The sequence below is a fragment of the Aureimonas sp. AU4 genome, from assembly GCF_001463765.1.
Lineage (GTDB): Bacteria > Pseudomonadota > Alphaproteobacteria > Rhizobiales > Rhizobiaceae > Aureimonas.
Genome location: NZ_BBWK01000003.1, coordinates 1 through 53,480 on the forward strand (window position 1 = coordinate 1; position 53,480 = coordinate 53,480).

General features: G+C 66.4%; 59 protein-coding genes, 1 tRNA gene and 1 pseudogene. 27 read left to right on the forward strand and 34 right to left on the reverse strand.

Annotation, left to right across the window (positions count from 1 at the left end):
- On the forward strand, positions 1-615 hold a 615-nt coding region (locus AUL35_RS01895; RefSeq protein ID WP_280137314.1), incomplete at its 5' end, for a phosphate acyltransferase.
- Between the two features lie 103 nt (positions 616-718).
- Here AUL35_RS01895 and gltX read toward each other — a convergent pair.
- The 3 genes from gltX to AUL35_RS01910 are packed head-to-tail and all read right to left on the reverse strand — an operon-like array spanning position 719 to position 3,758.
- Positions 719-2,092 (reverse strand): glutamate--tRNA ligase, encoded by a 1,374-nt coding sequence (gene gltX, locus AUL35_RS01900; protein ID WP_062011468.1) that lies wholly within the window; start codon positions 2,090-2,092, stop codon positions 719-721.
- Between the two features lie 35 nt (positions 2,093-2,127).
- Positions 2,128-3,423 (reverse strand): MFS transporter, encoded by a 1,296-nt coding sequence (locus tag AUL35_RS01905; RefSeq protein WP_062011471.1) that lies wholly within the window; start codon positions 3,421-3,423, stop codon positions 2,128-2,130.
- Positions 3,420-3,758, reverse strand: a complete 339-nt coding sequence (locus tag AUL35_RS01910) for a hypothetical protein (RefSeq protein WP_062011472.1) — start codon at positions 3,756-3,758, stop codon at positions 3,420-3,422. Before AUL35_RS01910 ends, AUL35_RS01905 begins: the two co-directional genes overlap by 4 nt.
- A gap of 172 nt (positions 3,759-3,930) precedes the next feature.
- On the opposite strand from AUL35_RS01910, the gene AUL35_RS01915 reads away from it, so the two are divergent.
- A complete protein-coding gene (locus tag AUL35_RS01915) occupies positions 3,931-4,497 on the forward strand; it encodes a DUF1003 domain-containing protein (protein ID WP_062011474.1) in 567 nt (188 codons plus the stop codon).
- 147 nt (positions 4,498-4,644) lie between these two features.
- A complete protein-coding gene (locus AUL35_RS01920) occupies positions 4,645-5,289 on the forward strand; it encodes a DedA family protein (protein ID WP_062011476.1) in 645 nt (214 codons plus the stop codon).
- Between the two features lie 76 nt (positions 5,290-5,365).
- On the opposite strand, the gene AUL35_RS01925 is transcribed toward AUL35_RS01920, so the two are convergent.
- The 4 genes from AUL35_RS01925 to rpiA form a co-directional block, all read right to left on the reverse strand.
- Complete coding sequence (locus tag AUL35_RS01925) at positions 5,366-6,745, reverse strand: class II 3-deoxy-7-phosphoheptulonate synthase (RefSeq protein WP_062011478.1); 1,380 nt, start codon at positions 6,743-6,745, stop codon at positions 5,366-5,368.
- Positions 6,746-6,882: 137 nt separating this feature from the next.
- The gene (gene gor / locus AUL35_RS01930; protein ID WP_244493639.1) at positions 6,883-8,283 is read right to left on the reverse strand and encodes a glutathione-disulfide reductase; all 1,401 of its coding nucleotides are present in this window, start codon (positions 8,281-8,283) and stop codon (positions 6,883-6,885) included.
- 73 nt (positions 8,284-8,356) lie between these two features.
- Positions 8,357-8,881, reverse strand: a complete 525-nt coding sequence (locus AUL35_RS01935) for a DUF2059 domain-containing protein (RefSeq protein ID WP_062011562.1) — start codon at positions 8,879-8,881, stop codon at positions 8,357-8,359.
- 81 nt (positions 8,882-8,962) lie between these two features.
- Positions 8,963-9,661: a ribose-5-phosphate isomerase RpiA gene (gene rpiA, locus AUL35_RS01940; protein WP_062011482.1), complete on the reverse strand. Its 699-nt coding sequence runs from the start codon at positions 9,659-9,661 to the stop codon at positions 8,963-8,965.
- Between the two features lie 200 nt (positions 9,662-9,861).
- Here rpiA and AUL35_RS01945 point away from each other — a divergent pair, with 200 nt between their 5' ends.
- Positions 9,862-10,602 (forward strand): HAD-IIIA family hydrolase, encoded by a 741-nt coding sequence (locus tag AUL35_RS01945; RefSeq protein ID WP_062011484.1) that lies wholly within the window; start codon positions 9,862-9,864, stop codon positions 10,600-10,602.
- Positions 10,603-10,665: 63 nt separating this feature from the next.
- Positions 10,666-10,740 (forward strand) — tRNA-Val (locus AUL35_RS01950).
- Positions 10,741-10,942: 202 nt separating this feature from the next.
- Here the strand turns inward: AUL35_RS01950 and AUL35_RS01955 are convergent.
- From AUL35_RS01955 to AUL35_RS21930, 6 genes are all read right to left on the reverse strand, one after another.
- Positions 10,943-11,704, reverse strand: coding sequence for an ABC transporter ATP-binding protein (locus tag AUL35_RS01955; protein WP_062011486.1), 762 nt, complete (start codon positions 11,702-11,704; stop codon positions 10,943-10,945).
- Between the two features lie 5 nt (positions 11,705-11,709).
- Entirely contained in the window at positions 11,710-12,507 is a 798-nt protein-coding gene (locus AUL35_RS01960; RefSeq protein WP_062011488.1) for an ABC transporter permease, read from the reverse strand.
- A gap of 3 nt (positions 12,508-12,510) precedes the next feature.
- A complete protein-coding gene (gene rfbA / locus AUL35_RS01965; protein ID WP_062011563.1) occupies positions 12,511-13,377 on the reverse strand; it encodes a glucose-1-phosphate thymidylyltransferase RfbA in 867 nt (288 codons plus the stop codon).
- A 73-nt stretch (positions 13,378-13,450) separates the two neighbouring features.
- On the reverse strand, positions 13,451-14,917 hold the full coding sequence (gene cysC, locus AUL35_RS01970) for an adenylyl-sulfate kinase (protein ID WP_062011490.1): 1,467 nt from the start codon (positions 14,915-14,917) through the stop codon (positions 13,451-13,453).
- On the reverse strand, positions 14,914-15,651 hold the full coding sequence (locus tag AUL35_RS01975; protein ID WP_062011492.1) for a pyridoxine 5'-phosphate synthase: 738 nt from the start codon (positions 15,649-15,651) through the stop codon (positions 14,914-14,916). Before AUL35_RS01975 ends, cysC begins: the two co-directional genes overlap by 4 nt.
- 99 nt (positions 15,652-15,750) lie before the next feature.
- Positions 15,751-15,927, reverse strand: a complete 177-nt coding sequence (locus AUL35_RS21930) for a hypothetical protein (RefSeq protein WP_156417794.1) — start codon at positions 15,925-15,927, stop codon at positions 15,751-15,753.
- Positions 15,928-16,182: 255 nt separating this feature from the next.
- On the opposite strand from AUL35_RS21930, the gene AUL35_RS01980 reads away from it, so the two are divergent.
- On the forward strand, positions 16,183-17,064 hold the full coding sequence (locus AUL35_RS01980; protein WP_244493640.1) for an ABC transporter substrate-binding protein: 882 nt from the start codon (positions 16,183-16,185) through the stop codon (positions 17,062-17,064).
- Between the two features lie 76 nt (positions 17,065-17,140).
- Here the strand turns inward: AUL35_RS01980 and AUL35_RS22465 are convergent, their stop codons facing one another.
- The 7 genes from AUL35_RS22465 to AUL35_RS02010 form a co-directional block, all read right to left on the reverse strand.
- On the reverse strand, positions 17,141-17,305 hold the full coding sequence (locus AUL35_RS22465; RefSeq protein WP_192847021.1) for a hypothetical protein: 165 nt from the start codon (positions 17,303-17,305) through the stop codon (positions 17,141-17,143).
- A gap of 83 nt (positions 17,306-17,388) precedes the next feature.
- Positions 17,389-17,667 (reverse strand): cell division topological specificity factor MinE, encoded by a 279-nt coding sequence (gene minE, locus AUL35_RS01985; RefSeq protein WP_062011494.1) that lies wholly within the window; start codon positions 17,665-17,667, stop codon positions 17,389-17,391.
- Positions 17,664-18,482, reverse strand: coding sequence for a septum site-determining protein MinD (gene minD / locus AUL35_RS01990; protein WP_062011496.1), 819 nt, complete (start codon positions 18,480-18,482; stop codon positions 17,664-17,666). Before minD ends, minE begins: the two co-directional genes overlap by 4 nt.
- Positions 18,483-18,560: 78 nt before the next feature.
- Positions 18,561-19,301, reverse strand: coding sequence for a septum site-determining protein MinC (minC, locus tag AUL35_RS01995; RefSeq protein ID WP_062011567.1), 741 nt, complete (start codon positions 19,299-19,301; stop codon positions 18,561-18,563).
- A 100-nt stretch (positions 19,302-19,401) separates the two neighbouring features.
- Positions 19,402-20,268 carry a formyltetrahydrofolate deformylase gene (gene purU, locus AUL35_RS02000; RefSeq protein ID WP_062011498.1) on the reverse strand — a complete coding sequence of 289 codons (867 nt, stop codon included), beginning with the start codon at positions 20,266-20,268 and terminating at the stop codon, positions 19,402-19,404.
- A 109-nt stretch (positions 20,269-20,377) separates the two neighbouring features.
- Positions 20,378-21,142 (reverse strand): SDR family NAD(P)-dependent oxidoreductase, encoded by a 765-nt coding sequence (locus AUL35_RS02005; RefSeq protein WP_062011500.1) that lies wholly within the window; start codon positions 21,140-21,142, stop codon positions 20,378-20,380.
- 73 nt (positions 21,143-21,215) lie between these two features.
- Positions 21,216-21,674 (reverse strand): TspO/MBR family protein, encoded by a 459-nt coding sequence (locus AUL35_RS02010; RefSeq protein WP_062011501.1) that lies wholly within the window; start codon positions 21,672-21,674, stop codon positions 21,216-21,218.
- Between the two features lie 76 nt (positions 21,675-21,750).
- Between AUL35_RS02010 and AUL35_RS02015 the strand changes: the two genes are divergently transcribed.
- The 3 genes from AUL35_RS02015 to AUL35_RS02025 all read left to right on the forward strand — a co-directional run bounded on the left by AUL35_RS02015 (position 21,751) and on the right by AUL35_RS02025 (position 24,753).
- Positions 21,751-22,254 (forward strand): lysozyme inhibitor LprI family protein, encoded by a 504-nt coding sequence (locus AUL35_RS02015; RefSeq protein WP_062011503.1) that lies wholly within the window; start codon positions 21,751-21,753, stop codon positions 22,252-22,254.
- 96 nt (positions 22,255-22,350) lie between these two features.
- Positions 22,351-23,517 carry a glycosyltransferase gene (locus AUL35_RS02020; RefSeq protein WP_062011569.1) on the forward strand — a complete coding sequence of 389 codons (1,167 nt, stop codon included), beginning with the start codon at positions 22,351-22,353 and terminating at the stop codon, positions 23,515-23,517.
- Positions 23,518-23,601: 84 nt separating this feature from the next.
- Complete coding sequence (locus tag AUL35_RS02025; protein ID WP_062011505.1) at positions 23,602-24,753, forward strand: DegT/DnrJ/EryC1/StrS aminotransferase family protein; 1,152 nt, start codon at positions 23,602-23,604, stop codon at positions 24,751-24,753.
- On the opposite strand, the gene AUL35_RS02030 is transcribed toward AUL35_RS02025, so the two are convergent.
- The 9 genes from AUL35_RS02030 to AUL35_RS02070 all read right to left on the reverse strand — a co-directional run bounded on the left by AUL35_RS02030 (position 24,750) and on the right by AUL35_RS02070 (position 33,761).
- Positions 24,750-25,679 carry a rhamnan synthesis F family protein gene (locus AUL35_RS02030; RefSeq protein WP_192847022.1) on the reverse strand — a complete coding sequence of 310 codons (930 nt, stop codon included), beginning with the start codon at positions 25,677-25,679 and terminating at the stop codon, positions 24,750-24,752. The two genes, AUL35_RS02025 and AUL35_RS02030, sit on opposite strands and share 4 nt — an antisense overlap.
- Positions 25,680-25,690: 11 nt before the next feature.
- A complete protein-coding gene (gene rfbD / locus AUL35_RS02035; protein ID WP_062011509.1) occupies positions 25,691-26,575 on the reverse strand; it encodes a dTDP-4-dehydrorhamnose reductase in 885 nt (294 codons plus the stop codon).
- A 4-nt stretch (positions 26,576-26,579) separates the two neighbouring features.
- Positions 26,580-27,650 carry a dTDP-glucose 4,6-dehydratase gene (rfbB, locus tag AUL35_RS02040; RefSeq protein WP_062011511.1) on the reverse strand — a complete coding sequence of 357 codons (1,071 nt, stop codon included), beginning with the start codon at positions 27,648-27,650 and terminating at the stop codon, positions 26,580-26,582.
- On the reverse strand, positions 27,647-28,222 hold the full coding sequence (gene rfbC, locus AUL35_RS02045; protein ID WP_062011514.1) for a dTDP-4-dehydrorhamnose 3,5-epimerase: 576 nt from the start codon (positions 28,220-28,222) through the stop codon (positions 27,647-27,649). The genes rfbB and rfbC overlap by 4 nt, the downstream gene beginning before the upstream one ends.
- 180 nt (positions 28,223-28,402) lie before the next feature.
- Complete coding sequence (locus AUL35_RS02050) at positions 28,403-29,404, reverse strand: ABC transporter ATP-binding protein (RefSeq protein ID WP_062011516.1); 1,002 nt, start codon at positions 29,402-29,404, stop codon at positions 28,403-28,405.
- Between the two features lie 25 nt (positions 29,405-29,429).
- A complete protein-coding gene (locus AUL35_RS02055) occupies positions 29,430-30,260 on the reverse strand; it encodes a carbohydrate ABC transporter permease (protein WP_062011518.1) in 831 nt (276 codons plus the stop codon).
- Between the two features lie 5 nt (positions 30,261-30,265).
- Positions 30,266-31,129 (reverse strand): carbohydrate ABC transporter permease, encoded by an 864-nt coding sequence (locus tag AUL35_RS02060; protein ID WP_062011520.1) that lies wholly within the window; start codon positions 31,127-31,129, stop codon positions 30,266-30,268.
- Between the two features lie 188 nt (positions 31,130-31,317).
- Entirely contained in the window at positions 31,318-32,637 is a 1,320-nt protein-coding gene (locus AUL35_RS02065) for a sugar ABC transporter substrate-binding protein (protein WP_062011521.1), read from the reverse strand.
- 125 nt (positions 32,638-32,762) lie between these two features.
- A complete protein-coding gene (locus tag AUL35_RS02070; RefSeq protein WP_062011523.1) occupies positions 32,763-33,761 on the reverse strand; it encodes a sugar-binding transcriptional regulator in 999 nt (332 codons plus the stop codon).
- Between the two features lie 195 nt (positions 33,762-33,956).
- Between AUL35_RS02070 and AUL35_RS02075 the strand changes: the two genes are divergently transcribed.
- From AUL35_RS02075 to AUL35_RS02085, 3 genes are all read left to right on the forward strand, one after another.
- Positions 33,957-35,351 (forward strand): circularly permuted type 2 ATP-grasp protein, encoded by a 1,395-nt coding sequence (locus AUL35_RS02075; RefSeq protein ID WP_202814248.1) that lies wholly within the window; start codon positions 33,957-33,959, stop codon positions 35,349-35,351.
- A gap of 60 nt (positions 35,352-35,411) precedes the next feature.
- The gene (locus AUL35_RS02080; protein ID WP_062011525.1) at positions 35,412-36,353 is read left to right on the forward strand and encodes an alpha-E domain-containing protein; all 942 of its coding nucleotides are present in this window, start codon (positions 35,412-35,414) and stop codon (positions 36,351-36,353) included.
- Positions 36,354-36,483: 130 nt separating this feature from the next.
- Positions 36,484-37,242: a peptidase gene (locus tag AUL35_RS02085; RefSeq protein ID WP_062011526.1), complete on the forward strand. Its 759-nt coding sequence runs from the start codon at positions 36,484-36,486 to the stop codon at positions 37,240-37,242.
- A gap of 7 nt (positions 37,243-37,249) precedes the next feature.
- Here AUL35_RS02085 and AUL35_RS02090 read toward each other — a convergent pair whose 3' ends face one another.
- Complete coding sequence (locus AUL35_RS02090; protein ID WP_062011529.1) at positions 37,250-37,624, reverse strand: gamma-butyrobetaine hydroxylase-like domain-containing protein; 375 nt, start codon at positions 37,622-37,624, stop codon at positions 37,250-37,252.
- Positions 37,625-37,726: 102 nt separating this feature from the next.
- Between AUL35_RS02090 and moaA the strand changes: the two genes are divergently transcribed.
- The 7 genes from moaA (at position 37,727) to AUL35_RS22815 (ending at position 43,335) form a co-directional block, all read left to right on the forward strand.
- The gene (gene moaA, locus AUL35_RS02095; protein ID WP_062011531.1) at positions 37,727-38,764 is read left to right on the forward strand and encodes a GTP 3',8-cyclase MoaA; all 1,038 of its coding nucleotides are present in this window, start codon (positions 37,727-37,729) and stop codon (positions 38,762-38,764) included.
- 84 nt (positions 38,765-38,848) lie between these two features.
- Positions 38,849-39,076: a YMGG-like glycine zipper-containing protein gene (locus tag AUL35_RS02100; protein ID WP_062011532.1), complete on the forward strand. Its 228-nt coding sequence runs from the start codon at positions 38,849-38,851 to the stop codon at positions 39,074-39,076.
- A 162-nt stretch (positions 39,077-39,238) separates the two neighbouring features.
- Positions 39,239-40,096, forward strand: a complete 858-nt coding sequence (locus AUL35_RS02105; protein WP_062011533.1) for a DMT family transporter — start codon at positions 39,239-39,241, stop codon at positions 40,094-40,096.
- Between the two features lie 8 nt (positions 40,097-40,104).
- Positions 40,105-40,719 carry a molybdenum cofactor guanylyltransferase gene (locus AUL35_RS22470; RefSeq protein ID WP_062011534.1) on the forward strand — a complete coding sequence of 205 codons (615 nt, stop codon included), beginning with the start codon at positions 40,105-40,107 and terminating at the stop codon, positions 40,717-40,719.
- A 132-nt stretch (positions 40,720-40,851) separates the two neighbouring features.
- Entirely contained in the window at positions 40,852-41,649 is a 798-nt protein-coding gene (locus AUL35_RS02115) for an ABC transporter substrate-binding protein (RefSeq protein ID WP_062011536.1), read from the forward strand.
- Positions 41,650-41,833: 184 nt separating this feature from the next.
- Positions 41,834-42,541 (forward strand): ABC transporter permease, encoded by a 708-nt coding sequence (locus AUL35_RS02120; RefSeq protein WP_062011538.1) that lies wholly within the window; start codon positions 41,834-41,836, stop codon positions 42,539-42,541.
- Positions 42,538-43,335, forward strand: coding sequence for an ABC transporter permease (locus tag AUL35_RS22815; protein ID WP_062011540.1), 798 nt, complete (start codon positions 42,538-42,540; stop codon positions 43,333-43,335). The genes AUL35_RS02120 and AUL35_RS22815 overlap by 4 nt, the downstream gene beginning before the upstream one ends.
- A gap of 34 nt (positions 43,336-43,369) precedes the next feature.
- On the opposite strand, the pseudogene AUL35_RS22820 reads toward AUL35_RS22815, so the two are convergent.
- Positions 43,370-44,233 (reverse strand): annotated as a pseudogene (locus tag AUL35_RS22820) (TetR/AcrR family transcriptional regulator); the annotation flags it as partial.
- On the opposite strand from AUL35_RS22820, the gene AUL35_RS02130 reads away from it, so the two are divergent.
- On the forward strand, positions 44,118-45,068 hold the full coding sequence (locus AUL35_RS02130; protein WP_082666037.1) for an NAD(P)-dependent oxidoreductase: 951 nt from the start codon (positions 44,118-44,120) through the stop codon (positions 45,066-45,068). The pseudogene AUL35_RS22820 and the gene AUL35_RS02130 overlap by 116 nt on opposite strands.
- 18 nt (positions 45,069-45,086) lie before the next feature.
- Here the strand turns inward: AUL35_RS02130 and AUL35_RS02135 are convergent, their stop codons facing one another.
- Both AUL35_RS02135 and AUL35_RS02140 read right to left on the reverse strand, forming a co-directional pair.
- On the reverse strand, positions 45,087-45,572 hold the full coding sequence (locus AUL35_RS02135; RefSeq protein ID WP_062011542.1) for an Lrp/AsnC family transcriptional regulator: 486 nt from the start codon (positions 45,570-45,572) through the stop codon (positions 45,087-45,089).
- Positions 45,573-45,622: 50 nt separating this feature from the next.
- The gene (locus tag AUL35_RS02140) at positions 45,623-46,294 is read right to left on the reverse strand and encodes a uracil-DNA glycosylase family protein (RefSeq protein ID WP_082666038.1); all 672 of its coding nucleotides are present in this window, start codon (positions 46,292-46,294) and stop codon (positions 45,623-45,625) included.
- Positions 46,295-46,426: 132 nt separating this feature from the next.
- On the opposite strand from AUL35_RS02140, the gene AUL35_RS23050 reads away from it, so the two are divergent.
- The 3 genes from AUL35_RS23050 to AUL35_RS02150 all read left to right on the forward strand — a co-directional run bounded on the left by AUL35_RS23050 (position 46,427) and on the right by AUL35_RS02150 (position 48,850).
- Positions 46,427-47,899, forward strand: coding sequence for a HAMP domain-containing sensor histidine kinase (locus AUL35_RS23050; protein ID WP_062011544.1), 1,473 nt, complete (start codon positions 46,427-46,429; stop codon positions 47,897-47,899).
- A gap of 77 nt (positions 47,900-47,976) precedes the next feature.
- Entirely contained in the window at positions 47,977-48,141 is a 165-nt protein-coding gene (locus AUL35_RS21445; RefSeq protein WP_082666040.1) for a DUF1289 domain-containing protein, read from the forward strand.
- A 10-nt stretch (positions 48,142-48,151) separates the two neighbouring features.
- A complete protein-coding gene (locus AUL35_RS02150; RefSeq protein WP_192847024.1) occupies positions 48,152-48,850 on the forward strand; it encodes a TIGR02281 family clan AA aspartic protease in 699 nt (232 codons plus the stop codon).
- 5 nt (positions 48,851-48,855) lie between these two features.
- Here AUL35_RS02150 and dusA read toward each other — a convergent pair whose 3' ends face one another.
- Entirely contained in the window at positions 48,856-49,878 is a 1,023-nt protein-coding gene (gene dusA, locus AUL35_RS02155) for a tRNA dihydrouridine(20/20a) synthase DusA (protein WP_062011554.1), read from the reverse strand.
- Positions 49,879-50,051: 173 nt separating this feature from the next.
- On the opposite strand from dusA, the gene AUL35_RS02160 reads away from it, so the two are divergent.
- From AUL35_RS02160 to AUL35_RS02175, 4 genes are all read left to right on the forward strand, one after another.
- Entirely contained in the window at positions 50,052-50,333 is a 282-nt protein-coding gene (locus AUL35_RS02160) for an acyl carrier protein (protein ID WP_062011556.1), read from the forward strand.
- A 73-nt stretch (positions 50,334-50,406) separates the two neighbouring features.
- Positions 50,407-51,603 carry a beta-ketoacyl-ACP synthase gene (locus AUL35_RS02165; RefSeq protein WP_062011558.1) on the forward strand — a complete coding sequence of 399 codons (1,197 nt, stop codon included), beginning with the start codon at positions 50,407-50,409 and terminating at the stop codon, positions 51,601-51,603.
- A 17-nt stretch (positions 51,604-51,620) separates the two neighbouring features.
- Positions 51,621-52,907, forward strand: coding sequence for a beta-ketoacyl-ACP synthase (locus AUL35_RS02170; RefSeq protein ID WP_062011560.1), 1,287 nt, complete (start codon positions 51,621-51,623; stop codon positions 52,905-52,907).
- Positions 52,908-52,942: 35 nt separating this feature from the next.
- The coding region (locus AUL35_RS02175) for an alcohol dehydrogenase catalytic domain-containing protein (protein ID WP_156417798.1) at positions 52,943-53,480 on the forward strand (538 nt) is incomplete at its 3' end.

Sequence of the window (53,480 nt, forward strand, 5' to 3'; positions counted from 1 at the left end):
CCCCGCCATATCCGCGACATCCGGCAGGTGATCGGCAAGGCGCCGGGGGTCCGCAACCTTTCCGCGCTCAGCCTTCTGATCTCGTCGGAGCGGACGCTCTTCTTCGCCGACACCTACGTCCAGGAGAGCCCGTCCGCCGAGTGCCTCGCCGAGATCGCCAAGCTGGCCTCGATCGAGATCCATCGCTTCGGCATCAAGCCGAGGGCCGCGCTCCTGTCCTCGTCCAACTTCGGCACGAGCGACATGGAGGACGCGCAGAAGCTGCGCCGCGCTCTGGCGCTGGTGCAGGAGAGCGGCATCGACATGGAGATCGACGGCGAGATGCACGGCGATGCCGCGCTGTCGGAGGAGTTGCGCCGTCGCGTCATGCCGGAAACGTCGCTGAAGGGCGACGCCAACCTTCTGCTCTTCCCGACGCTGGATGCCGCCAACATCACGATGAACGTCGTCAAGGTGACGACCGACGCGCTGCATGTCGGACCGATCCTTCTCGGCACCGCCCGGCCGGCTCACATCCTCACGCCATCCGTCACCTCGCGCGGCGTCGTCAACATGGCCGCCATCGCCGTGGCGGAGGCCGTGCAGAAGGACGAGAACCGGGCGTCGAACGCCTGAAACCGTCCGCCGCCGGAGCAAACTCGCTTCGGCAGCGGACGGTGCGAGCCGGATAAGGTGGCCCAGACTATCCCGGGACGGATCAAGGATCGTCGGCGTCGGGCTAGGGGCGGCGTTCCAGCGCCTTCTCGCGCCCGATCAGCGGCAGAAGCGCGGACATATCCGGTCCGTGCTCGCGTCCCGTCAGCGCGATGCGCAACGGCAGGAAGAGCGCGCGACCCTTGCGTCCCGTGCGCGCCTTGAGATCGTCAGTCCAGAGCTTCCAGGTCGTTGCAGCGAAAGGTTCCGGCGGCAGCGCATCGATCGCGTCCGCAACGAAGGCGCGGTCCGCGTCCGCAACAGCCGCCTCCTGCGACGGCCCCTTCCAGATGATATCGGCCCAGGCTGCGGCATCGCGCACCCGTTCGCAATTGCCTCGTACGGTGAGCCAGAAGGCATCCGCCCGGTCGGCCGGCACGCCCATACCTTCAAGCTCTTCCGCGACCTCGCCGGTTTGCTTGGCGTGGACGAGCTCGGCGTTGAGGCGCAGGAGGTTTGCCGGATCGAACTTTGCGCTCGAGTGCGACACGGCGCCGAAGTCGAGGCGGCGGGCGAGCGTGCCGAGATCGGGCACAGCCTCGATCGAACCGGAGAGGCCGGTCAGCACGGCCAGCGAGGCGACGGCCATGGGCTCGAAGCCCTCCTCGCGCAGTGTGCGAAGCGACAGGGCGCCGCTGCGCTTGGACAGGCCCTCGCCGTCGATCGTGGTGAGAAGGTTGAAATGCCCGAAGCGCGGCACGGGCGCGCCGAGCGCTTCGAAGATCGCGATCTGAACGCCCGTGTTCGTCACGTGGTCGTCGCCGCGCAGGATGTGGGTAATGCCCATCTCGGCGTCGTCGACGACCGAGGTGAAGGTATAGAGGTAGGTTCCGTCCTCCCGTCGCACTACGGGATCGGAGAGCGAGGCGAGATCGACCAGTTCCTCGCCGCGTACGAGGTCGTTCCAGCGGATTTCGGTGCGAACGGGATCGAGCGATCCGTCCGGCGCGTTCGGCAGCCGAAAGCGCCAGTAGGGCTTGCGGCCTTCCGCCTCGAGCCGCGCGCGCTCCTCGGCGTTCAGGCGAAGCGCATCACGCGTATAGACGGGTGGAAGCCCGCGCGCGAGACGACGGCGGCGCGCACGCTCCAGCTCGTCCGCCGTTTCGAAGCAGGGGTAGATCGCGCCGCTATCCCGCAGCCGCTCGGAGGCGGCATCATAGCGGTCGAGCCGCTGGGACTGGCGCGCGATCTCGTCCGGGCGCAGGCCGATCCACTCGATGTCCTCCAGGACCGCGTCGGCATATTCGCGCTTCGACCGTTCGAGGTCCGTGTCGTCGTAGCGCAGGATGAACCGGCCGCCCTCGCGCTGGGCGAAGAGCCAGTTGAAGAGCGCCGGGCGCAGGTTTCCGATGTGGAGATAGCCGGTGGGCGACGGAGCGAAGCGGACGATGGGAGCCATGCGCCGCGATTAGACCGCGCGCGGCGCGGGCGCAATCACGCGTCCGACCGGCCGACGGCGGGTTCGGAATCGACCCGATCGACGATCGGCTCCGGCAGGGGCGCCTCGACCGGGCGCAGGTGGGCGGCGCCTCTCAGCCGCAGCGAAACCAGCGTCATGAGGATCGTCGCGACCAGGCAGTAGAACGCCATGACGTTGATCTGTGAGGAGAGCGGCACGCCTCGATCGATCAGCACGCCGGTCAGACCGGGGCCGAGCGCAGAGCCGAAGACGATCGCCGCCAGAACCAGGGAACGGAGTTGGCCGAGATGCTTCGTGCCATACACCTCTGGCCAGAGCGCGCCGAATAGCGTCGCCGAGAACCCGTTCGAGATGCCGAGCAGCGCCATGAAGAGAAAGACGTAGCCGATCTCGCTCGCGTTCGCGATCACGAGGCAAGCCAGCGTCATCGGCACGAGAAAGAAGGGCAGGATGCGAAGCGCGGTGAAACGGTCGATCATCCATCCGCAGACCAGCGCGAAGGCCGCAGTCACCCCGGACATGACGATGAACGAGGACGCGAAGACTTCCAGCGGCCAGCCGCGCTCCTCGGTCAGGTAGACCTGGTGAAAGAAGATGCTCGTCGCGATGAAGGGCGGCGCGAGAACGCCGAGGCACAGGACGTAGAACTCCCAGGAGCGGAGCACTTCGCCGATCGTCCAGTCCCGCGCCGCCGGTCGCAGCGACGCACGGTGTCCGGATGCGGGATCGCGCTCGCGGCGCACGAGCGTCGTGATGGCGGGCAGCGCGACGAGGACGAGGACGGCGGCGGACAACATCCAGTTGCCGCGCCAACCGAGCCACCCGGCCAGCACCACGAAGGAAAGCGGAAAGATCGCCTCGCCGGCCTGGTTGCCGATGGTCGCGATCGAGACCGCCCGTCCGCGATTGGCGACGAACCAGCGGCCAACCGCGGTGAAGGCGATCTGCGACATCATCCCCTGCCCGAAGAAGCGCAGGAGGTAGATGGCGACCACCAGCATCGCGACGTTGCGGACGGCGGCCATCAGGAGGCAGGCAACCGCAAGCCCGAGTATCACGACGGCGGCGATCCGTCGGGTCGAAAATCGGTCGAGCAGCCGTCCGGCAAAGGGTAGCGTGGCGGCGCTGCCCAGCGTCGCCATCATGTAGATGAAGCCGAAGGCGCCGTTGGAGAGCGAGAGTTCGCGCCGGATCTCGCCGCCCGACAGGGAGATGAAGAAGGTCTGACCGAAGGACGAGCCGAAGCATAGGAGGAACGTGCCGCCCAGCCAGCGGGCATTGCGACGCGCGAAGTCGAGAAAGCCGCTCACGTCACGATGCGCCGCCCGAGGGCGACCAGCCCACCCTCGGCAAGAATGGGCCTGAGGACGGACACGGACACCAGCCAACCATAGAGAGCCACCGCTATGCTGAGGAACACGAGACCGATGCCGAGCTGGCGCGCCGCGTGCCGCCGCTCCGGCTCGTGTTCGGTGCCGAAGGAACCGGCGAAGCGAACGCCCCAAGCATGACGCATCCCGCCGCCCCGAAGGCCGCTGTCAGCGCGCAGGCGGCGCAGCGCCAAGGCGAAGCGCGCGAGAAAAAGGACGCCGACCGCAAGGCTTGCAGCCGCCACGTCCGAAAGCGCGGGGAGTTCGTTCCACATCGGCGAAGCTTCGCGCCGGACCGGCGATCGAGCGCGGCGCCAGCTTTCCTATTCTTAATGGGATGACGACCGGGACGGCATTCCCAGGCGCGTTATATGGAGCCATAGCACGTCCCGCGCCGGCCGGCGCACACCATCGACCGCTGCTTTCATCATTTGCTGGAGACGGACCATGGATCCGATTCGGAACGGCCGCAGCCTGGCCCTGCGCATCTTCGGGCGGCCGCTCGAGCGTTTGAAGCCCGTCGAACGGCGGGTGCTGGAGAGTTCACGCCAGCACCAGCCGATCTCCAGCGACGTCAACGACAAGATCCAGGGCGAAACGACGTTCGGCGACCGGCTCGCGGACGCGATCGCGCGCGTTGGCGGCTCTTGGTCTTTCATCATCGGGTTCCTCGCCTTCCTGGCCGCGTGGGTCGTGATGAACTCGGTTCTCCTCGTCCGCGAGGCGTTCGATCCCTATCCCTACATCTTCCTGAACCTCGTCCTCTCGATGATCGCCGCCATCCAGGCGCCGATCATCATGATGTCGCAGAACAGAGCGGCCAAGCGCGACCGGCTCGACGCGAGCCTCGACTACGAGGTGAACCTCAAGGCCGAGATCGAGATCATGGCGCTGCACGAGAAGCTCGACGACATGCGGCGGGAGGCGTCCGAGGCGTCCTTGCGTGAAGCCCTCCTGGCGATGGAAACGCGACTGGCCCGCATCGAACTGGGTTTGCAGCGACGCGACGCCTGAAACGAACGGCCGCAGCGGTACGCGACCGCCACAGGCATTAGGGGCAATCAGGCTTCCATGCCTTTTGGGTTTGCAAAATCGTCCGCAAGCCCGACATAGCGTCCGCCGGGTGCGCCACGTCCGGGTCAGCGCCGTTCGGAGTCGCGTGTGTATGAGATTCTCGACCTGATCGACCGCTTCGGTCCGATCATCGTCTTCATCGGGACGTTCTTCGAGGGCGAGGTCTTCGCGATCATCGGCGGATTCCTGGCCTATCGGGGTACCTATCCGCTCGAGCTGATGGCCGCCCTCGCGCTGGTCGGGTCCTTCTGCGGCGACCTCGCGGTCTTCCTCTTCGCTCGCTACTTCTCCGACAGCCGCTGGGTAAGGCGATGGACGAAGAAGCCGAAGTTCGCCAAGGCACTGCGCCTCGTCGACCGCTTCCAGGCGTACTTCGTGATCGTGAACCGTTACGTCTACGGCCTTCGGGTCCCGGGCCTCATCGCGCTCGGCCTGTCGTCGATCAGCGTCCCGCGCTTCCTTGTTCTCAACGCGATCGGCGCCTTCATCTGGGCCGGCCTCTTCACCACCATCGGCTACGTCTTCGGCTACTCCATCACCGGCGTCTTCGCACGGCTCGAGCAGATGGAGCATTGGGCGATGGTGGTGGTGGGCGTTCTGCTCGTGGCGCTGGTCGCCTTCATCATGTGGCAGCAGGGCGGCTCGCTCCTGCGCGACCGCTTGCTTCGGCGCGACCGCTGCGACGACGATCTGAGCCCCTCGCGCACGACCGCCAAGCGCCGCAACGACTGATCGCCAACGGCGAGAACGAAAAAGGGCGGTGCCTTTCGGACCGCCCTTTCGCATGAGACGACGTGGCGTCGACCCGTCAGAAGTTGACGACCTGCCGAGGCGGATGAGCCTCCTGCTCCTTCTTGATGCGTTCGGCCACCAGGAACGAGAGCTCCAGCGCCTGATTGGCGTTGAGACGCGGATCGCAGTGCGTGTGGTAGCGGTCGGACAGGTCCTCGGCGAGAACCGGACGCGCGCCGCCCGTGCATTCGGTCACGTCCTTGCCGGTCATCTCGACATGGATGCCGCCGGCATGCGTTCCTTCGGCGCGATGCACGTCGAAGAAGGTCTCGACCTCGGCGAGGATGCGCTCGAAGGGGCGCGTCTTGTAGTCGTTCACCGTGATCGTGTTGCCGTGCATGGGATCGCACGACCACACGACCTTACGCCCTTCCCGCTCCACGGCGCGCACGAGGCGCGGCAGGTGCTCGGCCGCCTTCTCGTGGCCGAAGCGCGTGATGAGCGTCAGGCGTCCCGCCTCGTTTGCAGGGTTGAGGACGTCGATCAGGCGGATGAGGTCGTCGGCGGCAAGCGAGGGCCCGCACTTCAGGCCGATCGGATTGCGGATGCCGCGGCAGTATTCGACATGGGCATGGTCGATCTGGCGCGTGCGATCGCCGATCCAGATCATGTGGCCCGAGGTCGCGTACCACTCGCCGCTCGTCGAATCGACGCGCGTCAGCGCCTCCTCGTAGCCCAGAAGCAGCGCCTCGTGGCTCGTGAAGAAATCCGTCTCGCGCAGCGAGGGATGCGACTCGGAGTTGATGCCGATCGCGCGCATGAAGTTCATCGTCTCGGAGATGCGGTCGGCCAACTGGCCGTAGCGCTCCGCCTGCGGGCTGCCGGACACGAAGCCGAGCATCCACTGATGAACGTTATCCAGATTGGCGTAGCCACCCTGCGCGAAGGCGCGCAGAAGGTTCAGCGTCGCAGCCGACTGGCGGTAGGCCATCTCCTGGCGCTCGGGCGCCGGGATGCGCGAGGCCTCATCGAAGTCGATGCCGTTGATGATGTCGCCGCGGTAGGACGGCAGCGTGACGCCGTTCTTCGTCTCGTCGCCCGACGAACGAGGCTTGGCGAACTGGCCCGCGATGCGACCGACCTTCACCACCGGCGAGGACGCCGCGAAGGTGAGGACGACGGCCATTTGCAGAAAGGCGCGGAAGAAGTCGCGAATGTTGTCGGCGCCATGCTCGGCGAAGCTCTCGGCGCAGTCACCGCCCTGGAGCAGGAAGGCACGGCCCTCCGCGACCTCGCCGAGCGCACGCTTCAGCTTGCGCGCCTCACCTGCAAAAACGAGCGGCGGAAAGGACGCGAGGCGCTTCTCGGTTTCGGCCAGGGCATCGAGATCGGGATAGGCGGGAACCTGCTGGATCGGCTTCGCGCGCCAGCTCTTGGGATTCCAATCCTTGACCATATGACCTCCTTCGCCGCCCTATGCGGCCTCCGGCAGAAGTGCCGGCGAAGCGAGGTGCCGGCCGCCCGTCGGAGCGAACGATGGGCGGCTTATACGCAGGATTTCAGCCGCTTGTCACCCGAACGCGCGCGGCAACCTCAGCTCTCGATCCGCTGACCGCCTCGGATGCGGTAGCTTGGGTCATACAGCGTGACGAGCTCCTCGGCTGCTGTGGGGTGAACCGCCATGGTACGGTCGAAGGCATCCTTGGTCAGCTCCGCCTTGACGCAGATGCCGAGGATCTGCGCGAGCTCGCCCGCATCGCCACCCAGAACATGCGCGCCGAGAACGCGCCCGCCATCGGCTGCGACCACGAGCTTCATGAGCGTGCGCTCCTCGCGGCCCGTCACGGTGTGCTTGAGCGGCTTGAAGCGGGCCCGGAAGATATCGATGTCGCCGAAGCGCCTGACGGCCTCAGCCTCGGTCAGGCCGACCGTGCCGAGCTCAGGTTGCGAGAAGACAGCGGTCGGCACGAAGTCGAGATCGGGCTTGGTGGGACGGTCGAGGAACAACGTGTCGACGAGGCACATGGCCTCGTGGATCGCGACCGGGGTCAGCTGCAGGCGGTCAGTGCAGTCGCCGATGGCATAGATGCCGGGCGAGGTGGTGCGAGAGTAGTCGTCGACGCGAACGGAGCCCTTCTCGTCCAGCTCCACGCCCGCCCGCTCGCAGCCGAGGTCGATCGTGTTGGGCTTGCGCCCGACCGCGAGCATCGCCTGGTCGACCACGAGCCGGTCGCCACCCTTCAGCGTCACGGCCATACGACCGTCCCGGGCCATGGCAACGTCCGCAAAGGACTCGCCGGTCCGAATCTCGATACCCTTGGCGATCATCTGAGCCTGAAGCTCGTCGCGAAGATCCTCCTCGAACCCCTTGAGAAGCCTATCGCCGCGCAGGACCAGCGTTACCTTAGAGCCGAGGCCGTGGAAGATGTTGGCGAACTCGACCGCGATGTATCCGCCCCCCAGGATCGCGATCTCGCGCGGCAGCGCTTTGAGGTGGAAAGCCTCGTTGGAGGTGATGCAGTACTCGGCACCGGGTAGCGCGGCGACGCTGTCCGCGCTGCCGCCGACCGCAAGCAGGATACGCTCGGCGGTGACGACGCGATCATCGGCGAGAAGCCGAACCTGGTTCGGACCCTCCAGGACGGCACGACCCTCGAGGATTTGGGTTCCGGCCCTTGCGAGGTTCGCGCGGTAAAGTCCCTCGAGGCGCGCGATCTCCTTGTCCTTCGCCTCGATCAGCCTGGACCAGTCGAAGCTCGTATCGCCTACGCTCCAGCCGAAGGCATGTGCATCCTCGAACTCTTCGGAGAAGCGCGAGGCATAGACCATGATCTTCTTCGGCACGCAGCCGCGGATCACGCAGGTGCCGCCGTAGCGATACTCCTCGGTGATGCCGACGCGCAGCCCGAGCGCCGCCGCCCGGCGAGCTGCGCGAACGCCGCCCGACCCGCCGCCGATCACGAAGAAGTCGTAGTCGTATCCGCTCGACGCCACTGGTACTGTCCCCATCACGAAAAAGGCGGCCGTTGCGGCCGCCTTTGCATCTATAGCGCGTGAGCGCGTGCCGTCACTGCGCGGTGCTGGCCTCGGCAGGGGGCGCCAAACGCCGCATGCCCTGCTGGGCGCTGTTGCGAAGGTCGCGCACGATGCCGTTCGACCAGACGTCGGCCGCCTGCATCATGTCGCGCGAGGCGGCGGGCCCCTGCGAGATGAGCTTGCGACCCGCCTCGGACTTGTAGAACTGCGCGATCTCGCGAAGCTCCTGCTCGGTGAAGAGCTTGGCGTAGATGCGCGCGACCTCGTTCTCCAGATCGCCGCGACGGGGAGCGAGCGCCAAAGCGTTCTCGTCCACCATGTTGGAAATCTCGTTCTGGAGATTCGGATTATTGACGATCAGCTCGGCCTTGATCTGCGTCGCCGCGTTCAGGAGGATCTGATCGAACTGCTCGGTGGCGTCGATCGCATCCACTGCCTCGCGCGCCGCTGCCAGATGGGCGGGGCTGACGTCCTGCGCCATCGCGGGCGTCGCGAACCAAAAGGCGGCGGCAGCGAAGGGGAGCAGCCCACGACGCAAGCTAGTGCTGACCATCAAGATCTTTTCCTCGTTCAAACCGACCGACGGTCGTTCGGGCTGCAGGTGCCAAACTCCGCGCGTCGTCGCAAGCCCCGGACGCTAGAGCGCGCCTCGAACCTCGATCTCCCCGCCGCGAGCGATCACGGCTGCCGTGGCCAATCCGATGAAGAGGCCGTGCTCGACGACGCCTGGAACGGCATGGAGGGACGCGGAAAGCGCTTCTGGATCGGGAATACGGCCAAATGATGCGTCGAGGATATGGTGCCCGCCATCGGTGACGAACGGAACGGCGTCGCGCATGCGGAGCGTGAGCGCACCGTCCAGCCCTAGGCGCGACGCGGCTTTCTCGATCTGGATCCGCGTCGCCACAGCCCCGAACGGATTGATCTCGACCGGCAGCGGGAAGGTGCCGAGCGTATCGACCGTCTTGCTGCTGTCGGCGATCACGATCATCCGGGCCGAGCTGGCGGCGACGATCTTCTCGCGAAGAAGCGCCCCGCCTCCCCCCTTGATGAGCCGAAGCGACGTGTCGATCTCGTCGGCGCCGTCGATCGTGAGATCGAGCTCGGGCATGTCGTCGAGCGTCGTCAGCGGAACGCCGAGGTCGCGGCAGAGCGCCGCCGTCCTCTCCGAGGTCGGCACCCCGACAATCCGCAAGCCCTCGTCGCGGATGCGCACCGACAGAAGATGAACGAAGGCTTCGGCGGTCGATCCCGTGCCGATGCCGAGCCGCATTCCCTGGCGAACCTCCGTTAAGGCCGCCGCAGCCGCGCGCCGCTTCCCGTCCGCCGCATCCATCGCTCGTCTCCCCGTCTCGCGCTTCGCCCTTACGACGGTTCACCGGGCAAGGAAACGTTGCAGACCGAAACGCCTTGGAAACCATTGGGGATACACGATCCCCTTTCGTGTTGCCCTGTTGCGTCGCTCGAACCGGAATGGGGGGGAGCGAGTCCCCAGCGGCTTGATTCGTTGTCCGCCCCGGCCAAAGTCGCCCCCACATGAACGCTCAGCCGCCCAGGCGCACCATCGCCCCCTTCGAACCCGCTCTCGACAACGAGGCGCCTTTGGCCGTCTTCGATCTGGACGGCACGCTGGTGGACACGGCCCCGGACCTGACGGGCGCGCTGAATCATTGCCTTCAACTTGCAGGCCTTCCCGCTTTGCACGTCGATGACGTGCGCCCCCATGCCGGGCGCGGGGCGCGAGCCATCCTGCGGCTTGGTTACGAAATGGCCGGCCGCGAGGCTGACGAAGCGAGCCTGACAGAGCAACTGCCGCGCTTTCTCGAGCGATACGGCGCGCACATAGCCGACGATTCGCGGCCCTTCCCGGGTGCGGTGGAGGCACTGGACCGGCTGCGCCGAGCTGGCTTCCGGCTCGCCATCTGCACCAACAAGACGGAAAGCCTCGCACAGCGGCTTCTCGCGGAACTCGGCCTCGCCGGCGACTTCGTCGCGATCTGCGGCAGCGACACGTTCGCTGGCCGCAAGCCCGATCCGGTCCATCTCCTGGGAACCGTCTCGCTCGCACGCGGCACGGCCGCGCGCAGCGTGATGATCGGCGACACCGACACGGACATGGAGGCGGCGCGGCGCGCGGGGCTGCGGTCCGTCCTCGTGGATTTCGGCTACGATCCCTGCCCCGCCGCCCGGGCGAAAGCCGACCTCGTCGTGACGCACTTTCGCGAGATCGACGCCTCCGCGCTTTTCCGGCTCATGGAAACCGTCGCGGCCGATTGACGGCGCGCGGCCTTTTGCCTAAACACCTCCTACCCGACGGGCGCCAAGGCGCACCGATCGCAAGGGCGCGTAGCTCAGCGGGAGAGCACCTCGTTCACACCGAGGGGGTCACAGGTTCGATCCCTGTCGCGCCCACCATGTTCCCGAATCATCCCGCCGATCGTTTTCGTCGTTGAGTGCAACGGGCGCGTCGTTTGTGCCGACCGCACGCGAGAAGGGTCGATCCGCCCGTTCAGATCACGTCGGTTCGGTTGCGGGCTGCAAGCAGGAGCGAGCAAACCCCGCCTGAGGTGGTCGAGGTCGCACGGGTTCGGCGACCGAAGCGCCTAACCCTGCCCGCTCACGCTACGGCGCTGACGTGCTTCTCGTAGGCGGCGATCACCTCTGCGATCTCGCCCTGCATGCGAATACGGCCGTGTTCCAGCCACAATCCGGTCCGGCACCACTCGCGCAGGAGCGAGTTGGAATGCGAGGCCATGACGAGCAGGCCAGCTTCGCCGATAAAGGTCCGCAACCGTTGCTGCGCCTGCTCGATGAAGGCGGCGTCGCCCGCCCCGATGCCCTCGTCGATCAACAGTATTTCGGGACGGATCGAGGTCGAGACGGCAAAGGCGAGGCGCGTCGCCATACCGGCGCTGTAGGTGCGCAGCGGCATGTCGAGGAACTCGCCCAGTCCCGTATCGGCGCCGATCTGCGGCGCCCGGCGCTCGATCTCGCGCTTGGAGTAGCCGAGCAGCATGCCGCGCAGCGTGATGTTCTCCCAGCCCGTCGCCTCCGGGTCCATGCCGAAGCCGATATCGAACATGGCGGCGACCTCGCCCTCGACGCGGACGCGCCCGCCGGTCGGCTCGTAGATGCCGGAGATCACGCGCAGGATCGTCGACTTGCCCGCGCCGTTGTGTCCGATCAGCCCGACGCGGTCACCATGGTCGAACCGCAGGGTCATGCTGTCGACCGCGCGAATGGCCACCTTGCCACGCCCCTCGCGCGGGCGAATCTGCCCCCCGGTGGCTGCGGCTAGGACGTTGTTCTTCAGCGAACGACTGCTCGCGTCGTAGATCGGGATGTCGACCACGACATCCTCGAAGGTTACGGATGCCATGCGGTTCAAGCCCAGTAGGCGACGCGCGAGCGAAAGCGCGCGTAGAAGAGGAAGGATGCCGTTCCGAGGATCGCCGTCAGGACGATCGCGACGACCCAGTGCAGGAGGCTGATCGGCTCCCCGAGCAGCGGTTCGCGTGCGATCTCGATGAAGTGGTAGAACGGGTTGAGGTTCACGAAGTGGGCGCGCTGCGGGATCTGCTCCGCGCTCCAGAGAACCGGGGTCATGAAGAAGGCGACCTGGATCAGGCTCGCGATGATCAGCGGTATGTCGCGGAACCGCGCGCAGAGCGGCCCTAGGATCATCGCGCAGAAGACGGCATTGAGCGTGAACAGCCCGATCGCGGGTATGACGAGAAGCGTCGACCAGGACGGCTTGATCGAAAAGATCAGCGCGACCGCGATGTAGATCACGAAGTTATGGGCGAAGGTAATGAGCTGCGACCAAGCGAACTGGAACACATAGATGCTGAGCGGCATGTGAATCTGTCGCACCGAGCTCGCCGCGGAGGTGAACACGGTGCAGGCATTCGTGATCGACGTGCCGATCAGACCCCACAGGATGAAGCCGAGCGCGAGGAACGGCAGGTAGGTCGAGATCTCCATGTTGAAGATCTGCGAGTACAGGACGCCAAGACCCGCCACCATGATGCCCATGGACAGGGTCAGCCAGAAGGGCCCGAGCACAGAGCGACGATAATGCTTCTGGACGTCGCGCCAGCCAAGAAAGAGCCAGAGCTCGCGCCGCCGGATTCCGGCACGCAGGTCCGCCAAGCCGGCCTCGAGCCGGGCACGCCGATCCATATCTCAGTTCTCCGCGATCCGCTGCAGGTAGCGGCCGTAGGTGCTCTTCCCCAGTCGCTTGCCCAGCGCCAGAAGCTGCTGCGCGTCGATGAAGCCCCTCTGGAAGGCGACCTCCTCCGGGCAGGCTATCTTGAAGCCCTGGCGATGCTCGAGCGTGCGCACGAACTCGGCCGCCTCGAGGAGCGAGTCCGGCGTGCCGGTATCGAGCCAGGCGAAGCCACGCCCCATCGTCTCGACGCTGAGGCTTCCCTCCTCGAGGTAGATCCGGTTGAGGTCCGTGATCTCGAGCTCGCCGCGCGGCGACGGCTTCAGGCTGCGTGCAAGACCGGAGGCACGGCCGTCGTAGAAGTAGAGGCCCGTGACGGCCCAGTTCGACGCCGGCTTCTCCGGCTTCTCCTCGATCGACAGGGCGCGACCACCCTTGTCGAAGGCGACGATGCCGTAACGCTCGGGATCGGCCACATGGTAGGCGAAGACGCTGGCGCCGCTCGGCCGCTCGGCGGCCCGCGTCAGAAGTTCCGGCAGACCGTGGCCATAGAAGAGGTTGTCGCCAAGGATGAGGACGGAACTCTCGCCCGCCACGAACTCCTCGCCGATCAGATAGGCTTGCGCCAGACCATCGGGACTCGGCTGCTCGGCATAGGTGAAGCTTACCCCCCACGCCTCGCCGCTGCCGAGCAGATCGCGAAAGCGCGGCAGGTCGTGGGGCGTCGAAATGATCAGGATGTCGCGAACGCCCGCCAGCATCAGCGTCGTCAGCGGATAGTAGATCATCGGCTTGTCGTAGACCGGCAGCAACTGCTTCGACGCGGTCAAGGTCATGGGATGCAGACGCGTCCCGCTGCCACCGGCAAGTACGATACCCTTCATGTCCTCGACGCTTCCCATCCGCTTGCGTTTCGGGCGGCTTATATCGGCAGCGGCCGGGATGCGCCACAGGCGCTCACGCTACGAGATGCCCTCGCTCCGCCAGAAGCGCGAAAACCTGCTCCGCAAGCGTTTCGGCCGGCGTCGACGCGGTATCGAGCCGGATGTCCGGCCGGTCGGGCGCCTCATAGGGACTGTCGATCCCGGTGAAGTTGCGCAGCTCGCCTCGACGCGCCCGGCGATAAAGGCCCTTGGGGTCCCGCTCCTCCGCAACCGCGAGCGGGGCATCGACGAAGACCTCCACGAACTCGCCCTCGCCGAGCAGATCGCGGGCGAGAGCGCGCTCGGCACGGAAGGGTGAGATGAATGACGCGAGCACGATCAGTCCTGCATCCACCATCAGCTTCGCGATCTCGGCGACGCGGCGGATGTTCTCGACGCGATCGGCATCGGTGAAGCCGAGATCGCGGTTGAGACCGTGGCGTACATTGTCGCCGTCGAGCAGATACGTATGGCAGCCCTCAGAAATGAGGCGCGCCTCGAGCAGGTTGGCCACGGTCGACTTGCCGGAACCGGACAAGCCCGTGAACCACACGAGGACCGGCTTCTGGTGCTTGAGCGCGGCGCGCTGGGACTTGGAGACCGCAACGCTTTGCCAGTGGATGTTAGCGGCCCGGCGCAGGGCGAAGTCGAGGACGCCGGTGCCCAGAAGCGTTTCCTCGCTCGTGTCGTAGACGCGCACGCGGCGCAGGCGCCCACTGCGGTCGGTCAGATCGAAGGCGATGGGCGAACGCAGCGACAGGTTCACGGCTCCGGTCTCGCCGTCGCGCAGCGTGCGGGCGGCCAGCGGCTCGGCGATGCCCGGCTCGATGCGATGCTTGATCGTCGTGACGCTGCCGGTCACGATCTTTTCGCCGACTTTCAATCGATAGGCGCGGCCCGCGATCAGCGGCACCCCGCCCTGCCAGACGATGCGGGCGGCGAACTGGTCGGCGACCTCGGGTCGCTCCGTGAGGCGGCAGATGACGTCGCCGGGCGATACCGCAAGCGAACGGTCAAGGGTCAACCGGACCAGATCCCCATCCACGTCTTCGACGTCTTCGACCAAGGCACCGAGCCCCTCGCGAGCCTCGCAGACCGTGTCACCCTTCTGAAGAACGCCGGAAACGCACGAAACCTCGATCAGATGCCCCTCGACGGCACGAACGAGGGCACGCAACGGCTCGGCGTCGCCAGAGGCGGCGATGTCGCCGAGAATGGCGGCGAGGGACGAGGCTTGTGTCTCGCGAACGTTTCGGAAGCCGAAACGCCGGATGTCCGTGCTGCCGGCCGAGCCAAGGACGACGGCGTCGGGCGTTCCGCCCGCGGCGAGGCTTCGGGCCCGAACCAGATCATCCGGGCCGAAGTCGGAAAGGACCACGCAATCGACCACACCTCCTCGGAGCACGTCCGCGAGCGACACGATGTGATGACCGACGAGCGCGTCCTGAATGGCTCGCGCGTCGCCGATGACCGCGACACTCAGCCGACGATCTCGCCTCACGCGGAGAGCGCCGCAAGGAAGCGACGTACCGTCTCCGGCATTCCGTATTCCAGGGCATCGGCCGTCAGCGCGTGGCCGATCGAGACCTCGGCAAGCCGGGGGATCGCCCGCTTGAGCGCCGGCAGGTTGCCGACCGTCAGATCGTGTCCCGCGTTGACGTCCATCCCAAGCGCGAAGGCACGCTCGGCCGTCTCGCGAAGGCGGTCTATCTCCCGCATGGCGGCGTCGGCGTCGGCGTGGGTTGCGCCATAGGGGCCGGTATACAGTTCGATTCGCTCCGCGCCGAGTTCAGCCGCTGCCTCGAGACCCTGAGGAGATGGGTTCGAAAAAAGCGACACGCGAGTGCCCCGCCCTCGCAGACGCTCGATAACCGGTCGAAGGGTGTCGCGCGACGCCTCGAAGTCCCAACCGTGGTCCGATGTCGCCTGGCTCGGATCATCCGGCACCAGGGTCACCTGATCCGCCCGTGCATCCTCGCACAGGCGCAGGAAGTCATCGCTCGGATAACCCTCGATGTTGAACTCAGCGGACGGAAAGTCGGTGTCGATGAGTTCGCGCAGCGTCGGCAGATCCGAGAAGCGCACGTGACGCTGATCGGGCCTCGGATGCACCGTCAGGCCTCCCGCGCCGCTTTGCAGGGCGAGGCGACCGATATGGGCAAGGTCGGGCCAAGGCAGGTTGCGCCGATTGCGCAACATCGCCACGGCGTTCACATTAACGGACAAGACGGTCATGGGCGCGAAACTCCGGCACCGGACGAAAACCCGGCCTCCGTGGTTATGAGCAACGCCTGCGTCGATCAAGTCGCCGAGAAAGGGCGACCCAGCCGCCGGTCATCCGTGCCGGCGTTGCAGTTCGCCCTGACGGTTTGCGACCTGTCCGCCATAGCGCCGCTCGCGTGGAACACGCGAGTAGAGGTCGTCGATGGTTTCGACCATCCCCTGTTCGGTTGCCTCGTTCTCCGTGATGACGCCCGCCTCGTAGGCCGTCACGATCTCGGAAGCGGTCATCGCCGTCCCCCAACCTGTTGCCGCAAGGTGGTACTACGTGCGAGCCACCAATCGGTTCCGCCTGTATTCAGATAAATTTAACGACTCTTCGTTTGTGCCATGACGACAGACGCCCGCGCGCCGCATGTCGCGCAGAAATGGCTTGCGAAATCCGGCGATTGACGCAGGATCGCCGCTTCCGGATCGGCACCCATCGCGCCGATTCACGTCGGGAGAATCTTCGTGCCGCGTCTGCCGTTTCTCTTCACCGCCGCCGTGGCCAGCGCCCTGTTGGCCGGCTCCGCCTTCGCCGCGCCCGTCGTCGTCTCCTCGAAGATCGACACGGAGGGCGGCGTCATCGGCAACATCATGCTGCTCGCGCTCCAGAATGCCGGAATCGAGACGACCGACCGCCTGCAACTCGGCGGCACGCCCGTGATGCGGCAGGCGATCACGGCGGGTGAGATCGATATCTACCCGGAATACACGGGCAATGCGGCCTTCTTCTTCAATAAGGCGGACGCGCCGATCTGGAAGGACGCAGCGGCGGCCTACGAAGAGGCCAAGAAGCTCGACTACGATGCCAACAAGATCGTCTGGCTGACGCCCGCGAGCGCCAACAATACGTGGGGGATGGCGGTCCGTGACGACGTGGCGAACAGCAACAACCTGAGGACGCTCAGCGACTTCGGCCGCTGGGTGTCGGGCGGCGGCGACGCCAAGCTCGCAGCGTCGGCCGAGTTCGTGAACTCGCCTTCCGCCCTGCCGGCCTTCCAGACGACGTATCAATTCACGCTGAAGCCCGAACAGCTGCTGACGCTCTCCGGCGGCGATACGGCGGCGACGATCGCCGCGGCCGCTCAGGGGACGAGCGGGGTCAACACGGCCATGGTCTACGGGACGGATGGCGGCATCGCGCCGTCCGGCCTCAAGGTGCTGGAGGACGACAAGAACGTCCAGCCAATCTACCAGCCCGCGCCGATCGTTCGCGAGGCGGTTCTCCAGGCGAACCCGAAGATCGCCGACGTCCTGAAGCCCATCTTCGAGAAGCTCGACCTCGAGACGCTGCAGGACCTGAACGGCCGCGTCCAGGTCGGCGGCGAGCCGGCACGCGCGGTCGCCGAGGACTTCCTGAAGAGCCACAATCTCCTGCCCTGACCGGGCCGGTTCGCGAACAGCGCGGGCCGCCGTATCCGTTCGGGATGCGGCGGCCCTTTTTCGTTTCGGCGGACGCCTACTGCTTGAGCGCCGCCTTCTCGGCCTGCGCCTCGCAGACCTCCACATGCTTCTTGAGGGCTTCGATCGAGAGGATCGCCGCAACGGAGCGGATATTGCGCCCCTGCATCTGCGGCATGTCCTGCACGCGCTGGAGGCGGACCAGAAGTTCGGCTCGGCTCATGGATCTCTCCTTGGGAAGAGCACCGTCCGGAAGGGAGATCACCCGGACGGCGCAGTGACGACGGCGCCAGGCACCGCCGATGGCTAGTGGGCCAGCGCGGCGCCGGCGAGCTGCGGCAGCTCGATGTCGACCTCGAGCATCGAGATCTGGTCACCGCGATCCATCTTCACCTTCACCTTGTCCCGATTGACCGGAACATGCTTGGCGATGACGGCGAGGATCTCCTCCCGCAGCACCGACACGAGGTCGGCCTGCCCGATCTCGGCCCGCTCGTGCGCGAGCAGGACCTGAAGGCGCTCACGCGCCGCCGGCGCGCTGGACGAAGCGGCGGACCGCTTCTGGAACAGGTTGAAAAGGTTCATGCAGCCCTCCGGCCGAAGAACTTGTTGAGGAGCCCCTTGCTGCGGTCGGCCGGCACGGTCATCGGAATGGTCTGGCCCATGAGACGCCGCGCGGCGTCCGCATAGGCCCGTGCCGGAGCGCTCTGGGCGTCGCTCAGCGTCACGGGCGTGCCGAGGTTCGAGGCGCGCAGCACTTCCGGGCTCTCGGGCACGATGCCGAGGAGCGGGATCGAAAGGATCTCCAGCACGTCGTCGATCTTCAGCATGTCCCCGCGCTCGGCGCGCATCGCGTCGTAGCGCGTCAGCAGGAGATGCTTCTCGATGCGGCTGCCGCTTTCGGCACGAAGGGTCTTCGAGTCGAGAAGGCCGATGATGCGATCCGAATCGCGAACGGACGACACCTCGGGGTTGGTCACGACCACCGCGACGTCGGCGTGGCGCATCGCAAGCGTCGCGCCGCGCTCGATGCCGGCGGGGCTGTCGCAGATGACCCAGTCGAACTGCGCGCGGAGCTGGTCCATCACGCGATCGACGCCGTCCTGCGTCAGGTTGTCCTTGTCGCGTGTCTGCGAGGCCGGCAGCAGGCAGAGCGTATCCACGCGCTTGTCGCGGATCAGCGCCTGGTTGAGGTTGGCGTCGCCCTGCACGACGTTGATGAGGTCGTAGACGACCCGGCGCTCGGCGCCCATGACGAGGTCGAGGTTGCGCAGTCCGACGTCAAAGTCGACCACGACGACCTTCTGGCCGGCCTGGGCGAGGGCCGCTCCCAAAGCTGCCGTCGAGGTCGTCTTTCCGACGCCCCCCTTGCCCGATGTCACAACCATCACTTCAGCCATGGAGGCCATTCCTTCCCTTGTTGTCGAGGCCCAGACGGTCGGGCTGCCTGAGTTGCGTGCCGTGGAACGCCTGCCGTATCACGCGGGCAGGACCACGGTCTTCAGAACGGTATCGTCGAGCCAGGCATGGACCGGCTGTCCGAAGACCTTGGGGTCGATGTCCTCGGCGGTCTTGTAGAGACCGTCGATGGCGATGAGCTCGGCCTCGAGCTTGCGGCAGAAGATGCGCGCATTCTCGTTGCCGCTGGAGCCGGCGAGCGCCCTGCCCCGCAGCGCGCCGTAGACGTGGATCGAGCCGCCGGCGATCACTTCCGCGCCGGACGAGATCGAGCCGAGCACGGTGACGTCGCCCTCCGGGAAGATGATGGACTGGCCGGAGCGGACGGGCGTCTCGATCAGCAGCGAGGGGGTGGGCGCCGGCATGGCGAAGCGGGCCTGCGCGGTCTCGACCGCCGGCTTGGCCGCCGCCGGGGCAGCGCCCCCCTCCGGCACCTCGATGTCGGGAGCGTTTCGGCCGCCCCGCATCTCGGGCGGCATTCCGGGACCGAGGATCGAGGGCAATGCGCCCTCGATGCCCATGACGCGGACGTTGCGCTTCGTCAGCTCGGCCAGGAGGTCGGCGAGCTGTTCGCGCGTGATGGGGAGACCGCTGACGTCGAGGACGATCGGGCGGCCGAGAAAGAAGCCGGTGGATCGCCGCGCGAGATCGTCCAGCTGGGCCAGCCAGTCGCGGAACGGCAGTTCCGGCGAAAGCACCAGGGCCAGGAAGGATCGACCGCGCAGGCGGACCGCTTTGCGGGATGTTAATGTTTCGGTCATCATCGTTAAGGCTTCGTTGATGACCGACTGAACACCCTCAGGCTTAACTGAGGGTTAATTTTCGGGTCCCGCTCGTCCTCGAGACGGAACCCGTTGCAGATCAGTCGCGGAAGACCACCGTCTTGTCGCCGTTCAGGATGACGCGGTTGTCGAGATGCCAGGCGATCGCCCGGGAAAGGACGCGGCGCTCGATGTCACGGCCTTTGCGTACGAGGTCCTCCGGCGCGTCCTGATGCGAGATGCGCTCGACGTCCTGCTCGATGATCGGACCCTCGTCGAGGTCGGCGGTCACGTAATGAGCCGTCGCGCCGATCAGCTTCACGCCGCGCTGATGCGCCTGATGGTAGGGCTTGGCCCCCTTGAATCCAGGGAGGAACGAATGATGGATGTTGATGCAGCGGCCCGAGAGCGCGGCCGACATCTCGTCCGACAGGATCTGCATGTAGCGTGCCAAGACGACGAGGTCGGCGCCCGTCTCCTCGACGATGGAGAGGATGCGCCCCTCCTGTTCGCGTTTGGTGTCGCGCGTCACCGGCAGGTGGTGGAACGGGATGCCGTCGAAGTCGTGGTGCCCGTAGGTCTCGCGCGGGTAGTTCGCGGCGATGCCGACGATGTCCATCGCAAGCTCGCCGATCCGCCAGCGGTAGAGCAGATCGGCAAGGCAGTGATCGAAGCGCGAGACGAGGATCAGCACCTTCTGCCGCTTGGCGCTCGACGAGACGCGCCACTCCATGCCGAAGCGGTCGGCGATGGTCTCGAAGCCCTTAGTCAGGCTGTCCACCGTCACCACCGCCTGAACGATCGCGAAGCGGACGCGCATGAAGAAGCGCCCTGTCTCGGGATCGTCGAACTGGGCGGCCTCGCGAATGTCCGCCCCGTTGTCGAAGAGGTGCCGCGACACCGCCGCCACGATGCCCGGACGATTCGGGCAGGACAGGGAAAGGATGAAGTCTTCGGACGTGGGCACGGCGCTCGGGGCTCCCTCGGGGCGGGCGAAACGGATGGTTCGCCTTAGCCGATCGCCGCGCGCTGCGGTAGCGACGAGACGACAGCGCCCGGAAGAAGCCCGACAGCGATCAGATCGAGCCCGCCTCGACCATGTAGTTGTTGGCGGTGCACATGGCCGCGTCGTCGGAGGCCAGGAAAAGGACCATGCGCGCGAGGTAGACCGGCTCGATGGGAACCGGAATGCACTGCCGAGCAAGCGTGCGGTCCAACGCCTCGGGCGTCACCCAGAGTTCCTTCTGCCGGTCCGTCATCACCCAGCCCGGCACGACCGTATTGACGCGGATGCGATGGGGCCCGAGGTCGCGCGCGAACGAGCGCGTCATCCCGTGAACGGCAGCCTTGGCCGTGGTGTAGACCGGCATTCCGCCGCCCGCCTCCCACCAGGAATTCGAGCCGAGGTTGACGATCGAGCCGCGATTGGCGGCGATCATGTCGGGCGCGACGGCCTGGATCGCGAAGAACATGTGCCGCAGGTTCGTCGCGATGCGCTCGTCGTAGTAATCCGGCGTGACGTCCTGCCATCCGTGGCGGTCGTCGCGCGCGGCGTTGTTGACCAGAACCTCGGCCGGTCCGACCCGTTCGCGCAGGCGACGGAGCGCGACGCGCAAAGCCTCGATGTCACGCAGATCGCACGCCTCGAACGCGACCTCACCCTCTCCGGACGCCTCGATCTCCGCGACGAGCGAAGCGGCGCGCGTCTCGTCGAGATCGACGAAGCCGACGCGCGAGCCCTGCGCCGCAAAGGCGCGCACGATGTCCGCCCCGATGCCCGACGCGCCGCCCGTGACGAAGACCGAGCGGCCGTCGAGGCTCGGATAGATGGCAAAGCTCATGGTCGGTCCCCTCGGTCGCCGGATGCGGCGCCGGGGGTGTGGAGGACGCCTCGGACCGCGTCAAGCTGCCGGTTCAGGCGAAGACGCCGCGATCGCGGTTGAGCCTCCACACCGAAAGATTGAGCACCAGCGCGACGCTGACCCAGACGAGATACGGCACGAGAAGCCAAGCGGCGAACGTGCTGACCGGGGCGAAGACCGCAATGTTGGCGGCAACAAGCAGCCAGAGCGCGACGATATCGCCGAAGGCGAGGTCCGGACGATGCTTCCCGAAGAAGAGCCACGACCAGAGCAGGTTGGCGAGGAGTTGCGCGCCGAAAACCAGAAACGGCCAGCCGGGACCGATCTGCCGCCAGACGAGCCAGCCGCTGATGGCGATCAGCACGTAGAGGATCGACCAGACGATCGGAAAAGCGAGATTGGGGGGCGTCCAGCCGGGCTTCTTCAGGCCCCGGTACCAGGATCCCGGCTTGAAGAGGATGCCCGTCGAGGCGACGGCCGCGGACAAAAGAAGAAAGGCGATGAGCGACACGGCGGATTGTTCCCGGGCAACCTGAAGGATAGTTTTCCTCCGGTCTAGTCCCGTCCTCCAGAGGAGCCAACCCGCCATGGCGACGCGCGTCGCATTCCTGTCCATGCTCGTGCTACTCGCCACGGGAGCCGTCGCCCCAGCCCAGGACTTTGGTCCGAGCGAGGCCGAGACGCTGCGTAGCGTCGAGACTTGTCTGGCGTCCGCCAAGGACGATCCGAGACGCTGCATCGGAAAGGCGTCGGACAAATGCACCGCCCTGCCGGGCGCGGAGACGACGGAGGCGATCGACACCTGCCTCGAAAGTGAACGGGCCGCCTGGGACACGATCCTCAACCGCAACTACAAGGCGGCCATGAAGGCGGCCGAGGAGAAGGACCGCGAACTTTCGGCCAACTACGAGACCGATATCGTCTCCACCCTGAAAGCCGCGCAACGCGCCTGGATCGCGTATCGCGACGCCGAATGCGACCGCGTCTTCGCCTTCTGGAAAGACGGGACGATCCGGACCTCACAAGCGCTTTCCTGCCAGCGTGACCTCACCGGCGCGCGTGCAATCGAACTTGCCGCGACAGAGGATTGAGGCGCGCATCCTCGCGCGACGCATGAAGTCCCGGTCGTCTCCGGTTCTGCGTCTGCTGTCTTGCGGCCGGGCTTCGTCGCGCCGATAGACGTGGCCATGCCCAAGATCGCCTTCGTCGTCACCGAGGACTGGTTCTTCGCCTCGCATTTTCTGCCCATGGCCCGCGCCGCACGCGAGATGGGACTGGACGTCGTCGTCGTGACGCGGGTGCGCGACCATGCGGAGGCGATCGAGGCGACAGGCGCCCGCATCGTTGCCGTGGAAGCGGAACGCCGCAGCCTCGATCCGCGCGCGCTTCTGCGTGCGGTCGCCGACTTGCGCGCCGTTCTCGTCGCAGAGCGGCCGGACCTCGTCCATTGCATCGCCCTGAAGTCGATCCTGACCGGCGGCGCGGCGGCGCGCGCGGCCCGTATCGAACGCCGGGTCTTCGCTCCGACCGGGCTCGGGCTCGTGGGTGCGCGACTTGACGCGAAGGGGCGCCTGGGGCGCCTCGTGCTGCGCTCTTTACTGCGCGGTCCCCTGCGCTCGCCACGAACGGTCTTCCTGTTCGAGAACAGGGACGACCCGCTCGTGCTGGGGCTGGACCCGGCAGATGCCGACTGCCGTTTCGTCGGAGGCGCCGGCATCGACCCGCTCGCCCTACCCATTCAGCCACCTCTTGCCGACGGCCCGCTGCGTCTGGCTCTCGTCGCGCGCATGCTCTGGTCGAAGGGGGTCGATACGGCCGTTGAGGCCGTGACGCTCGCCCGGCGGCAAGGCGTCGAGGTCGAACTCGACCTCTTCGGCGCGCCCGATCCTTCGAACCCGCGCGCCATTGCGGCGGAGACGCTGCAGGAATGGAACGAGCGCGACGGCATTCGCTATCTTGGCCCGACGCGGGACGTGGTGGCCGTCTGGGCGCGGCACGACGCCGCGATCCTTCCCTCCCGGGGCGGCGAGGGCCTGCCGCGGACGCTTCTGGAATCGGCCGCCTGCGGCCGACTCAACCTCACCACCGACGTTCCCGGCTGCCGCTCGTTCGTGCGCGACGGCGTGGACGGCTTCGTGCGCCCAGTGGACGATGTCGACGGACTGGCGGGCGTCATCGCCGAACTCGCCGCCTCGCGCGATCTCGTTCACCGCTTGGGCGCGGCGGCGGCGGCGCGCGTTCGCGACGGGTACACGGAGCGCGACGTCATGGCGGCCGTGACAAGCCTTTATCGCGAGTTGTTGAGCGATACGGTCGCCGGTCACGAAGGGCGGCACGTGGCGCGCCAAACGTGAACGGTGCGATCCCGCTAGCGGGTTGATTTAATGCCCGAAACCGATAGCCCTTCGCCCCAACTGCCGCATCCGGAGCGCCCGCCCATGTCCACGATCCCGTTCATCGATCTCGCCACGCAGCGCGACCGCGTGCGTCCTGCCATCGAGGCGCGGCTTGGGCGGATCATGGATCAGGGCTCGTTCATCATGGGTCCCGACGTCACGGAACTGGAAATCGCGCTCGGCGCGTTTTCCGGCGCGAAGGAGACCATCACCTGCGGCTCTGGTACCGACGCGCTCGTCATGCCGCTCATGGCCTGGGGCATCGGCTCGGGCGACGCCGTCTTCGTGCCGAGCTTCACCTTCGCGGCAACCGCCGAGGTCGTCGGTCTGGTGGGCGCGACCCCGGTCTTCGTCGATGTGCTGCCCGGCACGTTCAATCTCGATCCAGCCCATCTGCGCCGCACCGTCGAGGAGGTCGTCCGACGCGGCAACCTCACCCCCCGGGCCATCATCGCGGTCGACCTCTTCGGCCAGATCGCCGACTATGCGCAGATCCGCGCCGTCGCCGACGAGTTCGGGCTGAAGCTCATCTCGGACGCCGCGCAGGGCTACGGCTCGACGCGCGACGGTCGTCAGGCCGGTGCCTTCGCGGATGTGGTGGCGACGAGCTTCTATCCCGCCAAGCCACTCGGTTGCTGGGGCGACGGCGGCGCGATGCAGACCGACGACGCGGAGCTTGCCGCGATCCTGCGCTCCATCCGCATCCACGGCCAGGGCAGCGACAAGTACGACAACGTCCGCCTCGGCCTGACGGCCCGCCTCGACACGTTCCAGGCGGCCGTGCTGATCGAGAAGCTTGCGATCTTCCCCGACGAGATCGAGGCCCGCACGCGCATTGCCCGGCGCTACCACGAACTTCTCGACGGGCTCGTCGCGCCGCAGACGATCGAGCCCGATGTCGTCTCGACCTGGGCGCAGTATACGGTCCGCATTCCCGGCGGACATCGGGACGCCTTTACGGTCGCCATGCGCGAGCGCGGCGTTCCGACCGTCATCTACTACGGCAAGGGCCTGCACCAGCAGACGGCCTATCGGCACTGGCCTGTCGGCGGCAACGGATTGCCGGTGACTGAGGCCCTATGCCGCGATGTCGTGAGTCTGCCGATGCACGCCTATCTCGACGAAGAGACGCAGGATCGGATCGTCGACGCGGTGCGCGCCGCGCTTGCGTCGCTCGGCCGGGCCGCCGCCTAAGATCGCGCTTCGGGGTCCAGCGTGAACCGACGAAGAAGCTGGCGCGCCACGCGCCAGATCGGCTTCGGCGTGCGGACATAGGCGTGGTGCGCGGCGAGCAGCAAGTAGGGATGGCGTCCCCAAAAGCGGCTGATCGGCAGCGCGAAGGGGTTGGGCGTCCGTGAGACAGCTTCCTCCGTCAGCGCGGTCCGGCTCTGCGCATCGAGCCGGGAGGCCCCCAAGAGACCCGGAAGCGCCTCCGCCGCCGTGACCCAGTAGCCTGCCCGCTCGCTGACGAGAGCGAAAAGCCGTTCCGCCGCGTGGGCCGCCGTGCCGTCCAACTGGCCCTTCTCGCGCGGGAACAGGTCTTCGAGTTCGTTCACCGAAAAGGCGCGCAAGGCATTGCGTCGGAACCAGAACATGGAACCGGCCGCAAAGCGTTTCTGCGCCAGCTCGTCGAAGTCGAGAGAGATGTCCATGCGTTCGGCAACGCGCCGCATCGCCCGGCGGTTGAGCGCGATCCGGCCCTCGAGCGGCAGAAGATGGGCGAGCGGCGCAACGAGCCCCAACTCCCGCTCGCGCTCCATCAGCCGCAGCGCGTCGGGAGTCCCGCCCTCTCCGACGAGCAGCGAGTCGGTCATGTAGTGCCGCCAGTCCTCGCCGTCGGCACGATGCTTCGATCGCTTGGTATGGAGCTTCAGACCGATGTCGAAGTCGTCCCCCATCTCGCGCAGCGCCCGGATGAAGGGCAGGACGTCGCGACCCCGGTTCTCGGTCCGCAGACGCCGCGTGTAGACGAGATGAGGCGTATCGACGCTCGCCAGTTCGATATCGTCGTCGCGGCAGGTGATCACGAGACCAAAGGGCCGGTCGAAGGCGGCCGCGATCTCGCGCGCCATGTCCGCCCAAACGTCCGGGTAGTGGACGTGGACGAAGACGACCGGCACGGCCCTCCCCGTCATCGCGCGGATGCGCGCTCCAGCGCTTCGAGGCAACGGACGACGCCCGAGCGCCAGTCCGGCAGCCGGTGCCCGAAGCTCTCGGCAAAGCGTGTCGTATCGAGCCGCGAGTTGGCCGGACGCTTGGCCGGCGTCGGATAGTCGCTGGTCGCAATCGGCTCGACACGGGCGGACGGTCCGCCGCGCTCGGCGGAGCGGGCGAAGATCTCTTCCGCGAAGCCCGCCCAGGTCGTCTCGCCCTCGGCTACCATGTGGAAGGTTCCGCGTGCCGTCGGCGTGCCGGTCCTGAGACCGCGCGCCACGGCCACGATGCCCTCGGCGATGTCCGGCGCATAGGTCGGCGTGCCGTGCTGATCGGCGACCACGCGAACCACGTCCCGGTCGCTTGCCAGCCGCAGCATGGTCTTCAGGAAGTTCTGCCCGAACGGGCCGTAGACCCAGGCCGTGCGCAGGATCGCGTGCGCGGGGTTAGCGTCGGCGACGGCTAGCTCGCCATCGAGCTTGGAGCGTCCGTAGACGCCTTGCGGACCGGTCGGCGCGTCTTCGCGATAGCGGCCTTCGCCTTGGCCGTCGAAGACGTAGTCCGTCGAGATCTGCACGACCGGAAGGTCGAATTCCGCCGCGACCGAGGCGACGTTGCGCGAGCCGTCGCGGTTCACGAGAAAGGCCGCCGCCTCGTCGCTCTCGGCACGATCCACCGCCGTATAGGCGGCCGCGTTGACCACGACGTCGGGCTTGAGTTCGGCAACGATGTCGCGGACCGATCGAGCCTGCGTGATGTCGAGGTCGGGCCGTCCGACGGCGACGATCTCGACGCCCTGCCCGTCGAGGGCCAGCATCGCCTGAGCGACCTGTCCCTCGCGCCCGGTGACCAGAATGCGCATGGGCTCAGACCTTCTCCGCCGTCTTCGAGCCGAGCCGCTCGCCGAAGTAGCGCTTCTCGCGGATCGGACGCCACCAGCTCTCGTTGTCCAGATACCAGCGGATCGTCTTCTCCAGGCCCGTGTCGAAGGTCTCCTCCGCGCGCCAGCCGAGCTCGGTCTCGATGCGGGTGGCGTCGATCGCGTAGCGCAGGTCGTGGCCGGGTCGATCCGTCACGAAGTCGATGAGCTGGCGACGCGAACCGGTGTTGAGCGGTGGCGCGTGGCGGTCGAGCGTGTCGCAGATCGTCTCGACGACGGTGAGGTTCGAGCGCTCGTTGCGCCCGCCGATATTGTAGGAGCGGCCGGGTACGCCCTTCGTGGCGACGAGCGCCAGCGCCTTGGCGTGGTCGCCGACATAGAGCCAGTCGCGCACGTTCTCGCCCCGGCCGTAGACCGGCAGGCGCCGCCCCTCCAGCCCGTTGAGGATCATCAGGGGGATGAGCTTCTCGGGGAAGTGGAACGGCCCGTAGTTGTTCGAGCAGTTCGAGAGAACCACCGGCAGGTGGTAGGTGTGGAACCAGGCCATCGCGAGGTGATCGGACGCCGCCTTCGAGGCCGAGTAGGGCGAGGACGGCGCGTAGGGCGTCTCCTCGGTGAAAAGGCTGTCGTCTAGCGGCAGATCGCCGTACACCTCGTCGGTCGAGACGTGATGGAAGCGGAAGTCCGCCTTTCGTCCATCGGGAAGCTTCGCCCAGTAGGCGCGCACGGCTTCCAGAAGCTCGTAGGTGCCGACGATGTTGGTCTGGATGAAGTCGCCCGGACCGTCGATCGAGCGATCGACATGGCTCTCCGCCGCCAGATGCATGACGGCGTCCGGCTTCTCGGCCTCGAGCAGTTCGGACACGAAGCGCCGATCGAGAATGTCCCCTTGCGCGAAGCGATAACGCGGGTTCGCCTCGACCGAGGCCACCGAGCCCAGCGTCGCGGCATAGGTCAGCTTGTCGAGGTTGACGACGGAATGGTCCGTATCGGCGATCAGGTGGCGGCAGACCGCCGACCCGATGAAGCCAGCACCGCCGGTGACGAGAATCTTCATCGGCTGGCCTCCTCGAAGACGAAGGGTGTCCGCGCCTCTTCCAGCGTCGGCGCGCTCGCATCCTTGGCGGAGAGAACGGGTTGGCGACCGGCGAGCGGCCAGTCGATGCCGATGGCCGGATCGTCGAAGCGGATCGAGCGATCATGCTCGCCGCTATAGCGAGCGGTCACCTTATAGAAGACCTCGGTGTCGGGCTCGAGAGTCAGGAAACCGTGGGCAAACCCCTTCGGCACCAAAATCTGGTTGAAGAGATCGGCCGACAGCTCCAGCGCGACCCACTGGCCGTAGCTCGGCGAGCCCTTCCGGATGTCGACCGCGACATCCAGGATGCGGCCGCGCAGGACGCGGACCAGCTTGTCCTGCGCGAAAGGGGGCTCCTGGTAGTGAAGGCCGCGCAGCGTTCCGGCTTCGGCGGAATAGGACTGGTTGTCCTGCATCCAGTCGAGGTCGATGCCGTTCTCGCGCAGCCGGTCCTGATTGAAGGTTTCGGAGAAGAAGCCACGGTGGTCGCCGAACTTGCGGGGCTTGATCTCCAGAACCTCGGGAATTCTCAGCTGCCGTACGTCCAGCATTCGTCGCATCACCTCGGGATGGCGCGGCCGGGCCGCGCAGAGCCGGCCGGACTACAAGGACCCAGGCGCGGCGGTTGCCGCGCACGGCCTATCGCATGGGGCGTGCAGGCTCAAGCGTCGGAATGGTCCGACGGGGTGGCCGGCCGGCATTTCGGGAGGGGCATCGCCCCTCGAGCCGGCTCAATGGACGCTGAGGCCCTTGTCGTCGAACCGATGAAGACGCCCAGCCTCCGGCGTCAGGTAGACGGTATCGCCGTGGTTCACGCGGAAGTCGCCCGGAGAACGGGCCGTCACCTGCTCGCCGTTGTCGAGCTTGATGTGAACGAACGTGTCGGAGCCGAGATGCTCCGAGACGCCGGCCGTCCCGCGAAGCTCGCCGCCGGTCGTGGACAGCGCAAGATGCTCGGGCCGGATGCCCATGGTCGCGGCGCCGCCGCGCGCGGCGTACTCGCCCTTCAGGAAGTTCATCTTCGGCGAGCCGATGAAGCCGGCGACGAAGAGGTTCGCGGGTCGGGAATAAAGTTCGAGCGGCGAGCCGACCTGCTCGATGTTGCCCCGGTTCAGGACGACGATCTTGTCGGCCATGGTCATGGCCTCGACCTGGTCGTGGGTGACGTAGATCATGGTCGTCTTGAGCTGCTGATGAAGCTCGGACAGCTCCAGTCGCATGTTGACCCGCAGCGCCGCGTCGAGGTTCGACAGCGGTTCGTCGAAGAGAAACCCCTTGGGCTCGCGCACGATGGCGCGGCCGATGGCGACGCGCTGGCGCTGGCCGCCGGAGAGCTCGCGTGGTCGCCGGTGAAGGTAGTCGGTCAGGTTGAGCGTCGCCGCGGCGGCCTTCACCTTCCGATCGATCTCGTCCTTCGGCATGTTCGCCATCTTGAGCGGGAAGCCGATATTGGCCGCGACCGTCATGTGCGGGTAGAGCGCGTATGACTGGAAGACCATGGCAAGGCCGCGCTTGGCGGGCGGCGCCTCGGTGACGTCGCGCCCGTCTATCTCGATCTTGCCCGCCGACACGTCCTCCAGCCCCGCGATCAGGCGCAAGAGCGTCGACTTTCCGCAGCCCGAAGGACCGACGAAGACCACGAACTCGCCGTCGCGGATGTCGAGGTCGATGCCGGGAATGATCACGGCGTCGCCGAAGGTCTTGCGCACCTTCTGGAGGTGGATCGCACTCATGAACGCGTTTCCTTTGCGAGACGGGTCACTTCACGGCGCCGAAGGTCAGGCCGCGAACCAGCTGCTTCTGCGAGAACCATCCGATGATGAGAATGGGCGCGATGGCAAGCGTCGAGGCGGCCGAGAGCTTGGCGTAGAAGTTGCCCTGCGGACTGGAGAAGGAGGCGATGAAGGCCGAAAGAGGCGCGGCGTTGGTGGTCGTGAGAAGCAGCGTCCAGAAGGCCTCGTTCCAGGCCAGGATCACGTTGAGGAGGATCGTCGAGGCGATGCCCGGAACCGCCATGGGGGCAAGCACACGCAGCAGCTCCTGCCGCAGGTTCGCGCCGTCCATTCGGGCCGCCTCCAGGATCTCGCCAGGGATCTCCTTGAAGTAGGTGTAGAGCATCCAGACCATGATCGGCAGGTTGATCAGGAACAGGATGACGATCAAGCCGAAGCGGCTGTCGAGCAGCCCGAAATTGCGGAACAGGATCGTGATCGGGACGAGCGCGCCGACCGCCGGCATCATCTTGGTCGACAGCATCCAGAGGAGAACGTCCTTGGTGCGCGGCGTGGGCGAGAAGGCCATCGCCCAAGCGGCGGGTATGGCGAAGAGAAGCCCGAGCGCCGTCGATCCGAGCGACAGGTAGATCGAGTTCAGAAGGAACGAGAAGTAGTTCCGCTGCTCCTGGATGGCGACGTAGTTTTCCGTCGTCCAGTCGAAGAACAGGAACTTCGGCGGGATGGCGATCGCGTCGAGCTCGGTCTTGAAGGAGGTCAGGACCGTCCAGAGAATCGGGAAGAAGATCAGAAGGCCAACCGCCCATGCGAGGACGGTCATGCCGATCTTGCGGCGGGGCGAGACGCGGCGCGACATCGAACTCAGGCCTCCAGGTTCTTGCCGACGAGGCGGACGAGAAAGATCGACACGACATTGGCGAGGATGACCGCGACAATGCCGCCCGCCGAAGCCGTTCCCACGTCGCCCTCGAGCGAGATGATCGACGCGATCAGGAAGGGCAGGTTCGAAGACGACTCGCCGCCGCCCGTCGTCACGAAGATCTCGGCATAGACGGACAGAAGGAAGATCGTCTGGATCAGGATGACGATCGTGATCGCTCGCTTCATGTGCGGCAGGGTGATGTAGAAGAAGATCGACAGCGGCTTGGCGCCGTCCATCTCGGCCGCCTCCTTCTGGTCCTCCGACAGCGACTGCAGCGAGGTCAGGAGGATCAGGGTCGCGAAGGGCAGCCAGATCCACGCGACGATGATGATGATCGACAGGAGCGGATAGTCGGTCAGCCAGTTGATGGACGGAAGGCCGAGCCCGTTCAGCGCCTGGCCGATGACGCCGTAGACCGGGTTCATCATCATGTTCTTCCACACCAGCGCGGCCACCGTCGGCATGACGAAGAAGGGGGCCAGCACCAGAAGGCGCACGGGCGACTGGCCGAAGAATTCCTGGTCGAGCAGAAGCGCGATCAGCGTTCCGCCGATCACGGTGATGGCGAGCACGCCCGCGACCAGGATCAAAGTGTTCTGGAAGGCGCTGAAGAAGCGCGGATCGGTCAGGAAGTACTGGTAATTCTCGAAGCCGACGAAGGGCGTCTCGGGATTGTAGAACCCGTAGCGCAGCGTCGAGAAATAGATCGTCAGAACGAGCGGGACGATCATCCAGATGAAGAGCGCGATGACAGACGGTGCCATCATGGCACGCGCGGCCGACTTCGTATGGGTGGTCGCCATGGGCTCGATCCGGAAAAGGGCGGCGATCCCCGGACGGGATCGACGGCGGTGAAACAGGCCGGGCGCAGCGGTACCCCGCCGCGCCCGGCAGTCTCGCGGGAAGGCTGGGACCGGCCTAACCCATGCGGCGAAAATCGATAGGACCTGCCGGGCGCCTTGCGATGCGCCCGACAGGCCCGGCTCTCAGCCTACTTGATGTAGCCGGCGCGGGTCATCTCGCGCGTCGCCTGGGCCTGGGCCGCGGCGAGCGCCTTGTCGACCGTGGTCGAGCCCGAGAGAGCCGCCGCCATCTGCTGTCCGACCGCCGTGCCGAGCCCCTGGAACTCCGGGATCGCGGCGAACTGCAGGCCGACATAAGGCTTGTCGGGACCGGCCGAGGGATCGGCGCGATTGATCGCGGCGAGCGTCTGCTCGGCGAAGGGCGCGGCCTTCGTGTACTCGGGGTTCTTGTAGAGCGAGGTGCGCGTGCCCGGAGGCACGTTGGCCCAGCCCTCCTTCGAGGCCACGAGGTCGGCATAGGCCTTCGAGGTCGCCCACGAGATGAACGTCTCGGCCGCTTCCTTCTTCTGCGAGGAAGCCGGAATGGCCAGCGACCAGGCCCAGAGCCAGTTCGCACCTTCGTTGGGGCAGCTGTCGGTTCCGCACGGGGCCGGCGCGAAGCCGACCTTATCGGAAACCTGGCTCTGCTTCGGATCGGTCACGAAGGAAGCCGCGACAGTCGCGTCCATCCACATGCCGCACTTGCCCTGGCCGAAGAGCGAGAGGTTCTCGTTGAAGCCGTTCGAGGCCGCACCCGGGGGGCCGTACTTGGTCATCAGGTCGACGTAGAGCGTGACGGCCTTCTTCCAGCCCTCGCTCTCGAACTGCGGCTTCCAGTTGGCGTCGAAGTAATTCGCGCCGAATTCGCGAGCCATGTTGCCGAGGAAGGCCATGTTCTCGCCCCAGCCCGGCTTTCCGCGAAGGCACAGGCCGTACACGCCGGCATTCTTGTCGGTCATCTTCTCGGCGGCCTGGGCGATGAAGTCCCATGTCGGCTTCTCGGGCATCTTGAGCCCGGCCTTGTCGAGGAGATCCTTGCGATAGAGCGTCATGACGCTCTCGGCATAGAAGGGAGCGGCGTAAAGCGTGCCGTCGGTCGAGAGCGCCGCGCGGATCGGCGGCAGCAGGTCGTCGGCGTTGTACTCGGCGCCGAGGTTGCTGAGCGGCGCCAGCCACTGCTGCTTCGACCAGATCGGAACCTCGTAGGTGCCGATCGTCATGATATCGAATTGCCCGCCCTTGGTGGCGATGTCGGTGGTCACACGCTGGCGCAGCACGTTCTCCTCGAGCGTCACCCAGTTCACCGAAATGTCGGGATGCTGCTTGGTGAACTCCGACGTCAGACCCTGCATGCGGATCATGTCGTTGTTGTTGACGGTGCCGATCGTCAGCGTCGTCTGCGCCAAAGCCGGCGCAGTCGCCAACGCGGCCAACGAAATCGCGCCCGCCATCCATGCACGGTAATTCATGTAGAGCCTCCCAAAGCCTACTGACGGGCAAATACCCGGCGTGCGGGCAAATTCCCACCGATCCCGGAGCCTTGTCAAACGATTCTCGTGCCGCACCGCACGCGCCGCGATCAGAGCTCCATCGGTTATTTCTTTCTCGCCTTCCGGTGCTTTGCAAGGCCCCCGCCATCAACCGCCGCGAGAAGGAGACGCGCGGTCTCTTCGTCCGTGATGAGCTCGTCGACGAGGTGCCCGCGCAACGCTCCGAGGATGGCCTCGACCTTGGAGGCTCCCGCCGCCACCCCAACAACCCGGGTCTCCGTAGGAAACGGAAGCGGGACGCTGAGCACGCGGCCGTTAAGGGCGCAATCGAGGACGCGCCCTTCCCGATCGAAGACCCAGCCGATGATCTCGCCCACCGCACCTTGCGCCATGACCTCGTCGCACTCCTGCTGTGAGATGAACCGGTCGACCAGAAGCTGTGCCTGCGGACCCATCTCGCCGATTCCGACGAAGGCGATGTCCGGCCGCTCCGCCAGTTCGTGCAACGGCCTCAGCATGGCCTGTCCTCGCAGGACGGTGCGCTCCTCGGCCGAAGGTGCGACGACCGGCAGCGGCATCGGGTAGTGCGCCGCCGCGATCTTGTCGGCAAGCGAGAAGATGACGTTGTAGACGGCGGCCGTGCCGTCCGGCGCGATGCTGCCGGTCAGCGATACGATGCGGTGCTGCGGGCAGCGCACCGGCGACATCTGCTCGACAGCCGCCCGGAGGCTCCTTCCGGTCCCGACCCCTACGACAAGCGGCTCGGCGCGCTGCAACTCCCGTTCGAAACGCGCGGCACAGGCGGAGGCGATACCGAGAAGCGAAGGTCTTGCCGAATCGGACATGGCGACCTCGATGGCATCCAATCCGAAGTGCTCTGCGAGGCTGCGGCCGAGCTCCAGCGATTCGGCAACCGGATGCTCGATCCGCACCCGCACAAGCCCCGACGACATGGACAGGGAGACCAGACGCTGCGCCGCCTGCCGCGACAGACCCAGTTTGGCCGCGATCTCGTCCTGCGTGTTTCCCGCGACGTAGTAGAGCCAACCGGCGCGCGCCGCCATGTCGAGCCTGTTGGCAGGCTCCTCCTTGGATTTGGCCATCGTGTCCTCCCGAGCGCTGCGGGCGGGCAAGATGGGCGAGGGAGGGAGGTGGGCGCAAGCGCTCGCTCAAGCTTTCGACGATTTGCGGCTTGTCTGCGCATTTCCGGCAAAAGCCGCTTGGCATTGCTGCGGTTTCGCGCATCATTCCCGCAGGGCAGCAAAATGGAAGGACGGGGCTTGAGCGGGTTCGACGAGATGCTGGTGTCCGATGCGGACGTGCGCGCCCCCTATCGCCGCTTTCATTCCTGGTTCTCGCAACAGGTTCCCCAGACACTCGCCCAGAAGGCCACCGAGGCGGAAGGTTTCTTCCGGCGAACCGGCATCACCTTCAACGTGTACGGGGAACAGGAGGCGTCCGAGCGGCTGATTCCATTCGACCTCGTGCCGCGCATCATCTCCGGCGCCGAGTGGAGCCGGCTGGCGGAGGGGATCGAACAGCGCGTTACAGCGCTCAACGCCTTCCTCGACGACATCTACCACGGCCAGGAGATCGTGCGGGCGGGCATCGTTCCCAGACGCCTGATCGACAACAACGAGGCCTTCCTGCCCCAGATGGTCGGCTTCCGGCCGCCGGGCGGCGTTTACACGCACATCATCGGCGTCGACATCGTGCGCACGGCCGAAAACCAGTTCTACGTCCTGGAGGACAACGCCCGGACGCCATCCGGCGTGTCCTACATGATCGAGAATCGCGAAACGATGATGCAGATGTTTCCCGAACTCTTCGCACAGAACAGGGTGCGGCCGGTCGAGACGTACCCCGGGCACCTGCGCCGCTCGCTCTCGGCCGTCGCGCCGGCCGCTTGCGAGGGCTCGCCGCGCGTCGCGATCCTGACGCCCGGCATCCACAACTCGGCCTATTACGAGCACGCCTTCCTGGCCGACCAGATGGGCGTCGAGCTGGTGGAAGGATCCGACCTCAAGCTGATCGACGGGCGCATCGCAATGCGTACGACCGAAGGCTACCTGCCCATCGACGTCCTCTACCGGCGGGTCGACGACGCCTATCTCGACCCCCTCGCCTTCCGTTCGGACTCGATGCTGGGCGTGCCCGGCATCATGGACGTCTACCGCGCGGGCGGCATCACGATCGCCAACGCGCCCGGAACCGGCATCGCCGACGACAAGGCGATCTATTCCTACATGCCGGCGATCGTCGAGTTCTACACCGGACGCCCCGCCCTTCTGGAGAACGTTCCGACGTTCCGCTGCGCGGAGCCCGACAGCCTCAGCCATGTCCTCGACAACCTGCACGAGCTCGTCGTGAAGGAGGTCCACGGCTCCGGCGGCTACGGCATGCTGGTCGGCCCCGCCGCCTCGAAGGCGGAGCGCGAGGTCTTCGCCGCCAAGCTGCGGGAGCGACCCGGCAACTACATCGCCCAGCCGACCCTTGCGCTCTCGACCGTTCCCATCCTGACGGAAGCCGGCCTCGCCCCGCGCCATGTCGACCTGCGCCCCTTCGTCCTCGTCAGCGACGCCGTGAAGATCATTCCCGGCGGCCTGACGCGCGTTGCCCTCAAGGAGGGATCGCTCGTCGTCAATTCCAGTCAGGGCGGCGGTACGAAGGATACCTGGGTGCTGGAGGACTGACCGCGTTCAAGCCTTTCTCTCGCCGATCTTCCTCACTCCTCGGAGGCATTTGCCGACCTCATGCCGCTTCTCGGACGCACCGCCAACGGCCTCTTCTGGATGCAACGCTACATCGAAAGGGCCGAGAACACGGCCCGCCTGCTCGATGCGGGACTGCGCCTGTCGCTCACCAACCTGAGCGGGCAGCCGGAAGAGTGGCAGTCGGTGCTGGTGTCGGCAGGCATCGAGACCCAGTATCTCGAGAAGTACGACGACTTCGCCCCCGAGCGGATCATCGACTTCATGGTCCGCGACCTCGACAACCCGTCCTCGATCCTGTCCTCGATCGGCGTTGCCCGGACGAACGGCCGCATGGTGCGAACCGCGCTGACTCGCGAGACCTGGGAGGCGATCAACGAGAGCTGGATCATCCTGCGCTCGCGCTTCGCGCGGCCGGTCGACGATCTGCCGGCTGTTCTGGATCTGGTGAAGGCGCGCACGGCGCTGATTCGTGGGTCGTTCTACGGCACGATGCTGCGCAACGAGATCTTCGACTTCTGCAATCTCGGCACGTTTCTGGAGCGCGCGGACAACACGGCGCGCATTCTCGACGTCAAATACTGGGTGCTTCTGCCGGACCATTCCTCGGTCGGCTCCTCGCTGGACAACTACCAGTGGGGCTCGCTTCTGCGCTCCGTCTCGGCCCTGAGGTCCTATGCGTGGGAGTACGAGCCGGAGTTCCGCGCGACCGACATCATCGACTTCCTCGTTCTCAACAAGCGCATGCCCCGCTCGCTGAGCTACTCCTACCGCTGCATCAACGACAGCCTCGACTACCTCGCGCGGGCCTATGGCGTCGAGCACGAGTGCCACCGGTTGGCGAAGGAGACGGCGGCGCGCTTTGAGTCGCGCACCATCAAGCAGATCATCGACGGGGGCTTGCACGAATTCCTGGAGGACTTGATCGTGGACGGGAACCGCCTGTCCAACGAGATCGCGCGTTCCTACGGCTTCTTCTCCTGAGAGTCTCAGCCTGTAAGATGCGCTACCCCCATCCCGGGCGGATTGAGTCGCGCAATCTTGTGGCCCGGTCCAGCCTCGCGCGATAAGCAGGCCCGCAAGTGAGGCGGCTCGGCTGCGGGAGGCGATATTCATGACCTATTGCGTCGGCATGCTCCTCGATCGGGGCATCGTGTTCATGTCGGACACGCGGACGAATGCGGGTGTCGACAACATCTCCGTTGTCACCAAGCTTCGCTCCTGGAGTGTTCCGGGGGACCGCTTCCTTTGCCTTCTCTCGGCCGGCAACCTTGCGACCACCCAATCGACGATCTCGCTTCTGGAGGAGCGCGGAGTGCTGCCGTCCGAGAGGCGCGGCAACTTTCTGAAGCAGCCCTCGATGTTCCAAACCGCCAAACTGGTGGGCGAAACGCTGCGCGAGGTCATCTCCTACACGGCCGAGGGCGGTCCCAACGCCGAGAGCCGTTTCCTCGGCTCGTTCATCCTGGGTGGCCAGATCAAGGGCGGGCGACCGCGCCTGTTCATGATCTATCCCGAAGGCAACTTCATCGAGGCGGGGCCGGACAACCCCTTCTTCCAGATCGGCGAACACAAGTACGGCCGCCCGATCATCGTGCGGACCTACGACGCGGCGATGCGACTGGAGGACGCGGTCAAGCTGCTGCTTGTGTCGTTCGATTCGACCATCAAGTCCAATCTCTCCGTTGGCCTACCCATCGACCTCCAACTCTACGAGACTGACGCGTTCGCCGCCGGCTACCGTCAACGGTTCGACCAGCGCGACCCGTATTTCCGGATTATCTCGGACGGGTGGTCCGACTCGCTCAAGGCGGCGTTCGACAGCCTGCCGGGCTTCGTTCCACAGGAGCCGGGCAAACCCGCCGCCAGCTGAAGCCGACTCAGACCGGCTCGCGGCGCAGGCCCTTGGTTTTCAGCTCGTCCAGGTAGGCGTTCCACCGCGCGTCGCGCTCGACGCCGAGCGAGGACAGGTAGCGCCACGTGAAGAGTCCGGTATCGTGGCCGTCGTCGAAGACGATCCGCACCGCGTAGTGTCCGACCGGCTGAACGTCGGCGATCGCGACGTCCCGCTTGCCGCCCACCGTCACGCGCTGCTCGGGCGAGTGCCCCTGAACCTCGGCCGAGGGCGAAAGGACGCGCAGCAATTCGGCCGAGAACGTGTCGCGCGCGCCGTCCGCGTGGACGACGGTCAGGCTTCGTCGGTCGCGCGAGACTCGGATCTGATCGGGCGCGCGGTCCTGATTTGTGGACGGCATCGTGAACTCCGTGGGACGCTTTGCTTGACCCTCCCCTCACCCCCTTCCACATTCGGGTGGGAATTGAAAGAAAAGGACGGCGCCGATGAGCGTCGGCGCTCCATGAACCTACTCGACCGGTCCGGTCCGATCACCACCAGCGCCGCGCCGATCGTCGATCCGTTCGGGCGCGCGATCTCGTACCTGCGCATCTCCGTGACGGATCGCTGCGACTTCCGCTGCACCTACTGCATGTCCGAGAACATGCAGTTCCTGCCCAAACGCGACCTCCTCACCCTCGAGGAGCTCGACCGCATCGCGAGTGCGTTCGTCGAGCGGGGCGTTCGGCGGCTGCGGTTGACGGGCGGCGAGCCCCTCGTGCGCCGCGACGTCATGCAACTCGTCCGATCGCTCTCGCGCCATCTGGCGACAGGCCGCCTCGGCGAGCTCACCCTGACGACCAACGGATCGCAGCTGGCCCGTTTCGCGGCGGAGCTCGCCGATTGCGGCGTGCGGCGCCTGAACGTATCGCTGGATACGCTCGATCCCGAGAAGTTTCGCGTGATCACCCGGCGCGGCGAGCTGGGCCGGGTGCTGGAAGGTATAGACGCTGCGCGCCGGGCCGGCATCCGGATCAAGATCAACGCTGTCGCGCTCAAGGGCTTCAACGAGTTCGAGCTCGCCGACATGATCGCCTGGGCCCACGGCGAGGGTCACGACATGACCGTGATCGAGACCATGCCGATGGGTGAGATCGACGAGGACCGCACAGATCGCTACCTGCCGCTCGATTTCGTGCGCGCACGCCTTTCCGAGCGATACACGCTGCAGGAATCGCCACACCGGACGGGAGGCCCCGCGCGCTATGTGACGGTCGCGGAGACCGGCGGGCGCCTCGGGTTCATCACGCCGATGACCCACAACTTCTGCGAAAGCTGCAACCGCGTGCGCCTGACCTGCACGGGAACGCTCTACATGTGCCTCGGGCAGGAGGACGCGGCGGATCTGCGAGCCGTCGTTCGCGGCTCGGAGGGCGACGAGGCGCTGCATCGCGCGATCGACGAAGCCATCGCGCGCAAGCCGAAGGGGCACGACTTCGTCATCGATCGGGCGACGCGACGTCCCTCCGTCTCGAGGCACATGAGCGTGACTGGGGGATAAGCGGTCGCACAGGGAACGAGCGGGCCGCTCAAGCGTTGGCGACGCACCGCGAGTTCAGCGGGGGCGTTTGTAGGAAGGTCGATCATGAAATCTGTTTGGAAGCCGGCGCTGGCGCTCGGAGCCGTCATGCTCGTTTCGACGGGTTGCACCACGTCCGAGCGGACGGTGGGTGGCGCGCTCATCGGCGGTGCCGGCGGAGCGGTCGTCGGCAATGCGGTCGGTGGCGGCACCGGCGCGGTGATCGGCGGAGTGGCGGGTGGCACCGCGGGTGCCGTGATCGGCCGCAACTCGGGCCGTCGCGGCTACTACTGAGGCGCGACGAAACGGATTTGACGCCGGTCGGCCCGTCGGCACTGGTCTCGTGCCGTCCGGCGTCCTAATCCCTCCCCATCCTACTCATGGGGAACGCATATCTTGCCGTCGTCCATACCGTCGTCCTCGACGGCAAACAGCAACGTCAGGGCGGCTGCCCTTATGGTGGCCTCCCAGACCGCCTTCGCCGTCAACGACACGCTCGTGAAACTGTCGTCAGGATCGATCGAGACGGCGCAGATCATGGCCCTTCGTGGTGTCATGACGACCACGTTGCTCGTCGGCCTGGCGCTCTGGTTCGGTGCCCTCCTGCCTTGGCGGCAGGCGTTCCACCGCGCTGTGATGTGGCGTGCCCTCGCCGATATCGGCACGACGATCGCCTATATCACCGCCCTTCGGCACATGCCGCTCGCCAATACGACGGCGATCTTCCAAGCGCTGCCGCTGACCATCACGCTGCTGGCGGCTGTGTTCCTGCGAGAGCGCGTCGGGTGGCGGAGGTGGTGCGCGATCGCGGTCGGCTTCGTCGGCGTGCTGATCATCGTGCGGCCGGACACCGAAGGCTTCAACATCTACGCGGTCTGGGTCATCCTGTCGGTGCTCAGCGCGGCGCTGCGCGATCTCGTGACCCGGGCGATGCCGGTGTCGATCCCCTCCCTCCACGTCGCCTGCATCACGGCCGGCGCCGTATGCCTGACAGGCTTCGCCTGGCTTCCGGCCGCCGGCTGGCAGCCCATGACGCCGACGCTCTGGACGATGCTCGCCGTGGCGGCGGTCGCGGTCGGCACGGGCTACGTTCTGATCGTGTTGGCCGTGCGGCTCGGCGACATGAGCTTCGTCGCTCCGTTCCGCTACAGCGTTCTACTGTCGGCCTTCGTGCTCGGGGTGCTCGTATTCGCGGAAATGCCAGGTCCGTCGGCGCTTCTGGGATCCGCGATCGTGGTTGCGAGCGGCGCCTACATGATTCGCCGCGAAACGCGGAGGGGGATCAAGACCGCCGCCGAAGCCGAGGTGCCGTGAGAACGCGAGTGTCGGTCGTCGGCGTGGTGCTGGCCGGCGGCCGGGGTTCGCGCCTCGGCGCGGACGTGCCGAAGCCGTTCGTGCATCTCGCCGGTCGCCCCCTGATCGAGCACGTCATCGAGCGGCTTGCGCCGCAGGTCGACGACCTTCTCGTCTCCGTCGCGCCGAGTCCGTTCGCTGATGCGCTCGGTCGGGTGGTCGTGCCGGATGAGGGTGAACTGTTCCAGGGTCCGGGCGTGGGGATCGTGTCCGCCTGGCACCATCTCGCAGCTCGCGCAGAAGATGCACCCTTTCAGCTTGCGCCCGCGGCGGGCGACACCCCGTTCCTGCCGCTCGACCTCGTCGAGCGTCTGTCGTCCTCCGTCCCGCCGGATGGCGTCGCGATCCCGACCTATCGGGGACGCTGGATACCCACCTTCGCCGTCTGGAGCAGCGAAGCCGCCTCGCGCATCGCTGACGCGCATGGCCGGTCGATCCGCGCGCTCGCGACGGCCGCCCCGCATGCCGTGGTCGATTTTCCACCGGTCGCCGATGCGCCGGACGGTGACCCGTTCTTCAATATCAATACGCCGGAGGATCTCGACCGCGCCCGTCTTCACGTGACACGTGGCGAAATCGGTTGAGTCGCACGGCATCGTCTCTTGCGCCGCGCGGGGAAACCGGCACTATCGCACCGATAATGGGCATGCCCGTTTCGAAGGCCCCAACGCCTGGTGCCGCGAAGTCATCGCCTTATTCCAAGGACTCATTGTTCCATGCGAACCATCAAGACCCTTCTCCTGGCTGCCGTGACGCTGTCGACGCTCGCCGGCGCGGCGGTCGCCCAGAGCGGCGACGCCAACAAGACTTGGACTGAGGTTCGCATCGGCTCGGAAGGGGCCTATCCGCCGTTCAACTTCCTCGACGCGTCGGGCAAGCTTCAGGGCTTCGACATCGATATCGCGAACGCCCTGTGCAAGCAGATGAAGGTCACCTGCTCCTTCGTGACGAACGACTGGGACGGCATGATCCCCGCGCTGCAGAACGACCGCTTCGACGCGGTGATCGCCTCGATGTCGATCACGCCCGAGCGCGAGAAGCAGGTGCTCTTCACCAACAAATACTACAACACGCCGGGCGCGCTGGCGGTGCCCAAGGACTCGACGATCGCCGACACGAAGGCGGCCTCGCTTTCCGGCAAGACGATCGGCGTGCAGGGCTCGACCACCCATGCGCAGGCCGTGGAGACATACTTCCCGGATGCCGATGTGCGCGTTTATCCGACCGCAGAGGAATACAAGCTCGATATCGAGAACGGCCGCCTGGACGCGGTTTCCGACGATATCGTCGTTCTGTCGCAGTGGATCGACAGCCCGGAAGGCGCGTGCTGCAAGGTGCTCGGAGCGCTTCCCCCGAACGAGCAGATCTACGGCCGAGGCGCCGGCATCGCCTTGCGCAAGGGCGACGAGAAGTTGAAGAAGATGTTCGACGACGCGATCATCGCGATCCGCGCCGACGGCACCTACAAGACGATCCAGGACAAGTACTTCAAGTTCGACGTCTACGGTAAGTAATCCACCGAGGACCGCCGCAGATGCAGGCAATCGATCTGCGGCGCCTCCTGCCGTGGCAGGACCGGGCGATGCTCTGGACTCGCTCCGGCGACTCGACACCAAGGGGCGTCCTGTGCCACCCGCAGGGCGCTCCGGTCGTTTCCCCGACGATGACGGGCCGTAGCGCGCGTCGGGTCACAGGGTCATGAATTTCCTTCAGCTTCTCAGTTTCGGCGACAACGGATGGGGCGACGAGATCGCATCCGGCGTGCTCGTCACGGCCGCGCTCGCGATCGCCACCCTTCCCTTTGGTCTTGGACTGGGTTTCGCGCTCGCCGTTGCCAAGCGCAGCGCCGACCCGGCGCTGCGTCTCGCCGCGCAGATCTACACGACCCTGTTTCGCGGTCTCCCCGAGCTCCTGACGCTCTTTCTGGTCTTCTACGGCGGCCAGAACGTTCTCAATCTCATAACCGGCGCGACCGGCTTCGAGCAGATTCTCCTCTCCAGCTTCGTAGCGGGCATGATCGGGCTCGGCATTGTCTTCGCCGCCTACGCGAGCGAGGTCTTTCTGTCCGCCTTCCAGGCCATCCCGGCCGGTCAGTGGGAAGGTGGCCGCGCGCTCGGCCTGTCCCGCATGGCGATCCTGCGCCTTGTCATCTTCCCCCAGCTCGTGCGGATCAGCCTGCCGGGCCTGACCAACGTCTGGCTGAACCTATTGAAGGACACCTCGCTCGTGTCGGTCATCGGCCTTGCCGATATCCTGCGGCAGACCGGAATCGCCGCCCGCGTCACGCGCGAGCAGTTTCCCTTTTTCGCCCTCGCATGCGTCCTTTATCTGTTGCTGACCTTCGCCTCGCTTGCCGTCGTCCGGCGCGTCGAAGGCTGGGCGCGGCGCGGCGAGGTCGCGCGATGACCATCACCGCCCCTGTGCAGTCACGCGCGAAGCCCGGCCTTCTCGGCATCCTGATCCTTGGCATCTGGGTCGCGGGCGGCATCGCCCTCGTCGCCTACCTCGTGTCGGTCTTCAATCCGACCTTCATCGGCACATACGGTCCGTCCTATCTCGCCGGTCTGCGGGTCACGATCACGCTGGTCGCGATCTCCTACACGCTCGGCGCACTTCTTTCCGTGGCAGTGGCGGCAGGGCGCATGTCGTCGAACCGCATCGCGCGGGGCATGAGCGGCGCCTACGTCACCTTCTTTCGCGGCACGCCGTTTCTCGCGCAGATCTTCCTCATCTACTACGGACTCGGCTCGTTCCGGGGCGCGATCGAGTCGGTGGGCCTCTGGTGGTTCTTTCGTGAAGCCTGGTACTGCGCCATCCTGGCGATGACTCTGAACACGGCGGCGTATCAGGCGGAGATCCTGCGTGGCGCCATCGAGAGCGTGCCGGCGGGGCAATGGGAAGGCGCGAAGTCGCTCGCGCTCTCGAGACTGACAACCCTGCGCCGCATCATCCTGCCGCAGGCGCTCATCGTCGCACTGCGCCCCTATGCGAACGAACTGATCCTGATGATCAAGACCTCTGCGGTGGTCGCGATCATCACCGTCTTCGACCTGTTCGGCGAGACGCGGCGCGCTTTCAGTAAGACATTCGATTTTCAGACATATATTTGGGCTGCCGTCTTCTACCTCGTGCTTGTCGAGCTTCTTCGTCACCTGACCGACTGGGTCGAGCGGCGTGCGACGCGGCATCTTCGCCGTTAGAAGCGCTGGCACCCGGGCCGAGAGCCGCAAAGAACAGATCGACGCGCCGATCGATCAGCGTTCGCTGGATCTCGGGACGCTCCGGCAGATCGTAGCCGAAAACGAGCCGGCGCAGGTCCGAGGCGCAGACCGCTTCCAGGAACTGCTCCGCCAAGAAGGCCGGATCCCACCGCTCCGTGATGGCGCCCTCGTCCGCCGCGCGTTGGAACTGCATCGTCAGCGCCGAAATCAACGGCTTCAAGTAACGGTCCGCGCCAAGCATCAGGCCACCGCCATCCCGCTGGCGTTCGGACTGGGACACCAGCAGGCGATAGACGTCGACGCTGAACGGCATCAGGATGCGACGGTGCATGTGATGCGCCATGTCGCGAAGCACTTTCACGGGCGTTTCGGTCACATCGTGATAGCGCGTGAACTCGCTTTTGGTTTCCGTGAAGAGATGGTCGGCCACCGCCTGGAGAAGGAGTGGCTTGGATCGAAACCGGGCATAGAGTGTCCGCTTCGAGATGCCCGCCTCGGCGGCGACCGCGTCCATGCTGGTCGCCTCGAATCCTTCGTCGAGGAAGCGTCTCGCTGCTACCGCGACGATCCTGCCGGTCAGTTCGGCAGCATCGGCCTTCGCCGGGCGGCCTCGCGGCCTCGACAGGCCCTTCGATATCGAACTCCCACGCGGCATTCCCAAGCGCCTCTCAGCATCACGAAACCCTTGAGTTCCCCAACGGAACCGGGACCGATTCGGTTCATGAGCCGGATATGGATTCCGCTGCGAGGATCGGCGATCGATGGCGTCGCTCCCGGCACCTCTTTCGCGGGCATTGCCGAACCTGCTAGCGCAGGCCGAAACGCAGAAGGTCGGAGTGGAATCGATGAAGGTCGCGTTCGTGGGCTTAGGTGTCATGGGTTACCCGATGGCGAGGCATCTTGTCGGCAAGGGCGGGCACGAGGTCGCCGTGTTCAACAGGACGGCCGAGAAGTCGGAGACGTGGGCCCGCGAGAACAAGGGGCGCAAAGCTGCGACGCCGCGCGAGGCCGCGATGGGTGCCGAGGTCGTGTTCATGTGCGTGGGAAATGACGACGACGTGCGCAGCGTCGTCTACGGCGAAGACGGCATCCTCGCGGACCTCGCGCCCGGAGCCGTACTCGTGGACCATACCACGGCGTCCGCGACCCTTGCGCGCGAGCTCGACGAGGCGGCGCGAGCGAAAGGCTGCGGCTTTCTCGATGCTCCCGTGTCCGGAGGACAGGCTGGCGCCGAAAACGGCGTCCTGACCGTGATGGTGGGCGGTGACGAGGCGACGTTCGAGACGGTTCGCCCGGTCCTTGACAGCTACTCGCGCATGGTCGGCCTGATGGGTCCGGCCGGCAGCGGGCAACTGGCGAAGATGATGAACCAGATCTGCATCGCAGGTCTCGTCGAGGGCCTCTCGGAAGCGCTGCATTTTGGCCAGAAGGCCGGGCTCGACCTTGCGAAGGTGGTTGAGGTCATCTCCAAGGGCGCCGCGGGTTCGTGGCAGATGGAGAACCGCCACAAGACCATGGCGGAAGGCCGCTACGACTTCGGTTTCGCCGTCGAATGGATGCGCAAGGACCTCGGCATCTGCCTCGACGAGGCGCGGCGCAACGGCGCCACGCTTCCCGTCACCGCCCTCGTCGACCAGTTCTACGCCGAGGTGGAGACCATGGGCGGTCGACGCTGGGACACCTCGTCCCTCCTGGCCCGCCTAACGCGTTGACGGCCGGCGACCGGGGCATCACGCGTCCCGGTCGCCCTTCTCGAGGATCATGTAGTCGAGCGGCAGCTCGGTCGTGTACTTGATTTGCTCCATCGCGAAGGACGACGAGACGTCCCGGATCTCGATCCGGGCGATGAGGCGCTTGTAGAAGGCGTCGTAGGCGGCGATGTCCGGCACGACGACGCGCAGGAGATAGTCGACGTCTCCGCTCATGCGATAGAACTCGACGACCTCGTCGAACTCCGAGACGACCTCCGAGAATCGCTTCAACCATTCCACGGAATGGGTCGCCGTGCGCACCGAGACGAAGACCGTCACGCGCGCATTGATCTTCGTCGGATCGAGCACGGCGACGCGACGCCGGATGACGCCCTCTTCCTCGAGCTTCTGGATACGACGCCAGCACGGCGTGGTGGACAGGCCGACACGCTTGGCGACGTCAGCCACCGCCAGCGTCGAGTCCTCCTGCAGGAGACGCAGGATTTTTTTGTCCAACCTGTCCATTCAGCGATCCCCGTTCGCGATAGGGCCTTTTAACAGGTCTCCGCGATGCGTCACGTCAGTTGCGCGACGAGCCGCCGCAACTCGGGCAGGAGATCGGCCTCGAACCACGTGTTGCGTCGCAGCCATGCGTTGTTGCGCCAGGACGGATGCGGCAGAGGCAGAAGCCGTGGCGTCGCCTGCATGAACGACTCGTTCCGCCATGCGGCGACCGCCGCACCGACCCTGCCCTCCGGCAAGGTGATGCCGGCCCGGCGCGCATGCCAGACCTGCGCATGGCCGCCGACCATGAGAAGGAGTTCGACGCTGCCGAGGCTTCGAAAGACCTCCTCGTGCCACGTCAGTCGGCACTCGCGGCGCGGCGGACGGTCGCCGCCATGCCGGTCGAGTCCGGGGAAACAGAACCCCATCGGCACGATCGCGATTCGGCTCCGATCGTAGAAGACATCCGGCCCGATCCCCATCCAGTCCCGGAGCCGTTCGCCGGAGGGATCGGAGAACGGAATGCCGGACTGGTCGGCCCGCGCGCCCGGTGCCTGCCCCGCAATGAAGATGCGGGCCGTCCGCGACAGGGCGACGATCGGTCTGGGCTCCCGCTCCAGAGGCCGTCCGATCGGCGCGTCGCGGCAGACGCGGCAGGACCGGCTACGCGTTTCCAGGTCGCAGGCACCCTCCGATCCACCCGAATGGTCCCGTTGCGTACTCCCCTCGGACAGTGGCTCCATCCCGTCGATCGGCGTCTCTTTACGCGTTTCTTAAGCCAATTCCTTAAGCTTTCCGCAACAGGATAGGCAGGCCCAAGCCGTATCCTGGATCGAGTTCCGCCGCGTTCGATGTCCCTAGCATCTCCGCCTCCCATGTCGCCAAGCCTGCGCGGCTCCGATGCCGGCAGCGACGTCGGCCGCACGCTGCGTCTGGCGCGCGAGCGCCTGGCATCGAGCGAGGGGCTTCCACCCGGCATCGAGCAGGACCTTCTGGAGCGCCACGTCGCCAGCGTCCCTCTCCTAGCTATATTGCAGACGGCGCTGCTCGGCCTGGTCATGCTCGTTCAGTGGAATGCCGACGGCTCCCTACCACTCCGCTGGATGGCGCTCGGCGTAGCTGGCCTCCTGCCCTCACTCGCCGCTGTCGCTCTTTTCCGCTCGCGTCATGGCGGAAGTCCCTCGATCGGGCGCTGGCCACGTCTTTTCCAGTTCGCGCTCGCGGTCATGACGCTCCCCCTGGTCGTCTGGACGCTCGCGCCAGACTGCGGAACCTGCGTGCCGACCATCGGCGAAGGCGCGCGTTTCGTGCTCGCGCTTGTCTGGGCGATCGGCGTTGCCTTTCTCGGCGCTCATCTCGCGCAAGCCGTGGCAGCCGGCCTGCTTCCGCTGGCAATCGCTTCGGCCGTCTCGCTCGCCGGCGGCGCGCGCTTTCCGATCGACGTCTTCGAGACGGCGACGCTGCTCGCCGTTGCCGGCTCCGGCCTTGCGGCCCACCGCTTCCGACGCTCATCGATCGAGCTGCTGCACCATACGGCGCAACGCGAGCAGCTGGTCGCGGAAGTCGAGATCGCACGGACGCATTTCGACGAGGCGCGGGCGCGGGCCGAGGAGGCCAGCCTCGCCAAATCGCGTTTCCTCGCCACCATGAGCCACGAGCTGCGCACGCCGCTCAACGCGATCCTCGGCTTCTCCGAGGTCATCATGAAGGAGATTCTCGGACCGCTCGGCAATCCGACCTACAAGGAATATGTCGGCGACATCCATACGTCGGGCCAGCATCTCCTGGACCTCATCAACGAGATCCTCGACCTTTCGCGGATCGAGGCCGGGCGCTACACGTTGAACGAAGAACCGGTGGAACTGGTCTCGGTCGCCGAGGCTTCGATCGCCTTCGTCCAGCTCAAGGCGGATGCCAAGAACATCTCGCTCGTCGGCGAGTTCGAACAGGGACTGCCGCAGCTTTGGGGCGATCCGCGCTCGCTCCGGCAGGTGACGTTGAACCTTCTGTCGAATGCGGTGAAGTTCACCCCGCCCAACGGCCGGATCCTGCTTCGGGTCGGCTGGACGGCGGGTGGCGGTCAGTACGTCTCGGTTCGCGATACCGGTCCCGGCATCCCGTCGCACGAGATCCCCATCGTTCTCTCGTCGTTCGGTCAGGGCGCGGCGGCCATCAAGAGCGCCGAGCAGGGCACCGGCCTCGGACTTCCGATCGTGCGGGCTCTCGTCGAGCTGCATAACGGCACGTTCGAGCTGCATTCCGCGGTCGGAAAGGGAACAGAGGCCATCGCGATCTTTCCGCATTCGCGGGTGCTGGAAGTCATGCCGGCCATGACGGAACTCGGCTGACGGTCGCGTTTGCGTGAGATGGCGCGCCACCGCGTTGCCGCGCCTCGCTCCGGCGCCCACCTAACGGAACATGACGCTTGACGGTCCCCTCGCCTTGCCGCCGCGAATGCCGCCTGTCCGCGGACCGCACGATTTGCCTGTCGTGCCGGCGGACCCTTGCCGAGATCATGCACTGGGCGACCATGACGGAGCCGGAGCAGAGAGCCGTGCTGGCGAGGCTTGCCCGGTTGCCGAATGCCTGACGGACGCGAGATGAGGGACCGCCTGTTCTGGATCGTCATCGCCCTCCTCGCCATCGGCGGCGCGATTCTCGTTCTTGGCGGGACAGGCTTCCTTGGAATGGCGGACGGAGACTTCGCCGGCCTCCTGTATGGCGGCGTCCTCGCCACCGTGATCGGCGCGGGCGTCGTTCGGTCGGCGCGGGGACGCTGGGGCCGGTCGGCGCTTGCGGCCGTCGCGTGGATGGCTGCCTTCGCGGTCGTGATCGGCCTTTACGCGTTCGGTCCGGAACTCCGCTTCGTGGGTGACCGGATGTTGTCGGTCCTCCAGCCGGGCCGCACGGTGACGACGGGAGAGGCAGGCGACCGTCAGGTTTCCGTCGAGCGGGCGCAGGACGGGCAGTTCCACCTCGAGGCCTCGGTGAACGGCGAGCGGCTGCGCTTCATCGCGGATACGGGGGCCAGCGTCGTGGCGCTCGATCGGGCGTCGGCCGCCCGCGCGGGCATTGCGACCGACACGCTGCGCTATACGACGCCGATCCGGACCGCGAACGGCGTGGCGCATGCGGCGAGCGTCCGCATCGATCGCCTCGACGTGGGCGGGATCGAGCGGCGCGACGTGCCGGCCGTCGTCGTGGACGAGCCGCTTGGCGTCGGCCTCCTCGGCTTGAGCTTCCTCGACACGTTCCGCTCGGTCGAGTTTCGCGGCGACCGCTTGGTGCTCACCGAGTAGCGGGGTCAGGCCGCGACGGTTTCGATGGGACGGACCTCGGTAAAAGCGCGCGCGATGAGGCTCGCATCGGCGCCGGGCCGCACCGCGTCCTCGGAGAGGATCTGCCGCCAGCGCCGCGCACCGGGACGGCCGGCGAAGAGCGAGGTCATGTGGCGCGTGACCTGCCCGAGGCGTCCGCCGCGCGCGATATGCTGCTCGGCGTAGTGCGTCATCGCCTCGATCAACTCGCCGTCCTCGATGGGACGACGCTCGACCTTCGCGATCAGCGGCGCGACGTTGCGCAGGTCGTCGGGCTGGTTGTAGGCCGCACGCCCCAGCATCACGCCATCGACGCGACCGATCTGCCCGGCGCCCGCCGCCACGCTTGCAAGACCGCCGTTCAACCCCACGAACACATCCGGCAGGCGGCGCTTCAGCGCGTAGACCCGCTCGTAGTCGAGCGGCGGAATCTCGCGATTCTCCTTGGGGCTCAGCCCTTTCAGCCAGGCTTTCCGCGCATGGACCCAGATCGCGGAAACGCCCGCTTCGACCGCCTCGTCCGCCAGCGCGTCGAGGGCGGGGCCGGTCTCCTGCTCGTCGACACCGATGCGGCATTTCACGGTGACGGGCACCGCGACCGCCTCGCGCATCGCCTTGAGACAGGCTCCCACGAGCTTCGGCTCGCGCATGAGACAGGCGCCGAACGCGCCCGACTGCACGCGATCGGACGGGCAGCCGACGTTGAAGTTGATTTCGTCGTATCCCATTCCGGCGCCGATCGCCGCGGCCCGGGCGAGCTTGTCGGGGTCCGAGCCTCCGAGCTGAAGCGCAACCGGGTGTTCGGCCGCGTCGAAGCCGAGAATGCGCTCGCGGTCCCCATGCAGCACGGCGTCCGCGACGACCATTTCGGTGTAGAGGAGCGCATCGGGCGCCAGCAGGCGGTGCAGCATGCGACAATGCCGATCCGTCCAATCGATCATCGGCGCGACCGCGAAGAGCGGCCGGCCGGGACGATAGGAAAACGGGACACTGCGTCGGGATTCCGTCATGGTCTGGCTGGACGCCTTCTGATCGGGTTTCGTGCGGAACCGACGCATTCCGATACCCGCAATGGAAACAGTCCGGCCAGAAGCCGGGCCGGGTCGGCCTGCTTTGCAAAAGCCGGAGGATTGCCTATAGGCTGGCTTTCCAACCGATCTCCCGCATCTACGAGGTACGCGTCTTGTCTTCAACCTTCGACCGCGTGGCCGACATCATCTCCGAAACGAGCGAGATCGATCGCAGCCAGATCACGCCCGAGAGCCATACGATCGACGATCTCGGCATCGATTCCCTGGACTTCCTCGACATCGTCTTCGCGATCGACAAGGAGTTCGGAATCAAGATCCCGCTCGAGACCTGGACCCAACGCGTCAACGACGGCCAGGCCAGCACCGAGGAATACTTCGTGATGAAGAACCTAGTCGCCAAGATCGACGAGCTACGCGCGGCCAAGGCTGCCTGACACAGCTCCTTCGCCTAGGCTTCTCAAGGCCGCGCCTCCCGACGCGCGCGGCCCCTTTGGAAACGGAATCGTCATGCCGGATGCCTCGCACACGGTGCTGATCACGGGGGTTGGCCTCGTATCGTCGCTCGGCGAGGGTGTCGAGGCGCACGTGTCCCGCCTGCGGGACACGACGACGCCGCAGCCGCGCATCGAAGCCGACCGGTTCGCCCCCTACCTCGTCCATCCGCTGCCGGAGATCGACTGGAGCCGTCAGATCGCCAAGAAGGGCGACCAGCGGCAGATGGAGACCTGGCAGAAGATCGGCGTTTATGCTGCGGGGCTCGCGCTCGAGGATGCGGGCATCCCGGCCGAGGAGAGCGTCCGCTCAGGCGTTGACATGATCGTGGCGGCCGGCGGCGGCGAGCGCGACCCGGCGGTGGACGCCCTCGTCATGGCGCGTGCGCGCGGCCTCGACGATCCGCGCCCGCTGATGAACGAGCTCCTGTCGAGCGAATTGCGGCCGACCCTGTTCCTGGCCCAGCTTTCGAACCTCATGGCGGGCAACATCTCGATCGTCCACAAGGTGACCGGCTCGTCGCGGACCTTCATGGGCGAAGAGGGTGCGGGCGTGTCCGCCGTGCAGGTTGGCGCCGCTCGCGTGCGGGCCGGACAGAGCCGCATCTGCCTCGTCGGCGGCGCCTTTTCGGCCGAGCGCAAGGACCTCCTCCTCAACTACGAACTGGCGGGAATGCTGCTTCGCGAGGGCTGGCAGCCGGTGTCCGCGCGGCGCGGCGGGAACGGCGGCCTCGTGCCCGGAAGCATGGGCGCCTTCCTTGTTCTCGAGTCCGCAGAAAGCGCGGCCGAGCGCGGCGCGACCGCCTATGGCGCGGTGCGTTTCGTCGCCGGCGATCGAGGTCGCCCCGAGGGCATGGCCGAGCGTCTGGGCACGATGATCGAGGAAAGCGGCGCGATCGCCGACGAAACCCTCGTCCTGTCGGGTGCGACCGGCCTCGCGGACGACATGGTGCGCGAGACGCAGGCGCTGGCCCCGCGTTTGAACGAGGTGCCGGTCCGCGCCGTCGCGAACCTTGTCGGGCACGGCTTCGAGGCGCAGTTCCCCGCCTCCATCGCGCTGGGGGCCATCTGCCTGTCGCGCGGCATTCTCCCTTTGCCGGCCGGCGGCGGCGAGGAGCGTCCAGCCGACTTCGCGCCGCGTTCGGTGGTCGTGACGAGCCATGGTCATCGTCGCGGCGAGGGCGTCTGCGTGCTCGACACGACCGCGCGCTGAAGGGACGGGAGAGAATCATGCCCGCAAGCGATCTCGATCATCTCGGTCGTCACGTCGTCGCCGTCACAGGCGTCGGCCTCGTCACCTCGCTCGGTCGTGGCGTCGCCGACAACTGGTCGGCGCTGACCGCAGGCCGTTCGGGCATCCATTCGATCACGCGTTTCCCGACCGACAACCTGCGCACCACCATCGCCGGCACGGTCGACTTCATGAACGTCGAGCCCTGGAGCGGCATCGACCTCTCCTATGCGCTGGCGGAAGCCGCAGGACGCGAAGCGATCGAGCAGGCGGGTCTGCCGGACAGGCATTTCGGAGGCCCGTTGTTTCTCGCGGCTCCGCCGATCGAGCTGGAATGGTCTCAGCGCCTTTATCTCGACAAGCTCTCCGGCGAGGCGCGGGAGGAAGCGGGCTACGATCGCCTCCTCGAGCTTGCGCGCACCAACCGTTCGCCGTCGATCTACGACCTGACCCTCTTCGGCGGCATTTCGGAGCGCCTGTCTGACGTTTTGGGCACTCGCGGCCTTCCCGTGACGCTGTCGACCGCATGCGCCTCTGGCGCAAGCGCGATTCAACTCGGCGTCGAGGCCATCCGCCGGGGCGAGACCGAGCGTTGCATCGCCATCGGCACGGACGGGTCGGTCGGCGCCGAGGCGCTGATCCGCTTCTCGCTCCTCTCGGCTCTCTCGACCCAGAACGCGGTTCCCGAACGCGCCTCCAAGCCCTTCTCCCGCGACCGGGACGGTTTCGTGATGGCCGAGGGCGCGGGCGGCCTCGTTCTTGAGTCCTTGTCCGCCGCCCGGGCGCGAGGCGCCACGGTGCTCGGCGTGCTTCTCGGCGTCGGAGAAAAGGCGGACGATTTCCATCGCACCCGCTCCAAGCCCGACGGTTCGCCGATCATCGCGACGATCCGCGCAGGCCTTGCCGACGCCGGCATCGGTCCCCAGGACATCGGCTACATCAACGCTCACGGCACCTCGACGCCCGAGAACGACCGGATGGAGTATATCGGCCTTGCCGCCGTGTTCGGCGACGATATCCAGCGCACGCCGATCTCCTCATCCAAGTCGATGATCGGGCATACGCTGACGGCCGCCGGCGCCATCGAGGCGGTGATCTCGATCCTCGCCATGCGCGAGGGCGTGCTTCCGCCCACCATCAACTACGATCAACCCGATACCGCCATTCCGCTCGACACGGTGCCGAACAAGGCCCGCCCGGCCGACGTCTCGGCCGTCCTGTCGAACTCGTTCGGGTTCGGCGGTCAGAACGTATCGCTGGTTCTCGGCCGCGAACCGCGCGGCTGACACCCGATCCGAGCGAACCCGAGGTTTTCAGTACGATGCGCGCATTGCAACTCATCGCCGACAAGGATCTGCGGCCGGTCGAGATCGACGGACCGGGTGATCCGGGGCCCGGCGAGGTCACGGTGCGCATCTCCGTCGTCGCGCTCAACCATATCGACGTCTGGGGTTGGCGCGGCATGGCCTTCGCCAAGCGCAAGCTGCCGCTGACGATCGGCGCGGAGGCGTCGGGCGTCGTCGAGCGGCTCGGCGAGGGCACGAGCGGTCTCGTGCCCGGCCAGCTCGTGTCGATCTACGGCGCGCGGACCTGCGGCCTGTGCCGGGCCTGCCGGGCGGGCGCCGACAATCTGTGCGAGCATGTCGGCGGCGTTCACGGCTTCCATCTCGACGGCTTCGCGCAAGAGAGCATCAACCTGCCGGCCCGCCTCCTCGTCCCCGCCCCTCCCGGCTGCGACGCCGTCGGCGCGGCGCTGGCGCCCGTCACCTTCGGAACGGTCGAGCACATGCTGTTCGACAACGCCAAGCTCGAGCCAGGCGAGACGATCCTCGTTCATGCCGGCGGGTCGGGGATCGGAA

Bases quoted from the DNA above. Each gene is read 5' to 3' on its own strand.
- gltX (WP_062011468.1), bottom strand. From the start codon at position 2,092: ATGGCTCCCATCGTCCGCTTCGCTCCGTCGCCCACCGGCTATCTCCAC.
- AUL35_RS01910 (WP_062011472.1), bottom strand. From the start codon at position 3,758: ATGTGGAACGAACTCCCCGCGCTTTCGGACGTGGCGGCTGCAAGCCTT.
- AUL35_RS01915 (WP_062011474.1), top strand. From the start codon at position 3,931: ATGGATCCGATTCGGAACGGCCGCAGCCTGGCCCTGCGCATCTTCGGG.
- AUL35_RS01925 (WP_062011478.1), bottom strand. From the start codon at position 6,745: ATGGTCAAGGATTGGAATCCCAAGAGCTGGCGCGCGAAGCCGATCCAG.
- rpiA (WP_062011482.1), bottom strand. From the start codon at position 9,661: ATGGATGCGGCGGACGGGAAGCGGCGCGCGGCTGCGGCGGCCTTAACG.
- AUL35_RS01945 (WP_062011484.1), top strand. From the start codon at position 9,862: ATGAACGCTCAGCCGCCCAGGCGCACCATCGCCCCCTTCGAACCCGCT.
- AUL35_RS01955 (WP_062011486.1), bottom strand. From the start codon at position 11,704: ATGGCATCCGTAACCTTCGAGGATGTCGTGGTCGACATCCCGATCTAC.
- AUL35_RS01960 (WP_062011488.1), bottom strand. From the start codon at position 12,507: ATGGATCGGCGTGCCCGGCTCGAGGCCGGCTTGGCGGACCTGCGTGCC.
- rfbA (WP_062011563.1), bottom strand. From the start codon at position 13,377: ATGAAGGGTATCGTACTTGCCGGTGGCAGCGGGACGCGTCTGCATCCC.
- AUL35_RS01975 (WP_062011492.1), bottom strand. From the start codon at position 15,651: ATGACCGTCTTGTCCGTTAATGTGAACGCCGTGGCGATGTTGCGCAAT.
- AUL35_RS21930 (WP_156417794.1), bottom strand. From the start codon at position 15,927: ATGACCGCTTCCGAGATCGTGACGGCCTACGAGGCGGGCGTCATCACG.
- AUL35_RS22465 (WP_192847021.1), bottom strand. From the start codon at position 17,305: ATGAGCCGAGCCGAACTTCTGGTCCGCCTCCAGCGCGTGCAGGACATG.
- minE (WP_062011494.1), bottom strand. From the start codon at position 17,667: ATGAACCTTTTCAACCTGTTCCAGAAGCGGTCCGCCGCTTCGTCCAGC.
- minD (WP_062011496.1), bottom strand. From the start codon at position 18,482: ATGGCTGAAGTGATGGTTGTGACATCGGGCAAGGGGGGCGTCGGAAAG.
- minC (WP_062011567.1), bottom strand. From the start codon at position 19,301: ATGACCGAAACATTAACATCCCGCAAAGCGGTCCGCCTGCGCGGTCGA.
- AUL35_RS02005 (WP_062011500.1), bottom strand. From the start codon at position 21,142: ATGAGCTTTGCCATCTATCCGAGCCTCGACGGCCGCTCGGTCTTCGTC.
- AUL35_RS02015 (WP_062011503.1), top strand. From the start codon at position 21,751: ATGGCGACGCGCGTCGCATTCCTGTCCATGCTCGTGCTACTCGCCACG.
- AUL35_RS02020 (WP_062011569.1), top strand. From the start codon at position 22,351: ATGCCCAAGATCGCCTTCGTCGTCACCGAGGACTGGTTCTTCGCCTCG.
- AUL35_RS02025 (WP_062011505.1), top strand. From the start codon at position 23,602: ATGTCCACGATCCCGTTCATCGATCTCGCCACGCAGCGCGACCGCGTG.
- rfbD (WP_062011509.1), bottom strand. From the start codon at position 26,575: ATGCGCATTCTGGTCACCGGGCGCGAGGGACAGGTCGCTCAGGCGATG.
- rfbB (WP_062011511.1), bottom strand. From the start codon at position 27,650: ATGAAGATTCTCGTCACCGGCGGTGCTGGCTTCATCGGGTCGGCGGTC.
- rfbC (WP_062011514.1), bottom strand. From the start codon at position 28,222: ATGCTGGACGTACGGCAGCTGAGAATTCCCGAGGTTCTGGAGATCAAG.
- AUL35_RS02050 (WP_062011516.1), bottom strand. From the start codon at position 29,404: ATGAGTGCGATCCACCTCCAGAAGGTGCGCAAGACCTTCGGCGACGCC.
- AUL35_RS02055 (WP_062011518.1), bottom strand. From the start codon at position 30,260: ATGTCGCGCCGCGTCTCGCCCCGCCGCAAGATCGGCATGACCGTCCTC.
- AUL35_RS02060 (WP_062011520.1), bottom strand. From the start codon at position 31,129: ATGGCGACCACCCATACGAAGTCGGCCGCGCGTGCCATGATGGCACCG.
- AUL35_RS02065 (WP_062011521.1), bottom strand. From the start codon at position 32,637: ATGAATTACCGTGCATGGATGGCGGGCGCGATTTCGTTGGCCGCGTTG.
- AUL35_RS02070 (WP_062011523.1), bottom strand. From the start codon at position 33,761: ATGGCCAAATCCAAGGAGGAGCCTGCCAACAGGCTCGACATGGCGGCG.
- AUL35_RS02075 (WP_202814248.1), top strand. From the start codon at position 33,957: ATGCTGGTGTCCGATGCGGACGTGCGCGCCCCCTATCGCCGCTTTCAT.
- AUL35_RS02080 (WP_062011525.1), top strand. From the start codon at position 35,412: ATGCCGCTTCTCGGACGCACCGCCAACGGCCTCTTCTGGATGCAACGC.
- AUL35_RS02085 (WP_062011526.1), top strand. From the start codon at position 36,484: ATGACCTATTGCGTCGGCATGCTCCTCGATCGGGGCATCGTGTTCATG.
- AUL35_RS02090 (WP_062011529.1), bottom strand. From the start codon at position 37,624: ATGCCGTCCACAAATCAGGACCGCGCGCCCGATCAGATCCGAGTCTCG.
- moaA (WP_062011531.1), top strand. From the start codon at position 37,727: ATGAACCTACTCGACCGGTCCGGTCCGATCACCACCAGCGCCGCGCCG.
- AUL35_RS02100 (WP_062011532.1), top strand. From the start codon at position 38,849: ATGAAATCTGTTTGGAAGCCGGCGCTGGCGCTCGGAGCCGTCATGCTC.
- AUL35_RS02105 (WP_062011533.1), top strand. From the start codon at position 39,239: ATGGTGGCCTCCCAGACCGCCTTCGCCGTCAACGACACGCTCGTGAAA.
- AUL35_RS02115 (WP_062011536.1), top strand. From the start codon at position 40,852: ATGCGAACCATCAAGACCCTTCTCCTGGCTGCCGTGACGCTGTCGACG.
- AUL35_RS02120 (WP_062011538.1), top strand. From the start codon at position 41,834: ATGAATTTCCTTCAGCTTCTCAGTTTCGGCGACAACGGATGGGGCGAC.
- AUL35_RS22815 (WP_062011540.1), top strand. From the start codon at position 42,538: ATGACCATCACCGCCCCTGTGCAGTCACGCGCGAAGCCCGGCCTTCTC.
- AUL35_RS02130 (WP_082666037.1), top strand. From the start codon at position 44,118: ATGGCGTCGCTCCCGGCACCTCTTTCGCGGGCATTGCCGAACCTGCTA.
- AUL35_RS02135 (WP_062011542.1), bottom strand. From the start codon at position 45,572: ATGGACAGGTTGGACAAAAAAATCCTGCGTCTCCTGCAGGAGGACTCG.
- AUL35_RS02140 (WP_082666038.1), bottom strand. From the start codon at position 46,294: ATGGAGCCACTGTCCGAGGGGAGTACGCAACGGGACCATTCGGGTGGA.
- AUL35_RS23050 (WP_062011544.1), top strand. From the start codon at position 46,427: ATGTCGCCAAGCCTGCGCGGCTCCGATGCCGGCAGCGACGTCGGCCGC.
- AUL35_RS02150 (WP_192847024.1), top strand. From the start codon at position 48,152: ATGAGGGACCGCCTGTTCTGGATCGTCATCGCCCTCCTCGCCATCGGC.
- dusA (WP_062011554.1), bottom strand. From the start codon at position 49,878: ATGACGGAATCCCGACGCAGTGTCCCGTTTTCCTATCGTCCCGGCCGG.
- AUL35_RS02165 (WP_062011558.1), top strand. From the start codon at position 50,407: ATGCCGGATGCCTCGCACACGGTGCTGATCACGGGGGTTGGCCTCGTA.
- AUL35_RS02170 (WP_062011560.1), top strand. From the start codon at position 51,621: ATGCCCGCAAGCGATCTCGATCATCTCGGTCGTCACGTCGTCGCCGTC.